Consider the following 57,671-nt stretch of genomic DNA (forward strand, 5'->3'; position numbering starts at 1 on the left):
GCGGGAACCGCACCCACCCCATCGCGGGTGAGGAGCGGACGCCCGAGAAGGGCGCTGTCTCACAACTCCACCGAGTTATGAAACAGGCCGTAGGGCTTCGGCTTCTTCGGCGGCTTCGGTTTGCCGCCGTGCGGCTCGGGTTCGGCGGCGGGGCGGTGCGCTTCCGGGGTCGCCTGGACCGCGGCCGGAGCCGATGCACCACTGATCACGTCCACATTGCTCTGGCAGGCCGTGCCGTCCAGCTCGAACCGGGCGGGCAGGCCGGCCGACGCTCTTGCCGTGCCCGCGAGCGCGACGGCGGACGGGCTGCCCGCGACGAGCGCGGTGCGGCCGGTGACGACCACCCGCGGGCCGTCCTGGCGGACCTCCCCCGCACGGACACCGCCGACCCGCCAGCCGTCGGGGACCGTGAAGGTGAGCTGCCACCGCTGCGGGCGGCGGCCTGACGTGCCGACGGCGAGCGATGCGGTGTACTCGGTTCCGGCCGTGTGTATCTGCAGGCTGACGTGGCATGACTGCGCCGGCGGGGTTGTCTGGGTGGCGTCGGCCACGTCCGGACCCGCGTTCAGCACCAGCACGCCTACCAGGCCGGTGACGGCGAGTGCCCCGGCCGACAGTCCCGCTCGGCGGCGGCGCGGCATGGTCCGCACGGCTGCGGCCACCCGGCCGGCCACGTCGGTGACCGGGTTCGGGTCGCGCCGGGTCAGTTCGGCGGGCAACGCCAGCAGGCGGGTGTGCGTCTGCTCGTCAGCCGCCTGCGCAAGGCGAGGCTCGGGAACGCTCCACTCTGCCAGGCCGGCGACCAGCTCGGCGGCGGTGGGCCGATCGTCGGGGTTCTTGGCGAGGCAGCTCAGGCACAGTTCTCTGATCGCCGGCGGCATGCCTGGCACGGGCGGCAGAACGTCCGGCGGGCTGAACACGTGCTGGCGCAGCCGCCGCGTCGGGGTGGTCGGCTCCCATGGCAGATGGCCCGACAGGCACCGGTACATGACCATGCCGAGCGAGTAGACGTCGCTGGCCGGGGTCACCGCGCTGCGCCCGGTGACCCGTTCCGGTGCGATGTAGTCGACGGTCCCGACCAGTTCGTCCTCCTGGCCGTCGTCGAAGCCGGCCAGGACGCAGATACCGAAGTCGAGCACCTTGACCCCGGCCGCGGTCAGCATGATGTTGGCGGGCGTGACGTCGCGGTGGACGATGCCGCGCGCGTGGGCTGCGGCCAGGGCCGCGGCGACCTGCGCGGTGATCGAGAGGGTGGCCTGCCAGCCGAGGCCGGTGGCGGCCTCTCGCAGCGTCTGCCGCAGGGTGACGCCGTCCACCAGCTCCATGACCAGGTACGGCTGCTCGTGGCCGTCGAGCCGCTGCTGGCCGTAGTCGTAGACGCTGGTGATGCGCGGATGGCTCAGGCCCGCGACGGCGAGCGCCTCGGCCCGCAGCAGGCGCAGGTTGTCCGGCTGCGCGACCAGCCGCGGGGAGAGCATCTTGACCGCGACGGTACGGTGCAGGACCTGGTCGTAGGCGCGCCACACGACCGCCATGCCACCGGCGCCGACAGGCTCGACGAGCCGGTAGCGCCGGCCGAGCACCACGGGTTGATCTGTCACCGCACTGATCTACCCGGCCTCTGGCGGCGTTAACGTCGATCCGGCCGCCAGAGCCGGTCAGCCGAACCGGCCGTCGGCCGACTCGGCCCCGAGGCTGGCCGCCGCCTGGATCTGCCGGGCGTTCACCGAGGCCTCACACGGTGCCGGCTCACCGCAGTTGGCGCAGGACTGGTCCTCCACCGAGACGGGGTGATGGGTGCGCAGGAGCTCAGCGGCCGTGCTGACCACGACACTGTCGGCGTCGAACAGATACACAGGGGCCCCTCGGTCTCAAGCCTGTCGCGTGGCGACTGTTGCCGACCGATAGCCGCCGATCCTGCCGGTTAAACATGTCCACGTCGGAGATGGTGTGGCCGATGCCGGGTCGAGCGCCCGCCGGGCGCGGGCACTCGACCCGGCGTGGATCAGGCGGTGGCCCGGCTCCACTGCTGGTTGTTGCCGGTGCCGCAGGTGTACTGCTGAATGTCGGCCCCGTCGCCGGTGCCGGAGCCGACCACATCGAGGCACTTGCCGCTGTGCCGGGCGACGATCCGGAAATAGCTGCCGATGGCCTGCCACTGCCACTGCTGGTTGGCGCCGCTGCCGCAGGTGTACTGGATGACGTTGGCCCCGTCGGCGGTCGACGCGCTCGCCACGTCCAGGCACTTGCCGCTGTTCTGGTTGACGATGCGGAAGTACCCACTGCCGGCGTCCTGGAACTCCCACTTCTGGTTGCCGCCGCCGTTCCAGGTCCACTGCTTGACCTCGGCGTTGTTGGCCGTCGACTGGTTCACCACGTCGATCACCTTGCCGCTGTTGCGGTTGCTCACCCGGTGGTACGGCGGCGCGACGCCGGTGACGGTGCCCGCGGCCGCGTCGATGGTGACCGACGGATACCAGCTCAGGCTCATCGTCGTGGCGCTCGGGAAGGCGATCGGCAGCCAGACGTACTGGGAGTCGCCGACCGGCCCGCCCCACGCGCCCGCCCAACGGTCCCCCATGTACAGGTAACTGGTCGCGGCGGTGCCCTGGATCGTCAGCACGAACGTCGACTGGGACCGGAACGTCGTCGCGTCGCCGACGTTGGTCCAGCCGCTCCACGGGCCGGTGATGCTCGACGCGGTGGCGTACTTGGCCTGGTTCGGCGACCAGCCGGTCAGCCCCGAGGTGATCAGGAAGTAGGTGCTCCCCCGCTTGAACAGCGCGGGCGCCTCCCGGGCCGCGTCGTTCCAGAAGTTGCCGACCAGAGACCCGATGCCGAGGTAGTCGGCGGTCAGCCGGTAGATGTGCAGGTCACGGTTCTCGTCGGCGGCCGAGAGCATGTACGCCGTGCCGTTGTCGTTGTAGATGGTGATGTCCCGTGACATGTGACCGAGCGGCCGGAAGCTGCCCTGGTAGGTGTAGCTGCCGTCGACGGTGTCCCCGACGGCGACCGCCGCCCTCGCCTCGCCGTAGTCCGAGCCGTTCTCCTTGTGCATCCACATCACGTACTTGCCGGTGGCGGCGTTGTAGATCACCTTCGGGCGCTCGATGTTCGCGACGCCGAGTTCGGCCGCCGACGACTGGGTCAGCACGTTGTTGCGGAACTCCCAGGTGCGCAGGTCGGTGGAGCGGTAGGCGGCCACCGCCTTGAACGTGTTGTCGGCGTTGCGGCTCTCCCCGAACCAGTAGTAGTAAGCGCCGACCTTGAGGACCCCGCCGCCGTGCGCGTGCACGACGTTGCCGCCGGTGTCGGTGAACTGGGTGCCGTTGGTGACGGTGACGGGTGCCGCCTGCGCCGGCGGGACCGCCACGCCCAGCGACGCCACGATCGCGGCCACCGTCAGCGCCGTGAGCCGTCCACTCCTTTTCATCTCGCGTCCTTTCCGTCGGATAGCGGTGACACGTCGGTGACATCTTCGTAATCGGACGGGTCCGGTTTCCCCACAGTTCGGTGGCAGTCGTTCACGGTCGTACACAAACGAACGTCGGCCGCCGCGCGAACTTCGTCGATGTTTTCGGTGAAAGATCTGTTACGGTCAGGACCGCTCGACAAGCTGACAGATGCCGACGAAAGGCACCGGTCAGCGCCGCCTTGTCGCGCACTCCGCCGGGGCGACCCGGGCCGACCCATCCGGCGCGGGAGGCGCCCATGACCACGCAGCGACTCTTCGGCGTCCAGCGGCAGGAACTGCTCCTCGACGAGTTGCGCAGGCACGGCGCCGTGCGGGTGCGCGACCTCGCCCGCGAGCTGGCCGTCAGCGAACTCACCATCCGCCGCGACATCGACGCGCTGGCCAGGCGCAACCTGGTGACGAAGGTGCACGGCGGCGCGACCCTGCCCACCCCGATAAGCCGCGCGAACCGGCCCCGGCAGGCCCGCGACCGGTTCACCATCGGCATGGTCGTGCCGTCGCTCGACTTCTACTGGCCGCTCATCGTCAGCGGGGCGCGCGCGGCCGCGGCCGCCCTCGGAGTGAACCTGCAGCTGCGCGGGTCGAGCTACGAGCCCGACGAGGACCGCCGCCAGATCAGCCGGCTCGTCGAAGCAGGCCAGGTCCAGGGCCTGCTGCTCGCGCCGAGCCTGGACGGCGAGCGGGCGCACGAGATGGTCGACTGGATCGGCCGCCTGCCGGTGCCGACGATCCTGGTGGAGCGCCAGCCCGACCGGTGGACCTCGACGCCGCGGCAGATCGAGTGCGTACGCAGCGATCACTCGCTGGGCATGGAGATGGCCGTGCACCACCTGCACCAGCACGGGCACCGGCGGATCGCGCTGCTGCTGTCCAAGGGCAGCCCCACCTCGGCGTACCTGCTGCAGGGCTGGCGGGTCGCCTGCGCCGACCTGGGCATCTCGGATGCCATCGTGGTGCGCGAGTCGGTCGCGCTGACCACCCCCGGCCACCGGCAGATCATCCACAACGTGCTCGGCGAGTGCCGGCGCGCCCAGGTCACCGCGCTGATCGTGCACAGCGACCCCGACGCGATCTCGGTCGCCCAGTACTGCGCGGAGAAGGGCGTCAGCATCCCCGACGACCTCGCCATGGTCTCCTACGACGACGAGGTGGCCCACCTCGCCGAACCCTCGCTGTCTGCGGTCCGCCCCGCGAAGACGCACGTCGGCCGCGTCGCGGTCGAGCTGATGGTGTCCCGCCTGCTCGACGGCGAACGCCGCCCCTCCCAGCGCGTCCTCATCGCCCCGGAGCTGTTCGTGCGCCGCTCCTCCCTCACCCGCAGCCGCCCCCGCTGAAAAGCGAAGGAAGGGCACCTTCTACAACGCATAGCGATAAGAAGGTGCCCTTCCTTCGCTTTCGGTCAGAGGGTGGGGACGACGGGGGCGATGGTGCCGTCGGTGTTGAAGCGCATCGGGTCGACGGTCACCTCGCGGTTCATGCCGTCGCCGGCGGGGATGGCGAAGCGGTGGTAGGCGATGTACCAGGTGTCGGTGGTCGGGGCCTTGACGACGGAGTGGTGGCCGGGGCCCTTGACGCCGAGGCTGAGGTTCTTGGACAGGATGGTGCCGCGGTGGGTCCACGGCCCGAAGGGGGAGGTCGCGGTCGCGTACTCGACGTGGTAGTTCTCCGAGCGGGTGTCGTCGACCGAGTACGACAGGTAGTAAACGCCGTTGCGTTTGAACGCGAACGGGGCCTCCCGGAAGTTCGGCAGGCTGAACGTCCGCACCTGCGCCGCGTCGAAGGAGATCATGTCCGCGTTGAGGCGCACCCCGTACGCGTAGCCGTTGCCCCAGTACAGGTAGGACTGGCCGTCGTCGTCGGTGAAGACGTGCGGGTCGATCATCTGGCCGCTGCGGAACCCGGCGGCCACCAGCGGCCGCCCGAGCGGGTCGGTGAACGGGCCGGTGGGGCTGGTCGAGGTCGCCACGCCGATGTTGGTGTCGGCGCAGAAGTAGAAGTAGTACCGGCCGTTGCGGTAGGCGATCGTCGGCGCCCAGGCTCGGCTGTCCGACCAGCTGATCTGGGGTCCGAGGTCCAAAACCGTGCCGTGGTCGGTCCAGGTGACCAGGTCGGCGGAGGAGAAAGCCTTGAATCTGGTCGAACTCCAGCCGCTGTAGCCGTCGGTGGTCGGATAGACGTAGTAGCGGCCGTTGAGGTAGGCGATGTTCGGGTCGCCGTACAGGCCCTTGATGACCGGGCTGCGCCGCCCGGCCACCCACGGCGCGGTGACCTGGAACGAGCTGTCCGCCGCGAACGTGCCGGGGTTGGTGGTCGACGGGTCGATCCACAGCTCGTTGTTGCGGTGGCGCAGGTAGCGGCCCGGGAAGTTGGCCGACTCCAGGCGCACCGAACCGGTGGCCGAGCCGTCCCGCACGCAGAAGCTCGCGTCCGCCAGGAACGTGGTGCTGCCGCTGTTGGCCTCCAGCCGGACGCGGTAGTCCCGGTGCCGCAGCCACATGCCGTTGGCCGCCTGGAACGACACGCAGCCCGCGCCGCCGGCCAGCGCGGGCGTGACGGTGAAGGTGGCGTCGCTCTTGGCCAACGCTGAACTGCCCGACGTCACCGCGGCGACGCTGCCGAGGTAGTCGCTGTGCCGAACGTAGGAACCGGGAAGGTTGACCGACTGCAGCGACCGCGCGCCGGTCGGGATCTCGGCGGCCGACGCCGGTTCACCGGCCACCACGGTCAGCGCGGACGCGGCCAGGCATACGGTCAGCGCTCGGGATATCGCCCAGCGCCTGCCATGGGGGGAGGTTGTCACGGGGCCTCGCTCTCGGGAACGGGTGCGCCCCGGACACGGCTGCCCGGGGCACATCACGGATCAGCTGGTGATGAGGCGGAAGGTCGCGTCGGAGCGTTCGGTGGCGGTGCTGATCGGGTCGAGGCGGAGCAGGTAGTTGTAGTGGCGGAGGTAGCGGCTGGTGTTGTTGTAGGACTGGAACGACACCGCCGAGGCGTCGGCCAGCCCGGCGACCTGCCGGAAGGTGGCGTCTGCGGCGAACTGGGCCGAGCCGTCGCCGCGGACCAGGGCGAAGTCGTAGTTGCTGTGCCGCAGGTAGTAGCCCGGGAAGTTCACCGACTCGAACGACACGTAGCCGGAGGCCGCGTTCGCCAGGCCCGGCACGAGCCGCCACTGCGAGTCGGCGAGCGGGCTGACGTTCGGGTCGATGCGCGCGTCGAAGTTGGCGTGGCGCACGTACCGGTCGGTGAAGTTGAACGACTGCACCCGCCGCGCGGTGCCGCTGCCCCACTTGGCGCGCAGGCGGTCGTACTGCGCCTGGGTGATGCCGACGATGGAGCCGTGCCGCTTGTGGCTCGCGCCGAGCGAGTACTCGGAGGCCGCGCGGACCCGGTAGGTGCTGGTGGCGGCAAGGTTGGTCGAGGTCAGCGGAAGGTAGCCGCGACCGCTGGCGTACTGGTCGACCCACAGGCCCCACTCGTTGCGGCCGTTGTACTGGTGCAGGATCGGTCCCTCGACCTGCGCGCCGGTCATACCGAGGTGGGAGATGTCGCCGAGCCTGGTCCAGCCGCTGAGCAGCTGGTTGCTGCCCTCGATCGAGATCTGCCCGTCGCCGGACGCGCGGATGTAGCGGTACCCGCCGACGCTGCCGGGGATCTCCAGGATCTGGGTGTCGATGATGCCCTGGCTGCCGGGCCGGTCGATGTACGGCTGCGCGGCGGTGAAGGTGCGGAAGTCGGTGGTCCGGGAGTACCAGATGCGGGCCTTGTCCACGCCGTTGCGCGGCGAGATGGTCGCCCAGTAGACGAGGTAGTTCCCGGCGGCCGGGTCCCAGATCGCCTCCGGCGCCCATGCGCAGCCCGCACCGCTGATGCCCCCGGCCACGTCGACCAGCCGCGGCGCGGACCAGGTCACCAGGTCGGTGGACTCCCACACGACCAGCGACGTGCTGCCGGCGTGCTGGGCGGCGTCCCAGCCCTTGCCGCTGGCGATGCGCAGGTCGGTGGCGAGCAGGAAGAACCTGTCACCGGCCGGGGAGCGCACGATGCTGGGGTCGCGCACGCCGAGTTCGCCGACGTTGGAGCGCAGCACCGGCTGGGAGTAGTTGAGGTCGGTCCAGCGCAGACCGTCGGTGCTGGTGGAGAAGTAGATCTGCTCACCGCTGGCGCTCTCGCCGGTGAAGTGGGCCATGAGGTACGCCGCGTAGGTCTCGGCGGCGGCCGCGGGCGACGGCAGCACGGTGAGACCGAGGGAAAGCAGCAGGGTGGCGGTGAGTCCGCCGAGCCCGAGCCGCCGCAACCGGTGTGTCATTCGTTCCTCCTCGGAACGTCAGTGCGGGCCTGCTGAACGGGTCCGGACTTCAGCGCACGACGGCATGGCGGCACGCGCCACCGGCATCGCTGCAGTCGGGTGAATCGTCACCGGGCACGGCAGGGCACAACGCGGCAGGCGGCTGTTAACGTTCACACCCGCGCCTCGGTTAGCCTGGTGTCCGCTGAGGATCCAGAGTCGAGCCTGGTCAACTGCAGGTGCGGGCGCGGTGTTTCCCGTACCACACGGGAAGGTTAAGTCCGTGTTAGGAGAATGTTAGCGATAACATTCATGGTGTCAAGACGGTCGATCGATACCCGCGAAAGAATTTCGGTGCCGCGACCGCCGTCAGCGCCGCGCCTGGTCCCGGTCCACCCGCAGGTCGCGCTCCAGCTCGTCGAGCAGAGTGCGCAGATCGTCCAGACGCCTGCCGACCGCGAGTTGGTCGACCTCGCCCGGTTGCGCGTCGCCGCCCGCGGGTGGCGTGAGCGGCTCGGCCTGCTCCAGGCGGCGCGCCTCCTCCATCGAGTTGATGATCACGCCGACCAGGATGTTGACCAGCAGGTTCGCGGTGATGAGCACGTAACTGATGTAGAAGACGAGCGTCCACGGCGACAGCGCCATGCCCTGCTCGATGAGGTCCGGCAGGTTCTCCAGCGACAGCAGCACGAACAGGGTGAGCACCGCGCTGCCGATGGTGCCGTACTGCTCGGGCTGGTGCTCGGCGAAGACCAGCCAGCCGGCCATGCCGTAGACGTAGAGCACGACCACCGCCAGCGCCAGGAAGCCGCCCACGCCCGGCAGGCTGCGCAGCAGCGCGGTGACGATGGTGCGCAGGCCCGGCATGAAGCGCATCAGCCGCACCACCCGCGCGATCCGGATGACCCGCAGGATGGCCGAGTCGCCGTGCAGGCCCGGGACGAACGCCGCGGCGACCACCGCGAGGTCGAAGACGTTCCAGCCGTGCCGGAAGAAGTCCAGCGGACGCCTGCCGTAGCTGAGCAGGCGGATCGCGATCTCGACCACGAACACCGCCCGGAACAGCCACTCCAGCACGGTCAGCCAGCCGGCCGACCGCAGCTCGGGATAGGTCTCCAGGCCGAGGATGACGGCGTTGGCCGCGATCGCCGACACGATCGTGATCTCGAAGCCGCGGGAGGCGGCGACCCTGGCGCACCAGGCCGTGATCCCGGAGGCCGGTGCCGGTGCGGGTGCGACGTCGGCGTCGGCCGACGCGGTGCGTACGAGAAGCTGGCTCATGCCCCGATCCGGGTCGTCGACCGGCGGGTGCACGTCCGGATCGGACGGACCGCACCGGTGAGCGGAAATGACATGGGCGCCACCTTACGGGCAGGCGCCGCGACCGCCTCCGGGGCCCACACCGGCGACCGGCTCGGCCGGTGTGCTAGCCGGTCGCCGCCGCGCGATCCTCCACCGTGGACGCGCTGACCGCGATCTCGACCCGGGAGCGCAGCCCGAGTTTGGCCAGGATGCTGGACACGTGCGACTGTACGGTGCGGGGCGACAGGAACATCTGCGCCGCGATGTCGGGATTGGACCGGCCCTCCGCGACGGCGAGCGCGACCTTGTGCTCGGTGTCGCTCAGGGCGGCCCAGCCGTGCTTCGGGCGGCCGCGCGGACCGCGTACACCCTGCCTGAGCCCTGCCTGCCGCGCGCGGGCGCGGGCCCGGTCGATGTCGCGCTGGGCTTCCAGGTCGGTGTAGAGCGCCACCGCCGCCGCCAGCTCGTCCCGGGCCGGCTGGAGGCGGCCGGCCGCGGCGAGCAGCACGGCCGCGTGCTCGCGGGCGTAGCCCTCGTGCATCGGCCAGCCGGTCTGCGCGAACCACGCCGCCGCGGCCAGCAGCTGCGCAGGGTCTTCGTGCAGCAGCCCGGCGCAGAACGCGGCGGTGCCCTCGACGCTGTCGATGGCCTGCCGGCTCAGCAGATCGGCCGTGGTGTCGGCGAGCACCCGCAGGCGGCCGGTGTCACCCGCTGCGTACGCCAGCCGGGCCAGGTCCGCGCACAGGCGGTAGCCGATGCAGCGAGGGCTGAAGGTCGGCGGCTGCTCCCAGATCGGAAACAGGATGTCGAGGGCCGCGCCAGGACCCGCCTCGTTCTCCTCCGCCAGGGCCTGGGCCCAGCGCAGCGGGGCCGTGAACGGTGCCTCCAGCACCCTGGCGGTCGCCAGTTCGTCCAGTTCCGGATCGAGGGTGCGCGCCTGGCCGCGGTGCATGGCGACCAGTGCGGCAAGGCCCCGCAGCGCCGGGGCCTGATGCATCGGGTCCGGGCAGTCCAGGGCGGCGCGGATCTCGGCCAGCGCGTCGTCCCAGCGTCCGCGCAGGAACAGCACGTTGGCGCGCAGCAGTTGCGCGCTGGTCAGATAGACCCCACCCGTGTCGCGGTTGCGCCGCATGGCGGCGTCGAGAACCAGGTCCAGTTCGGCCGGGCGGTCCAGCGCGAACAGGCACATCGCCCGGACCACGAGCGGGTCCACGATCATCGTGGCGTCGCCGTGGTCGAGCGCGGTCATCGCGTCGGTGTTGAGGTCGAGCGCCTCCAGCACCCGGCTCTGCGAGAACCGGAGCACCGCGAGGGTGTTGTGGCCGTACGCCTGCGCGACGGCGTCGCCGGTCGCCAGGCCGGTGCGCAGCGCATCGCCCGCCAGCCGGTCGGCGGTGTCGAACTCGCCGATCAGCAGCCGGCACACGGCGGCGAAGCCGTACAGGCGGCCGGGGTGCGCCGGCGCCAGCCGGGCCGCGTCCTCACCCGCGGCCGCGGCCTGCTGCAGCCGCCCCTGGCGGAAGTAGCCGTCCATGCGCAGTTCGAGCAGCTGCGTCCGGGTGGCCGGCGACTGGAAGGCGGCGAGCTGGTCGTGCAGGACCTGCTCGGCGTCGTCGGTCTGGCCGGCCCACAGCAGCGCCCGGATCAGCGCGAGGTTCAGGCTGGTCGCGGCCCTGTCGTCGGGGGCCGCGGCCGCGGCGGCACGCAACAGGGTCACCGCCAGGTCCGGGGCGCGTACGGTCAGCTGTGGCGCCGCCGTCATCAGCCACTGCCCGTGTTCGGCATGGTCGAGCTGGGCGAGGTGCTCGGCGATCCGCTCGACGTCGGCGCCCCGGTCCATCAGCGCCTGGGCGGCTCGCTGGTGCAGCACGCCATGCACCGAGGACGGGGCCTGCCGGGCGAGCCCCTGCCGGATCAGATCGTGGCGGAACTGCAGCCCGGTGTCGGTTTCGACGAGCAGTCCCGCGCCGGCCGCCGCGGTGAACGCCTCGGCCAGCTCCAGCACCGGGGTCTCCAACACCGCGGCCAGCAGCGGCAGGTCCACGTTCCCGCCGAGCACGGCGGCGCGCTGCAGCACGGCCTGGGTCTGCGGTGGCAGCGGGCCCAGCCGCGACATGATCATCGCTTGTAGCGATTCCGCGGGGGGCGTCTCGTGGTCGGTCTCCGCCCGCCCCTGGCTGATCCGCAGCGCGCCGTCCCGGGACAGGCCCGCCACCAGCTCGGACAGGTAGAGGGGATGGCCTTGCGCGGCAGCGACCAGGTTTGCCAGCTGCGGCCCGGTCGGCGCGCCGACGGTCGCCTCGACCAGCTCGGCGACCGCCTGCGGGTCCAGCGGCGGCAGGGTCATGCGGTGCGCGCCCTTGGCGGCCATGCTGCGCACCAGCAAGCGCATCGCCTCGCCACGCGGCTCCGGGGCCGCGGCCAGCACCAACAGCAGCGGGTACTGCGCTATGCCGCGGCACAGCCGGTGCAGGACCACGATGCTCTGCGCGTCGGCCCATTGGACGTCGTCGACGAGCACGGCCACCGGACCGGCGGCACACCAGTCGTCGACCAGGTCGAGCATCGCCTCGGTGACGACGAAGTCGTGACCGGCCGCGCCGGGCTGCCGGTCCGCGCCCTCGCCCCGCAGCAGCGCCGCGACCCGGGCCTGGTTCGCCTGGCCCCCGGTCGTCAGCACGTCCAGGCACGCCCCGGCGACCGCGAACGGCAGGTCCGTTTCCAGCTGCTCGCCCGTCGCGCGCAGCACCCGCATCCCCAACCGGTCGCAGTATGCCGCGACCACGTCCAGCAGCGCCGACTTGCCGATGCCGGCCTCGCCCTCGACCAAGGTCGCTGAGCCCCGGCCGGCGACGGCCTCCTCGGCCGCTGCCTGCAGCGACAGCACCTGCGGCTCACGGCCGAACAACGTCATCGGCACACCCCGATTCACCGTGCGGCCCCGTTGACCATCACGGATCCGCGTTTCGTGACGACAGCACACGAACGGCGCGGAAACCGGCGTCCAGGCCCGGGCAGGCTGCGGGCGACGCAGGTGACCCGCCGGTAACCAGCGTACGGCGATCGGCCGGGCTGCGCCGGTGTGCCGGGTCAAGCGGTGGGCGGGCTGTGCACGCGGTCGCGGCCGGCCCGTTTGGCGGCGTAGAGCGCGACGTCGGCGCGGCGTACCAGCTCCTCGCCGGTCAGGCCGTCCTCGGGATACGTGACCACGCCCAGGCTCGCCGTGACCCGGACCGTGTGGCCCTGGAACTCGATCGGGGTGTGCGACAGTGCCGCCCGCACCCGCTCGGCGGTGCGCAGGGCCGCGTCGCGGCCGGTGTCGGGCAGCAGCACCGCGAACTCCTCCCCGCCGTGCCGGCCGGCCAGATCGGTGGAGCGCACCTGCCCCTGGAGGATCTTGCCGACTTCACGCAGCACCAGATCACCGGCGAGGTGCCCGTACTCGTCGTTGACCGCCTTGAAATGGTCGAGGTCCAGCAGGATCAGCGAGAACGGCGCCCCGCGAAGGCGGGCGTGGTCCAGCTCGCGAGCCATGCCGGCGCGCAGCGCGCGGCGGTTGGGCAGCCCGGTCAGCGGGTCGGTCGTGGCCAGGTCGACCAGCTCCGCTCTGCGCTGCGCGATGCGTCCGGCCATCGTGTTCAGCGCCTCGGCCAGTTCCCGCAGCTCACCGCGGGAGTTCACCTCCGCCCGGATGGCGTAGTCGCCCTCGGCGTACCTGGCAGCCGCCTGCGTGAGGCGGCGGACATCATGGACCAGGCCGCGCGAGAACACCCAGCCCACCCCGAGCGCCACCACCATGCCGGTCAGACCCGCCCCGATCGTCAGCCGGCGGCTGTGCGCACCGGCGGACAGCACCTGCTCGTGAAGATCGGTGTAGTCGAGCAGCAGGGCCCCGACGATGCCGTCGTCGGGACCACGGATCGGGACGACCATCACCTTGACCGCCGATCCCCCGTCCCCGCGGCTGACGTTGCGGATCAGCCCGTCGCGCAGCGTGGCGGCGATCTGGCCGTCGGGGTCGGCGCGCAGCCCCGGCGTCCCGGCGGGCATCGTGTCGGCGAGGCTGCCGCGCCGCAGGTCGACGATCTCCACCTCGCCGCCGGTCTGGCGTTTGAGGTTGTCGAGGTAGGGCTGCACGGCGGCGGGGTCGAGCTGGCTACGGCCCTGCGCACCGTCGCCTATGTTCGCGGCGATCACCCCGGCCAGCTGCTGGGCCTCGGCCTGGGCGTCCCGCGCGGCCGCGATGCGCTGCTCGCGTTCGGCGATCAGGCCGATCAGCGGCAGCAGCGAGCCGACCAGCAGGAACGCCACCGCCAGCCGCGGGCCGACCCGGGTCGGCCAGGCGAGCTCGTGCCATCGCCGCCGGAGTTGCGGAAACCCGCGTCGTTCCCACCAGGTGTGCCGCCCGGTCACCGCCCCGGTGCCCGCTCCTTGACCTCCTGCATCAGCCATCCGTTGCCGTCCGGGTCGGTGAACGTGGCGAACGAGGCGTAACTGCGGCCATCGGGGGCCCGGCCGTCCACCCGCTCCGGGAAGCCGTTGTCATAGGTGTTGTGGAACACCGGGCTCACCTCGACTCCCCTGCCGAGCAGATCCGCGCGGGCCCGGTCGAGGTCGTCGACGACGAGGTAGGTGCCCTGGACCGTGCCCGGCGCTGCCGGGGTGAGCCCCCGGCCCAGATGGACCGAACACGCCGACCCGGGCGGCGTCAGCTGCACGATCCGGAACCTCGGCCCGGCCTCGTAATCCGCGTCGAGACGCCAGCCCAGGCCGCGGTAGAAGTTCAGGGCGCGGTCGACGTCGGCCACCGGGAGGACGACGACCTCGACCTTCATGTCCACGGCCGGCGGGACGACGGCGTCGGTCGGCCGGTCTGGCTGCGCGCTGTTCATGCTGACCTCCTGTGATCACCCGAACGTGAACGCGTACGCCTCGGCGCCGGGCTCGGCGAACGTGATCTCCACGGTGCGCTCGCGGACGTCGCCGCGTTCGCGTACGAGCTGGTAGAGCCGTCCTTCATCGAGCACGCCCGCGCCGTTCTCGTCCACGTCCACGCCGTGCGAACGCCCCGGCGGGCGGCCGTCCACGAGCACCCGGAACGCCATCGGGCCGCGCTCGCCCGGGGACAGGACCAGGTGCGCGTCGCGCGCATGGAACCGGCAGGCCAGGGTGCCCCCGGCGCGGGCGTGCACGACGCTCTCGCGTTCGGCCGTCCACTCGCCGGCGAGCGCCCAGTGGTTGAGGCGCAGCTCTGCGGGCAGTTCATAGGATCGCGGCTCGTCGAACGCGATCCCGCCCCGCGAGGCGAAGTTCTCGCCGCGCGCGTAGCCCAGATACGTCTCGGGCGAGCGCAGGTGCGTCCAGTCCGCCTCGGCCTCCACGCCGTCGCCTTCGACGTGGGTGGAGACCAGCGCCCGCTCCACCCCGAGCAGCCGCTGGAGGACCTGCTCGGAGCGCTCGTAGCGGCCCTCGCCGAAGTGCTGGTCGCGGACCACGCCGGCGGCGTCGAGGAAGTAGAGCGCGGGCCAGTAGTGGTTGTCGAACGCCCGCCAGACGGCGTAGTCGTTGTCGACCGCGACCGGATAGTCGATCTCCCGCGCCGCCACGGCCTGCCGGACCCGGCCGCTGTCGCGCTCGAACGTGAACTCCGGCGTGTGCACGCCGACGACGAGCAGGCCGTCGTCGCGGTAGGCCTGCGACCAGGCACGCACGTACGGCTGGGCGCGCAGCCAGTTGATGCACGTCAGCGTCCAGAAGTCGACCAGCACGGCCCGGCCGCGCAGCTCCGGGCGGTCGAGCGGCGCGATGTTCAGCCACTCGCTCGCCCCGTCGAACGCCTGCAGGTGCACCGGCTCGGTCATGGTCGCCCTATCGCGATGGCGTGGTCGTCATGTCTTTCACCTCTCCGCTGATGTTAAGTGGCGGATCGGCTGCGGGAATGGCTATCCGACGCGGCCCCGGCCCGGAATGCGACATACCGCGCGGTGCGGCCGAGGCCGCCCATCCGGTCATCGCCGTCGCCTGCCGGACGTCGCCGCGCGGACCGGCCGGTAACCCGCGAACGCCGACTCCAGCACGCCTTCGCCGCCGGTCGCCTCCGGCAGCACCCGGTGCAGCTCCTGCGCGTCGGCGGCGGTCAGCGTCGCGACGAGCGTCATCTCGTCGCCCCGCGCGACCTGGTCGCCCACGGCCGCCCGCAACCTGCTGAGCAGGCTCAGGACCGGCCCGAGCGCCCAGGCCGGGAGGTCGAGGGTCACCCGGGCCAGCGGCTCGCACACGATGGTGCCGGACGCGGCCAGCGCCTGCGCCAGCACCAGCGGGGTCAGCTTGCGGAAGTCCGCGGACGTGCTGTCCGGCCCGCGCAGCGACGGCGGCCCGTCCGCGACGCTGTACCGCGACTCGGTCATGGTCACCACGCAGTCGGTCACCGGCCAGCCGCGCGGGCCCGCGCGCAGCGCGTCGCGCACGTACTCGTCCATGGCCTGCTTGAACAGGTCGAGGGTGCGGTACACGTACAGCGGCGCGTACCGGTAGTCCACCGGCACCAGCACCTGGACCCCCGAACCCGGCGTCGCGGGTTCGACCCTCAGCCCGATGGTGGCCTGGTACGGATTGGACGGTGTGTTGAGCCGCTCCACCGCCTCCCCGATCCCGGCGGGCCGCTCGACGCACAGCGTCGTCGTCTCCCGGAAGTGCGCGTCGATGCCGAACTCGGCGGCCAGGGTGGCCTGGATGACCTCCTTCTGCACCTCGCCGTAGAGCGACACGGCGGTGCCGAGGTGCTCGTCGGCCCGTACGTCGATCAGCGGGTCCTGCTCGGCGAGCTGTGCCAGCGCCGAGCGCAGGCGAGCGCCGTCGGCGGGGTCGGCGGGCACCACCAGCGCCTCCAGCATGGGCGGGGCGAAGTGGTGTGCGGCCAGGCCGTGCGCCGCGCCGACGGCGTCGCCGACCCGCACGGTGGCCAGGCCGCGCAGCGCCGCGATCCCGCCCGCGGTGACGCTGTCGTGCGGGGTCCAGTCGCCCTGCGCCAGCATGTGCAGCCCGGTGATCCGGTCCCGGCCGCCAGTCGGATGGTCCCGCAGGTGCAAGGTCCCGTCGAACAGGCGCACGTAGGCGACCTTCTCCCCCGCCGGGCCGCGTTCAATCTTGAAGATCCGCCCGCTCGGGGGCGCGGCGGGGTCGCCGGCCGACGCGGGCAGCAGCTCCGTCAGGCCCGCCATCAGGGCGTCCACGCCCGCGCCCGTCATCGCCGAGCCGGCGAAGACCGGGTGCACCGCGCACCGGGCCGTCTGCGCGGCCAGTTCGGCGCGCAGCCGCCGCGGCGTCAGGCAGGACTCGTCGGCGACGTACGCGGCGAGCAGCGCCTCGCTCTCGCCGGTGAGCACGTCGGCCAGGGCCCGGCTGTCCGGTTCGGCCTGTGCGCGCCGTTCGCCGGGCCACCGGACGCGGGTCATCGGCGCGGCCTTCACCTCGAGGCGGCGCACCAGGTCCGCGAGCGTGCGGCCGGCGTCGGCGCCACCCCGGTCGATCTTGTTAATGAAGATCAGCGTGGGTACGGCGAGCCGCCGCAGCGCGCGCATGAGCAGCCGGGTCTGCGGCTGCACTCCCTCCACGGCGGACACGACGAGCACCGCGCCGTCGAGCACGCCCAGGACACGGTCCACCTCGGCGATGAAGTCCGGGTGACCCGGCGTGTCAATGATGTTGACCACCGTGTCCGCGATACGCAGCGACGCCACGGCCGAGCGGATGGTGATGCCGCGCTGGCGTTCCAACGCCAGCGAATCGGTCTGCGTCGTGCCGGTGTCGACACTGCCGACCGTGTCGATGACCCCGGCCGCGTAGAGCAGCCGCTCGGTCAGTGACGTCTTACCGGCGTCGACATGGGCCAAGATCCCGAGATTGAGCGTGCGGAGCGACAAACGTCAAGTCCTTCGAACGAACGGGCAGGAGAGCTTCGAAAGAACCGACCGTCGCTCGCATGTCCCGCTCCTCGTCCGTGGAAAGTCTGCCGCCGACCACGTAACCACCATCCGCCCCACCACGCGACCGATTTCCGCCCCGCCGCGCCGCCCACAAACGAAGGAAGGGCACCTTCTTAACGGACGTCCGTTAAGAAGGTGCCCTTCCTTTGGGCTGGGCGCGGGGGAAGGCTCAGCGACCGGATGAGGCCGTGCGCCAGGGGGCGGGGCGGCCGTGCAGCCACCACTCCAGCAGCCGGGTGATCCACGGCAGCATCACGTAGGTCATCAGCGGGGTCAGGCACAGCGTGCTGATCAGCGTGCGCACCACCAGCGGGGCCCCGGCCAGGTAGCGCACCACCACGGCGTTGGCCAGCAGGCTGAGCGGGAAGAACACCAGCCAGATGGTGACCGCCTGCTTCCAGCGCGGCGGGGCGGGCGTACGCGCCTCCTCGATGCTGTGCTCCTGCGGCGGGTCGAACCAGCCCTCGATGCCCGTACGCCGCTCGGTGCGGGCGTGCTCGACGATGCCCTGGGCCGACGACAGCCACCACTGCCGCTGCGCCGACTCCTCCCAGGCGCGCAGCGCGTCGGCGTCGGCGAACCGGTACAGCATGTGCCAGTCGACGGAGCCCGGCCCCGGCCGCACCCACCCCGCCCCGAGGAACCCGGGGAACTCCTCGGCGAGGGTCGTGCCCGCCCGCATCCACGCGATCATCTCGCGGGCGTGGCTGGGGTCGGCCCGGCGCGTGATGGCGATGGTCACCGGTACGGCGCCGTTGCTGCTGGTCATGCCTCAATCTTGCGCGGTCGCGCGGCACGGCGGTGTTACCGGGATCGCGTTCGGGGCGCGTTCTTGGTCACGTCGGGGCGACGAGTCCGGCCGCGACGGTCCGGGTCAGCGGCCGCTCAGCCGCGACCAGAGCGAGCGCCGGTACGGATTCGGGGTCGGGCCGCCGCTCAGCGGCCGGACCGCGTGCCGGCCGCGGGCGCGGATCAGCTCCTCGGGCCACCGCTCGGTCAGCACCCGCGCCAGCAGCGGGTCATGGCTGTGCACCAGGCGGGGCACCTGGTCCGGGCCGGGCACGACCGCGCGGGTCCACGCGCCGAAGACGTCCGGCCAGGGCTGGAGCGCGGTGGCCAGCCGCCCTTCGAAGGTGATGCCCGCCCAGGCCGAGCCGCCCTTCCTGGCCGCCTCGTTGATCCGGGTCCACTCCTTGGCGTCGGGGACGCACAGCCATACCCCGAAGGTCGCGGTGCGGTCGTGCTCGACCGGCACCGGCAGGATCACCCGGATGAAGGCGCCCAGGCCCGCGATGTTGAAGACCTGCTCCGACTCGAACAGGGTGCGCTGCGCCCGGTCGTCGTCGTCCAGGTAGGCGACCGGATCCGGCATCTCCAGGTCCCACGCGAGGTTGCCCGGCGGCAGCGGCTCACCGCAGCAGCTGCACAGGATCGCGGTCTCCTCGGCCATGGCACGTCCCCCGTCACGATCATCGCCGCGGGCGCGGCGGGTAGACGTTACACCGTCACGCCCCCGGGGAAAGTCCCGTCGACAATGGTCGATCGCAACGCGCAGGGCGCTTGGACCGGACGTGGCGGAAGGGCAGGCGCCCACCCCTCCGCCGCGTCTGTCCGTCAGGACCCGGTGCAGGTGGCCGCCGAGGGCACCGTGGTGTCACCGGCGGGCCGGGAGGCCTGGAAGCCCCAGGTGGTGCTGCCACCCGCGATCAGGGAGGCGTTCTGGCCGGTGATCCCGCGAGCCGTGACGCTCTGGCCGCTCACGGTCACGGTCGCGTTCCAGGAGCCGGTGAGGACGTGTCCGGCCGGCAGGGTGAAGGTGACCGTCCACCCGCTGATGGCCGCCGTGCCCGTGTTGGTGACGGTGTTGGGCTGCATGACGTAACCGCCACCCCACCCCGTCTGCAGGGTCAGCGTCGCCGAGCAGCCCGCAGTGCCGCCCGCGGTGCGGACCGTGGCCGCGGCCGAGAAAGCGGACGTGTTGCCCGCGGCGTCTCGCGCACGGACCTGGTACCGGTACGTGGTCGCCGCGGTCAGGCCGGTGTCGGTGAAACCGGTCGTGGTCGACGTGCCGACCGAGGCGAAGCTGCCGCCGGTCCCCGGTGCCCGGTAGACGTCGTACCCGGTGACGCCGACGTTGTCGGTGGACGCCGGCCACGTCAGGGTGGCGGTCGTCGCGGTCGTCGCCGACGCGGTCGGCGTGCCAGGCGTGGTCGGCGATTGCGTGTCCTGGGGCGGGCACGGCGGGGGCACCACGCTGACCGGGGTGGTGAAGGCGGAGGTGTTGCCGGCTGCGTCCCGGGCTCGGACCTGGTACTGGTACAGGCCGTTCAACATGTCCGGGAACGACGCCGCGGTGGTCGTGCCGATCGAGGTGAACGCCGCGCCGTTGGCCGAGCGGAACACGTCGTAGCCGGTGACCGCGACGTTGTCGGTGGACGCGGTCCAGGTCAGGGTGACTCGCAGACCGCAGTCGACGGTCGCGGCGAACCCGGTCGGGGTGCTCGGCGGGATGGTATCGCCCGGCGTGCTCCCGCCGAGCAGCGGGGTCAGCGCGGGATACCAACGGTCGGACATCTTCTGAAAGCCCGAGTCGTCCGGGTGCACGCCGTCGCTGGTGTCGGCGGCGGTGTCGAAGCCGGTGAACTGGTCCACGACGGTGATCGGCGACTGGGCGGTCGTCCGGCTCGCGGCCCACCCGGGGATGGCGCTGTTCAGCGCGGCGACGCCGGACGGGCACCAGGAGCAGCCGCTGGGCGTCATCGGGATGATCTGGGCCACCAGGATCTTCGTGGCCGGGTTGCTCGCCCGCATCTGGTCGACGAGCTTGCCGTACGCGGCCAGGATCGTCGCCGTGGGGGTGTTGTTCCAGATGTCGTTGGTGCCCAGGTGCATGAGCACGATGTCGGGGTGGGTGGCGGCCAGCCATCCGGGCAGCTGGTTCTGGTCAGCGATGCCGGTGGCGCGGTATCCGCCGTGGCCTTCGTTGTCGCCGTCCCAGCTCGCTAGGTTGCAGCCGCCGCCGGCCTGGGTGCCGACGAAGTCGATGTCGGTGAAACCGCTGCGTTGCAGGCGATCCCAGAGCACGGCGCGCCAGCAGCCGGGCCCGCCCGTGATGGAGTCGCCGAGGGGCATGATCCGGATCGGGGTCGCGGCCTGCGCGGGAGCCGCGCCGGCCACGGCGACGGCGAGCAGGACCACGAGCGCGGACAGCATGGCGAGGACGGAGCGGGTGATACGCGGTGGTGCGTCGTGCGTCGCGAGTGGAGTGTCATGGACAGGGCGGGGTCGAGACATGGGCGTGCCTCCCGGAGTAGTTCGGCTTCGTCGATGGAAGCGCTCCCACATTGCGATGGCGACTGAACAAAGTCAAGCCGGGCAGACCTCAGGCCTTGTCGCCGTGCCAGGAGCGCCACAGCGCCGCGTACGCCCCGTCCGCGCGGACCAGCTCGTCGTGGCTGCCCAGCTCGGTGATCCGGCCGTCGGCCAGGACGGCGACCCGGTCGGCGTCGTGTGCCGTGTAGAGCCGGTGCGCGATGGCGATCACGGTCCGTCCCTGCAGGACCGCGCCGAGGGAGCGCTCGGTGCGGCGGGCGGTCGTCGGGTCCAGCGCCGCCGTCGCCTCGTCGAGGATCAGCGTGTGCGGGTCGGCGAGCACCAGCCGGGCCAGGGCCACCTGCTGCGCGTCGGCCGGGTTCAGCGCCCGCGCGCCGTCGCCGAGTTCGGTGTCCAGACCGTCGGGCAGGTCGGCGTACCAGTCCGCGCCCACGGCGACGAGCGCGGCGAGCATGTCGTCGTCGGTCGCGCCGGGCGCGGCGAAGGCGAGGTTGTCGCGCAGCGTGCCGATGAAGACGTGGTGCTCCTGGGTGACCAGCGCGATGCGGCGGCGGCGTTCGGCGGGGTCGAGGTCGGTCACCGCGACCCCGCCGAGGTTGACCGTGCCTTCGCGGGGCGCGTCGATCCCGGCGAGCAGGCGGGCCAGCGTCGACTTGCCCGCGCCGGAGGGGCCGACGACGGCGAGCCGCTCGCCGGGGCGCACCTCCAGGTCGATGCCGTGCAGCACGTCGTGGCCGCCGGCGTAGCGGAACCGCACGCCGCGGACCACGAGCCGCTGACCGGGCGGGGCCGTGGCGACGCCGCGGGGTTCGGGCGCGACCAGGCCGATGCCGAGGACGCGGGCGAGCGAGGCGAACCCCCGCTGCGCCTGCTCCAGGAAGATCATGATCCGGTCGACCGGCTCGATCGACTGCTGGGCGTAGAGCGTGGCCGCCACCACCGCGCCGAGGCTGACCCAGCCGTTGGCCAGGAAGAACCCGCCCGCGAGCAGCATCGCCGCGGCGGGCAGCGCATATCCGAACTCGACGACGGGGAAGAACACGCTGCGCAGCGCCAGCGTGGTCCGGCGGGTCGTCCACTGCCGGGCGATGCGCGCGGTGCCCTCGCGGGTCCGCTGCTCGGTCAGCCGCAGCGCCTGCACGGTCCGCGCGCCCTCGGCGGTGGCCGTCATCGACTCCGTCAGCTCCGAGGCCGCCTCCCCCTCCGCCAGGTATGCCTGCGGGGCCCGGCGCAGGTACCAGCGGGCGACGGCCAGGGTCGTCGGCGCTCCGGCCAGGATGAGCACGCCGAGCAGCGGGTGCAGCAGGAACGCGGCCGCGACGACCAGCAGCAGCTGGATGACCGAGATCAGCACCGTCGGCACGACCTGGCGGACGGCGTTGCCGACCGTGGCGACGTCGACGGAGCTGCGGGTGGCCAGGTCGCCGGTGCCCGCCCGCTCGACCACGGCGATCGGCAGGCGCAGCGTACGCGCGACGAAGTCCTCGCGCAGCCGGGCGTTGGCCCGCTCGCCGAACCGGTTGCCGACGTTCTGCGCGGTGCGCGACAGCAGGATCTGCGCCAGCACGCACCCGGCGATGGCCACGGCGAACATGTCCACGGCGGAGGCCGGTGCGCCGGCGGTGACCCGGTCGACGATCCGCCCCACCAGCCACGGCGAGGCGAGCCCGGCGATCGCGGCGGCCACGTGCAGCACGAGCGCGAGGATCAGCGACCGCCTCTCGGCGCGCGCCAGCTCGGCGACCGAGCGGCGCACGGTCGCCCGGTCCGCGACGGGCAGTGCCTTCATCGCCGAGGCGACGGCGGTGGTCTCGGTCATCGCGCTGCTCCCACTTCCCTGGCGGCGTCGGTCTCCGGCTCGTCGGCGTCACGGGCCACCAGCGCCCGGTAGCCGGGTTCGGTCTCCAGCAGCTCGTCGTGCCGGCCGACGGCGGCGACCCGCCCGTCGCGGACGAACGCCACGAGGTCGGTGCGGTCCAGCAGCAGCGGCGACGTCGCGATGACGACGGTGGTCCGGCCGGCGCGGTGCTCGTGCAGCCGGTCGGCGATGCGGGCCTCGGTGTGCGAGTCGACGGCCGAGGTCGGGTCGACGAGGATCAGCACATCGGGTTCGGCGAGCAGGTGCTGGGCCAGGCGTACCCGCTGGCGCTGGCCGCCGGAGAGGTTGCGGCCGCGGGCCTCGATCGGCGCGGCGAGCCCGCCGGGCAGCGACTCCACGACGTCGTCGGCGGAGGCGGTCCGGATCGCGGCGGCGAGCTGCGCGTCGGTGGCGTCGCCGCGGCCGCGCAGCACGTCGCGCAGCGGGCCCGGGAACAGGTACGAGTCGTGGTCGGCGACGAGGATGCGGGCCCGGACCTGCTCCGTGTCGACTCCGGTGATCGGCAGCCCGCCCCAGGTCACGTCGCTGGGCACGTAGCGGCCGAGCCGGTCGGCGAGCGCGATGGCGTCCGCGGGGTCCTCGGCCGCGACACCGAGCATGCGGCCGACCGGGACGGTCAGCCCTGACTGCGGATCGTGCAACTCGGCGGGGCCCGCGGGGGCGGTGCCGGACGCGGCGGCTGCGGGCTCGATGCGCAGCACCGCGATGATCCGGCGGGCCGCGACGATGCCGCGCACGGTCATGAAGCCGCCTTCGAGCAGGAACCAGACCGGCACCGACAGGACCGCGGTGTATCCGTAGACGGCGACCATCTCCCCGACGGTGATCTGCCCCTCGGTCGCCAGGCGCGCCGCCAGCCAGACGGTCGCGGCCAGGAACAGGGCGGGGATGCCCGCGGTCAGCGCCTGCACCCAGCTCATGATCGAGCCGACCCGGTAGCCGCGCTGGAGCAGGCTCTGCGACCGGGCCGCGTACCGGCGGGCGAACAGGTCGCGGCCGCCGACCCCGGCCAGCACCCGCAGCCCGGACACGATGTCACCGGCCCGGGTGGTCAGGATCCCGAGCTCGTGCCGGTACGCGGTGTCGACGCCCTGCAGGCGGTTGAGCAGCGGCCCCACCGCGAGCGCGACGGTGGGCACGCCGAGCAGCACGAACAGGGCCAGCATCGGGTCGACCGACCACAGCACGACGGCCGCGATGGCGTAGGACAGGATCGCGCCCACACCCGGCCCGGTCATCGTCAGCGCCCACGAGGCCTGCGAAACGTCCGTGCCGCACACGGTCGCGATCTCGCCGGACGCGACCGTGCGGGGCAGCACCGCGCCGAGCCGGGCGATGTGGTGCAACACCACCTGCGAGGAGCGGGCCGTCGCGTCCTCGCGCAGGAAGGTCATCGTCCGGTGCCGCATGATGCCCAGCCAGGCGACGACCGTCCCGGCGACCACGATCGCGGCGACCCAGGTCAGCAGTGCCCCGGTGTCACCCGTGCGCAGCCCGTCGTCGATCGCCCGCGCGATCAGCCACGGCCGCACGGCCAGCCCGATCATCCACGCCGTGCCGACGAGGCTGCCGCGCAGGGCGCGCGGCCACTGGCTGCGGACCAGCCACCACAGGTACCGCACGGGGCCTCTGGTATCCGGAATGCCGGGATCGGGATGTGGGAGGCGTGGGGGCATGGGGCCAGGCTACCGACGACCCCGGCCTGCCGCCTTCCGGTTTTGTCCCATCTCACCGGTGTGTGCGCTCTGGACGGTTCACCCGTTCGGTGTGCCGGGCTCCGCACGGTCGCGCCGCTGCGCCACCCGGCGCCAGATGAACCGCTGCACGCGCAGCGTGAGGAAGCCGACCACGATCAGCACCACGATGTTGAGCAGCAGTTGCAGCAGGGAGCCCCGGGCTTCGCGCCACAAGGCGTACGCGCCGGCCACGCCGATGTCGGACGCCGCCGGGATGGTCGTGACCGAGATGAACACGCCGAGCATGGTGCTGAACCTCGCCTCGGTGAGCGCCACCACCCCGACGACGCCCGCCAGCACGGCGACGACCATCGAGAAGAAGTTCGGCGAGTCGATCAGGTGGGACACCGGACGCAGCCCCAGCTCGAAGGCGGGTGGCGTCCGGCCCGTGCCGCGGACGAGCAGGCCGAACGCGTACGCGGCCATGCAGGCCAGCGCGAAGCCTCCGACCAGGGCGGACAGCCCTTTGCGAACCGGGGCCCAGGCGCGGCGGTCCAGTCCGGAGGCGACACTGACGACGGCCGCGTACTCGGGTCCGACGACCATCGCGCCGACGATCAGGATCTGCGAGTTGGTGAGGATGCCGACCGCGCCGATGACGCCCGCGACGGCGAGGAAGAGGTAGAAGCTCGGCGTGTAGAAGGCCCCGGCCCGGATGCGGGACTGGACCTCGTCCCAGACCGGCGCCCGCGCGAGCGCGCCGAGCCGCCGGGTCTCGGCCTGCGCGGCCCGCTGGGACAGGGCCAGCTCGACGTGTTCGATGACGACCGAGCCGCGCCGGTCGACGCCCAGGTCGCGAAAGCTGCGCAGGACCCGGTTGGCCGCGCCGGTGAGCAGGTCGCACTCGACGGCGTCGCCGTCGGGGTTGCGGGCCGCCCCGGGCAGCACGACCAGGTTGACGACGGCCGGATCGGCGGCCAGCACGCCGACGAGCCGGTCGCTGAGATCCGGCGGGCTCACCGCCCGGATGTGGATCATCTCCATGGGCCCGCCCGCCCGTCAGCTGCCCGCGTCGGTGGCCGCGTACTCCTCAAGCAGCCGCTGCTCCTGCTCTTTGCGGGGGAAGAACGCGTACACGATGGCCGCGCCGATCAGCACCGCGACGATGCCGGCCAGGTAGGCCCACTGGTCGCCCTGCAGGAACGCCTCCTTCGCCCCGGCGATGATCTGCGTTGCGTACTGCGGGTACTGCTCGGCGGTGGTGGCGGCGCTGGAGAACGACTTGGTGAGCTGGGCCTGCACGCCGGCGGTGATCTCCGGGCTGGGCGGCGCGGCGGTGACGGCGGCCGCGGCGGCGGTGGCGTACCCGGCGGTCAGCAGCGCCCCGAAGATCGACTGCATGACCGCGCCGCCGAGGTCGCGTTGCAGGTCGGCGGTGCCGGAGGCCATGCCGGCCCGGGTCACCGGGACCGCGCCGGTCAGCGAGTGGGAGGCGGGCGTGCCCGCGAACCCGACTCCCGCGCCGATGAAGGCGTACCCGAGCCCGACCTGCCAGTAGCCGATGCCCTCCCGCCACAGCAGCAACATGGTCAGGAACCCGAGGAGCACGAAGACGTATCCGGTGAGCAGCGTGAACCTGGCCCCGTGCGACTCGACCAGCTTCGCCGACCGCGGCGCGATGAGCACCATCAGGATCGCCGAGGGCAGGATCGCCGCGCCGGCCTGCACGGTCGAGTAGCCCAGCACGTTCTGCAGGAACTGCTGGCCGATGAACATCGCGCCCATCAGCGACCCGAACACGATGATGCCCGCGCAGGCCGCCACCCAGAACACCCGCCGGGAGGCGATGCCCAGGTGGTAGAGCGGGTTCGCGGCGCGGCGCTCGCGGAGCACGAACGCGACGACCGCGGCCAGCGCGAGCACGGTGAGGCCCGCGACGAGCGCGCCGGAGTTCGGCACGGGCGCGAAGTTGATCGCCAGGATCGCCGCGCCGACCAGGACGACCGACAGGAGACCGCCGAGGTTGTCGACCGGTTCGGTGGTCTCGTGCACGTGCGCGGGCACCAGCACCAGGGCCATGACCAGCGCGATCGCCGCCAGCGGCAGGGTGATCAGGAAGACCGAGCCCCACCAGAAGCGCTCCAGGGCGAAACCTGCGGCCAGCGGTCCCAGCGAGGCGATCGCGCCGCCGACCGCCGACCAGAGCGCGATGGCGTGGGTGCGGGCCGGTCCCGACCACAGCGCGGCGATGAGCGCCAGGGTGGTCGGGTAGGCCATGCCCGCGGACAGCCCGCCGACGAACCGGGCGACGATCAGGACGGTGTCCGTGGGGGCGTACGCGGCGAGCAGGCACGCGGGCACCGACAGCAGGATGCCCAGCACCAGCATGAGCTTGCGCCCGTACCGGTCGCCCAGCGCGCCCAGGTAGAGCACGGAGCAGGCCAGGCCCAGCGAGTACGCGACCGCGATGAGGTTGAGCGCCGTCTGCGAGGAGTCGAAGGCCCGGCCGATGTCGGGCAGCGCCACGTTGGCGACGGCCAGGTTGAGGTTGGCCACCGCTGCCACCATGATCAGCGCGGCGAGCACGAGCCCCTGCCGCGCCGGCGCAGACGGCCGCCCGTCCGGCGATGAGGTCATCGGCCCACTCCCCTCCCCGTCCGGTCGGCGAGGTGTTTCGCTCAGGCTAACGGGTGTTCTGTCCATTATGAGTTGTTTGCGGCATTAGATCCGCTCTATCGGCCGGAAGGTGAAAAACTGGCCGGTACGGCTGTCGATCCACACCGGAACGATCGGCCTCGGCCGGGGGCGGATATGGTCGGAGGCGGAGACGACCGGCAGGGAGCAGATGATCACCCGCGCAGGTGGCGATCGATGAGTCGACCGGGCCACACCGGCCCATCGCAGGAATCCGCAGGCGACGGTGCGCCGGGCGGCTTCGCCTTCCTGCTGCCCGGTGACACCCGCGGGCCCGACAGCTTCCGCACGGTGTTCGTGGCGTTCGGGGCCAACCTGCTGATCGCGGTCGCCAAGACGGCCGCCGCGCTGATCACGAGGTCGGCGTCGCTGACCGCGGAGGCGGCTCACTCCTGGGCGGACACCGGCAACGAGGTGTTCCTGCTCGTGGCCAACCGCCGCGCCGCCCGCCCGGCCGACCGGCAGCACCCGCTCGGACACGGCCGCGAGGCCTACGTCTGGTCGCTGTTCGCGGCGGTGGGGCTGTTCGTGGCCGGTGGCGCGTTCTCGATCACGCACGGCGTCGGCCAGCTCCGCAACCCGACCCCGGCCGACGACTTCCTCCTCGGGTACATCGTGCTGGCCCTGTCGTTCCTGCTGGAGGGCGTGTCGTTCGTGCAGTCGGCGCGCCAGGCCGGCGCGGACGCCAGGGTGATGCAGCGCGATCTCATCGAGCACGTGCTGGCCACCTCCGATCCGGCGCTGCGGGCCGTGTTCGCCGAGGACGCCGCTGCCCTGACCGGACTGGTCCTGGCCACCGCGGGACTGGCCGCGCACCAGCTGACGGGCTCGGCCGTGCCGGACGCCGTCGGGTCGATCCTGGTCGGAGTCCTGCTCGTGGTGGTCGCGGCGGTGCTCATCAACCGCAACCGCCGGTTCCTCGTCGGGGAGGAGGCCGACCCGCGGGTGCGCACCGCCGTGCTGCGGTCGATGCTGGCCATGCCCGAGGTCTCCCGGGTGACCTACCTGCGGCTGGAGGTGGTGGGACCGCGCATGATCTCGGTGGTCGGCGACGTCGACCTCACCGGCGACGACACCGAGTCGCATGTGGCGGTGCGGCTGCGGGCACTGGAAGCCAAGATCGCCGCCAGCGCGGCGGTGGCCGGCGCGGTGTTCAGCCTGTCCGCACCTGACGAGCCGTCGCTGACGCCGGACGACACCTGATCTTGTCCGGAAATGAGCCAGGATGTCCAATAGAGCGCCATCTGGTTTTGGTGGTTCTCCACAAAATTAGCTGTCGTCCCCTGACCAGTACAACGGTTTGCTACCGCTCAGTAGCTGCAAAGGTTGTTGACGGGGACCCACCCCATGGGGTTCTTCGTTCGGTTCTTTGGAAGGCTTATTCGGTGTTCAATCGCATCGCCATCGTCAACCGGGGTGAAGCCGCCATGCGGCTGATCCACGCCGTCCGCGAGATCAACGCAGAGTCCGGCGCCCCGCCGATCGAGACCATCGCGCTCTACACCGAAGCGGAACGCACCGCGACCTTCGTCCGCGAGGCCGACGACAGTTACTGCCTCGGCCCCGCGTCCGCGCGCCCCTACCTCGACCACGCCGTGCTGGAGCGCGCCCTGGTCGAGATGCAGGCCGACGCCGCATGGGTGGGCTGGGGCTTCGTCGCCGAGGACCCCTCGTTCGCCGAGCTGTGCGAGAAGATCGGCGTCACCTTCATCGGCCCGAGCGCCGAGGCGATGCGCAAGCTCGGTGACAAGATCGGCTCAAAGCTGATCGCCGAAGAGGTCGGCGTGCCGGTCGCGCCGTGGAGCCGCGGCGCGGTGGAGAGCCTGGAGGCGGCCACCCGCTCGGCGGCCGAGATCGGCTACCCGCTGATGCTCAAGGCCACCGCCGGCGGCGGCGGGCGCGGCATCCGCGTCGTGCGCAGCGACGAGGAGCTGGCCGACGCGTACGAGCGCACCAGCCTGGAGGCCAAGCGCGCCTTCGGCAGCGGCATCGTGTTCCTGGAGCGCCTGGTCACCGGTGCCCGTCACGTCGAGGTCCAGGTCATCGCCGACGGCCAGGGCACCGCGTGGGCGCTGGGCGTGCGCGACTGCTCCGTGCAGCGGCGCAACCAGAAGGTCATCGAGGAGTCCGCCTCGCCGGTGCTCGCCCCCGAGCAGGTGGCCGAGGTGAAGTCGGCGGCCGAGCGGCTGGCGCTGGCGGTGAACTACCGCGGCGCGGGCACGGTGGAGTTCCTGTACCACCCGGGCGAGAAGCTGTTCGCCTTCCTGGAGGTCAACACCCGACTGCAGGTCGAGCACCCGATCACCGAGGCGACCACTGACTTCGACCTGGTCAAGGCGCAGATCCACGTCGCCTCGGGCGGCCGGCTGGGCGACCTGGTCCCGACCGAGGTGGGCCACGCGGTGGAGGCCCGGCTCAACGCCGAGGACCCCGACCGCGACTTCGCCCCCTCGCCGGGCCGCATCGAGCGGCTGACCCTGCCCGCGGGCCCCGGCGTGCGTGTGGACACCGGTGTCAGCGAAGGCGACGTGATCCCCGCCGACTTCGACTCGATGATCGCCAAGATTATCGCATTCGGGCGTACCCGCGAGGAGGCGCTGGGCCGGCTGCGCCGCGCGGTCGCCGACACCACCGTCATCATCGAGGGCGGCGCGACCAACAAGAGCTTCCTGCTCGACCTGCTCGACCAGCCCGAGGTGATCGACGGCAGCGCCGACACCGGCTGGATCGACCGCGTCCGCGCGCAGGGCCGCCTGGTCTCGGCCAAGCACTCCGGCATCGCGCTGGCCGCCGCCGCGATCGAGGCGTACGAGGACGAGGCGCTCGTCGAGCAGCAGCGCCTGCTGTCCACCGCGCACGGCGGACGCCCGCAGGTGCAGCACAAGAGCGGCCGCCCCATCGACCTCAAGCTGCGCGGCGCCGCCTACCGGGTGTCCGTCGCGCAGATCGGGCCGCACCGCTTCCGGGTCGGCATCGGCGAGGCCCCGACCGTCGACGTCGAGGTGGAGCGCTTCGACGAGCACACCGGCCGGGTCCTGGTCAACGGCCGCCGCTTCCGGCTGGTCACCGACACCCACGGCCCGATCCACCTGGTCGAGGTCGACGGCGTCACGCACCGGGTCAGCCGCGACGAGGGCGGCGTGCTGCGCTCGCCCGCCCCGGCGCTGGTGGTCGCGACCCCGCTGCAGGTCGGCGACGAGGTCGAGGCCGGCGCGCCGGTGCTCGTGCTGGAGAGCATGAAGATGGAGACGGTGCTGCGCGCGCCGGTCCGCTCCAAGGTGCGCGAGATCGCGGTGTCGGTCGGCAGCCAGGTCGAGTCCGGCGCGCCGCTGATGCGGCTGGAGCCGGTCGGCGACGACAGCGCGGCCGAGGCCGCCACAACCGAGACCGTGGACCTGGAACTGCCGCCCGAGCCGGCCGGCCTGACCGCCGAGGCGCGGGTCGCGCGCGGCCTGGCCGACCTGCGCAGCCTGCTGCTCGGCTACGACCTCGACCCGCGCGACGAGCGCCGGGCGCTGTCGGCGTACCTGGCCGGGCGGGCCGAGCTGGGCCGCGTGCCGATCGAGGGCGAGACCGAGCTGCTGCAGGTGTTCGCCGACCTGTCCGAGCTGAGCCGCAACCGTCCGGCCGGCGAGGAGACCCACGCCGACACCCGCGTGCACAGCCCGCGCGAGTTCTTCCACGCGTACCTGCAGAGCCTGGACGTAGACCGGGCCGGGCTGCCGGACGCGTTCCGCCAGCGGCTGGCCCGGGTGCTCGCGCACTACGGCGTCGACGGCTTCGACCGCACACCCCAGCTGGAAGAGGCCGTCTTCCGGATCTTCCTGGCGCAGCAGCGCTCCTCGGCCGATGTCGCGGTCATCGTGTCGCTGCTGCAGCAGTGGCTGACCGAGCCGATCCCGGCCGAGGCCCAGCGCGACGCGGTCGGCCAGGCGTTGGAGCACCTGATCTGGGCGACCCAGGTCCGCTTCCCGGTCGTCGGCGACCTCGCCCGCAGCATCGTGTTCCGCTGGGCCGCCCAGCCGATGCTGCGCCGCAAGCGCGCCGAGGTCTACAACGACGTCCGTGACCACCTGCGCCACCTCGACCAGAACCCGGACGCGGCAGACCGCGACGAGCGCATCGCGAAGATGGTCGCCTCGCCGGAGCCGCTGGTGCGGCTGCTCGCGCAGCGCATCGGCCGGCCGAACGCCGACAACGGGCCGATGCTGGAGGTGCTCAGCCGCCGCTACTACGGCAACCGCGGCATCAGCGACACGCAGTGCGTCGAGGTCGCCGGGCACCCGTTCTTCACCGCCGCGTACGACCGCGACGGCGAGCGCTTCCGGCTGATCTCGACGGCGACGGACTACGCCGACCTGCCCGCGGCCCTGGCGAAGACCGCCGGGCTGGCCGACGGCGCGTCCTTTGCCGACGTCTACCTGACCTGGGCCGACCAGCCCGACACGGACACCATGGCGACCACCCTGCGTGAGGTCCTCGACCGCGCCGGGCTGCTCGACGTGCTGCGGCGGGTGACGGTGTCGGTGGCCGGGCCGACCGGCGCGGCGATGCACCACCACTTCACGTTCAAGCCGGGCCAGGGCGAGGACCGGGTGCTCCGCGGGCTGCACCCGCAGATCGCCGAGCGCCTGCAGCTGCCGCGGCTGCGCAACTTCGACCTGACCCGCCTGCCGTCGATCGACGAGGAGGTCTACCTCTTCCGCTGCGTCGCACCGGACAACCCGGCCGACGAGCGCCTCGCCGCGATGGCGCAGGTCCGCGACCTGACCCCGCTGCGCGACGCGGACGGCCGGGTGCTGGCCCTGCCGGCCCTGGAGGGCATGCTCGACGGCTGCCTCGACGCGATCCGCAAGGTGCAGGCGCGGCGACCGGCCAAGAAGCGCCTCGACACCAACCGCATCACGCTGTACGTCTGGCCGAACAGCGAGCTGACCATGGAGGACCTGAACACGGTCATCCAGCGCGTGCTGCCGCGCACCGCCGGAGCGGGCCTGGAGCAGGTGCTCGTCCTGGGCCGCCAGCGCGACCAGGTCACCGGCGAGATGAGCGACGTCGCGGTCGAGGTGTCCTTCGACCAGGGCATGCGCATGTCGGTGACCGCGCCGACGACCGAGCCGATCGAGCCGCTGGACGACTACCGGCAGAAGGTGCTGTCGGCCCGCCGCCGCGGCACGACCTACCCGTACGAGCTGACCGGGCTGCTGGCCGGCCGCGAGGGCAGCTTCACCGAGCACGACCTGGACGACACGGGTGAGCTGGTCGCCGTGGAGCGGCCGAAGGGGCGCAACAAGGCGGGCATCGTGGCCGGTGTGGTCAGCACGCCGACCGCGCGCTACCCCGAGGGCGTCACCCGGGTGGTGCTGCTCGGCGACCCGACCAAGGCGCTGGGCGCGCTGTCGGAACCGGAGTGCGCGCGGATCATCGCGGCGCTGAACCTGGCCGAGCGGATGCAGGTGCCGCTGGACTGGTTCGCGCTGTCGGCCGGTGCCCGGATCTCGATGGACTCGGGCACCGAGAACATGGACTGGGTGGCCGCGGCGCTCAAGCGCATCGTGGAGTTCACCCAGGACGGCGGCGAGATCAACATCGTGGTCGCGGGTATCACGGTCGGCGCGCAGCCGTACTGGAACGCCGAGGCCACCATGCTCATGCACACCAAGGGCATTCTGGTGATGACCCCGGACTCGGCGATGGTGCTGACCGGCAAGCAGTCGCTGGACTTCTCCGGCGGAGTGTCGGCCGAGGACAACTTCGGCATCGGCGGCTACGACCGGGTCATGGGCCCCAACGGCCAGGCCCAGTACTGGGCCCCGGACCTGCGGGCCGCTCAGGGCGTGCTGATGGCGCACCACGAGCACACCTACATCGCGCCGGGTGAGGCCGGTCCGCGCCGGGCGGCCACCACCGACCCGGTCGACCGCGACATCTCCCCGTTCCCGCACTCGGTGCCGGACAGCGACTTCACCACCGTCGGGCAGATCTTCTCCAAGGAGCACAACCCCGACCGCAAGAAGCCGTTCGACATCCGCACGCTGATGCGGGCGCTGGCGGACCAGGACCACGCGATCCTGGAGCGCTGGGCGGGCATGGCCGACGCCGAGACGACGGTCGTGCAGGACGTGCACCTGGGCGGCATCCCGGTGTGCCTGCTGGGCATCGAGTCCCGGTCGGTGCCGCGGCGCGGCTTCCCGCCCACCGACGGCCCCGACACGTACACCGCGGGCACGCTGTTCCCGCAGTCGTCGAAGAAGGCGGCGCGGGCCATCAACGCCGCGAGCGGCAACCGGCCGCTGGTCGTGCTGGCGAACCTGTCCGGGTTCGACGGCTCGCCGGAGTCGATGCGCAAGCTGCAGCTGGAGTACGGCGCGGAGATCGGCCGGGCGATCGTGAACTTCCGCGGCCCGATCGTGTTCTGCGTGATCTCCCGCTACCACGGCGGCGCGTTCGTGGTGTTCTCCAAGGCGCTCAACCCGAACATGACGGTGCTGGCGCTGGAGGGCTCGTTCGCCTCGGTGCTCGGCGGAGCACCGGCCGCGGCCGTGGTGTTCGCGGGTGACGTCAACGCCCGTACCGCCAAGGACCCGCGGGTGGTCGACCTGGAGACGCGCATCGTCGCCGCGACCGGCGGCGAGAAGGCGGCCCTGGTCGGGCAGCTGCTCGACGTGCGGGCCTCGGTCCGGGCGGAGAAGCTGAGCGAGGTCGCCGCCGAGTTCGACGGCGTACACAGCATCCAGCGCGCCGTGCAGGTCGGCTCGGTGGACGCCATCATCAGCGCTGCGGAGATGCGCCCGCAGATCATCGCCGCCATCGAACGCGGCCTCGCCGCCTGACCCCAACCCTGGCCGCCGGGCCGATCCCCGACCCGGCGGCCCACCCACCCACCTGCGACAACTCTTGAAGACTCGCGCCCTCGGCATTCAGTCGAGGGCGCGACTCTTCAAGAGTTGCGCCAAGTGGATCAGGTGAGTTTGCGGAGGATGCGGGCGAGTTGGGTGTGGTCGTCCGGGTCGAGGGCGCTGAAGAAGCGGTCGGCTTCGGTGCGGCGGGCGGACTCGATGGCCTGGGCGGTGTCGCGGCCGGGGTCGGTGAGGGCGACCAGGGTGGCGCGGCGGTCGGCGGGGTCGGGGCGACGTTCGACCAGGCCGCGGGCCTGCAGGTCGTCGACGACCTCGGTGGCCGAGCGAGGGGCGATACGCAGCTGCTCCGCGAGTTCGTTGAGGCGCAGCGCCTCTTGGCGGCCCAGCACGTTCAGCGCCCGCGACTGCGACGGCGTGATCTGCCACGGGGCCAGCGCGTCCTTGGTGAGGTGCCGCAGGCGGCGGGCGACCGCCCAGAAGGCCTCCGACAGGCCCGCTTCCTCGTGCTCGTCCACGGGAATACCGTATCAGTGGTTGCTGTTGGAACCTCATGTTGAGGTAACCTCAGCATTCACCTACGGAAGGACCCACCCCTTGGACAGCCCACAGATGGAACGAGGAGGCCGCCGCGGCGGCCCGCACACCGTCACCGCCGAGGAGAAGGCGCAGGCCCGCGAGGTCTCGCTGCGCCGCATCGGCGGCCTGTTCACCGCCCACCGCCGGCAGCTCGCCACCGTCACCGCGATCATCGTGGCCTCGTCCGTGATCGCCATGGCCACGCCGTTCCTGCTGCGCGAGGTCATCGACGTCGCGCTCCCCCACGCCGACCTCACACTGCTGATCTGGCTGGTGCTGGGCATGGTCGCCGTCGCCGCGCTGACCTCCGCGCTCGGCGTCGTGCAGACCTGGATCTCCACCACGGTCGGCCAGCAGGTCATGCACCGGCTGCGCACCGACGTCTTCACGCACCTGCACCGGCAGTCGATCGCGTTCTTCACCCGCACCCGCACCGGCGAGGTGCAGTCCCGCATCACCAACGACATCGGCGGCATGCAGGCCGTGGTCACCTCGACGGCCACCTCGGTCGCCTCGAACCTCACCACCACCGTCGCCACCGCCGTGGCCATGGCCGCGCTGTCCTGGCAGCTGTCGCTGGTCTCCCTCGTCGTGGTGCCCCCGGCCGTGTACCTGACCCGCCGGGTCGCTCGCATGCGCCGTACGATCACCGCGCAGCGCCAGCGCGAGCTGGCCGACCTCAACGTCACCATCGACGAGGGCCTGTCGATCAGCGGCGTGCAGCTGAGCAAGACCACCGGCACCGGCCCCGCGCTCGTCGAACGCTTCGCGGCCTCGTCGGCCCGCCTCATCGACCTGGAGCTGCGCTCGGAGCTGGCCGGCCGGTGGCGCATGGCCTCGATGAGCATCGTCTTCGCGGCCATCCCCGCCGTCATCTACCTCAGCGCGGGCCTGCCCGCGACCGCCGGCACGCTGAGCATCGGCACCCTGGTCGCCTTCACCGCGCTGCAGGCCAACCTGTTCCGGCCGCTGATGGGCCTGCTCAACGTCGGCGTGTCGCTGACCAGCTCGCTGGCCCTGTTCGCCCGCATCTTCGAATACCTGGACCTGCCCGTCGACGTCGACGACCCCGCGCACCCGGTCGAGCTCGACCCCGCCCGCGTCACCGGTCACCTGCGCCTGGAGGACGTCACCTTCGCCTACCCGGGCAGCGGGACCGCCGCCGTGGCGGGCGTCAGCCTCGACGTGCCCGCCGGCACCTCGCTGGCCCTGGTCGGCGAGACCGGATCGGGCAAGAGCACCATCGCGTCGCTCATCGCCCGGCTCCACGACCCGTCGGCCGGGCGCATCACCGTCGACGGCGTCGACCTGCGCGACCTGCGGCTGGCCGACGTCGCCCGGATCGTCGGCACGGTCAGCCAGGAGACCTACCTGCTGCACACGACGATCAGGGAGAACCTGCGCTACGTCAAACCGGACGCCACCGACGCCGAGATCGAGCAGGCCGCCCGCGACGCGCAGATCCACGACCTGATCGCCGGGCTGCCCGCCGGCTACGACACCGTCGTCGGCTCGCGCGGGCACCGGTTCTCCGGCGGCGAGAAGCAGCGCCTGGCCATCGCCCGTACGCTGCTGCGCGACCCGCGCATCCTGGTGCTCGACGAGGCCACCAGCGCCCTGGACACCCAGACCGAGCGAGCCGTGCAGCGCGCCCTCGACGAACTGACCCGCGGGCGTACCACGATCACCATCGCGCACCGGATGTCGACCGTGCGCGACGCCGACCAGATCGCCGTGCTCGACCACGGCCGCATCATCGAGTCCGGCTCGCACCGCCGGCTCGTCGAGGTGGGCGGCCGCTACGCGGCGCTCGCCGGGTGACCGGAAGACTGGACCCATGACCCGGCACCGCTTCCACGGCGACGAGACCCGCTTCGACGTGCTCGCCGAGTACGTCACCACCCGGTTCCCGCAGGCCCGCTACGTCGCCGACGTGGCGGGCGGCCAGGGCATGCTGACCCGGCTGCTGCGCAAGCGGTTCGGCCTGGAGGCCGAGGTCGTCGACCCGCGCGGCTGGACGCTCAAGGGCGTACCCGCCCGCGCCGAGCCCTACCTGGCCACGCTCGCCGACTACTACGACCTGATCGTGGGCCTGCACCCGGACGAGGCGCTGCGCGAGGTCGTGGACTCGGCCCGGGTCCGCCCGGTGCTCGTCGTGCCCTGCTGCAACTTCTGGGACCGTGACCGCAAACTCGGCCGCGACGAGCTGATGAACGCCATCACGGCCCACCACCGCGCGCTGGGCGGCCAGGTCGAGCACGTGGAACTCGCCTTCCGCGGCCCGAAGAACCACGCCCTGGTCCTGCTGCCGCCACCGAAATCGAAACGGGGCGGCTGAGCCGCCTACCGGGCTCGGCCGCGCCGTCGTGCGAGGTACAGGTGGAGCAGGGTCGCTCCGGTGATCAGCACCGCGACGGCCACCGCGATGACGATGATGACGATGCCGGACAGCGCCACCATGCCCTCCAGCTCGCCCGCGATGAAGGCGACCAGCATGAGCACCGTGACCGCCACTGCCGCCAGCCAGGCGACACCGGACAGTCCGATCAGGATCTTTCCGAACAGCGTATGCGTACGCCGCGGTGCTGAGTCTGGCATGCGCGGCAGCGTAACGTTTCGCGCCGAAGGGCCGCAGCGGCTACGGCCCTTCGACGCGCGGGCGGCTCAGTCCGTGGCGATCACGATGACGCTGTCGCCCGCGTCCAACTGCACCATCCGGGACCGGCGCGGATTGAGCACGACGCCGTAGAACGGGGGCTGGTCGGCGTCGTCGCGGCGTCGGAAGCCGATCGCCGACTCGCCGCGCCGCCGGGCCGACTCCACCACCGTCGCGAAGGTGATCTCCGCGCCGGGCTGGACGTAGTCACCGGCGGGTTTGAGGTGGATCTCGGCCCCGGAGGCGTCGAACAGGTCGGCGAACACCTCGTACAGGTGCCGGTTCTCGGCCAGCTGCGTCATCAGCAGGCTGATCAGCCGCGCCGAGACCACGAAGTCGTCGGCCTTGGTGACCTGGGCGACCTCGCGGTTGCCGTCGTCGTTCATCTCGGTCACGATCGAGTACGGCTCGCCCAGGTTGACCTCGATGTCACGCAGGTGCAGCAGGGTCACCAGGGTGCGGTCGTCGGCGTGGTCGGGTTCGGCGGTGTCGTCGGACAGCACGATGATGTTCTGGTATCCACCCAGCTCCATGGCCTCCAGGTCACGGCGGCTGGTGGGCTGGCAGCGTTTGTGGCCGACGGTCACGTTGGCCCGCTGCGCCGACAGGGCCTCCTCCGGCGCGAGCGGGGCGGCGACGTCGAGCACGGAACCCGGCTCGGCGAAGCGGTCCAGCAGGTCCAGCACCCGGTCGGCGCGCGAGTTCCAGCCGACCATCAGCGTCCGGTCCGGTGCGCGCTTGCTGTCGGGCACCAGCACGATCGCGTCGCCGTGCACCCGGGCCGGGTCCGCGGCCAGCTCGATCAGCAGGTCGTCCTCGGCGATGAGGATGACCTCGTCGCCGTCGGCCAGCACGGTGTCCATCGGCGGGTTGACCGTGATGGCCCCGTCGGCGCGGCGCAGGCCGATCGGCGCGCCCGCCTCGAACGCGCCGAGGATCTCCCCGTACGCCCGGCCGGCCAGCGACGGCTCGGACCGGATGTAGATCTCGTTGCCCGCGAAGTCGAGCAGGTCGGTGCAGACGGTCGACAGACCCGACTGCCGGTGCGACTGCACGACCATGCGTACGGCGATGTCGTCGGCGTCGACGATCAGCGCGTGCCGCCCGCCGGCCAGCTTCGCCGCGGCGACGTTCGCCGACTCCTGCACCGCGGCGACCACGTGCGGGCGCGCCTGCGGCCAGGGACGGTTGTTGAGCAGCAGCAGCACCTTGATGACGTCGATGTCGGGGTCGTCGCCGGCCGGCGACAGCACCATGACCGCGCGGGCGGTGTCGAGGCTGACCAGGTCGAGATCGGTGCGCTTGAGCGGGCTGCCGGACCGGCACACCACCCGGGTACGGCCGGTGTCGCCGACGCGGGCGCGGATCTGGTCCTCCATCTCGACCTTGTCCCGGTCGGCGAGCACGATCACACTGCTGCGGCGCGAGCTGCGGTTGGCTGCGGCGAGTTCGCTGACGACCGTGAACACCTGGTCGGACCAGCCCAGCACCACGATGTGGCCCTGGGCGATCACCTGCGAGCGGCCCTTGCGCAGGTTGGTGATGGCGTCGTTGAGGCCGGTGGTGAGCACGCCGATCAGCGAGCTGACGAGGAAGATGCCGCCGATGGTGACGACGAGCATGAGTCCGAGGTAGAACGGCCCTCCGCCGTCGGCGCCCATGGTGCCCGGGTCCAGGGTGCGCAGCACGCTGCGCCACAGCACCGCCGCCCAGCCGCCGTCGATCCGGGTCTCCGTCGGCGCGAACAGCGCCGCGAGTCCGGTCACGACACTGATCAGAATCAGCGATGCCAGGCCCAGCCAGCCGATGAGGGCGGGGGTGCCGCGGTCCATCGTGCCGTCGAACCAGACGCGTACGCGTCGTCGCATTCCCAGCCGCACCACTGAGGTTCCTCCCACCGCCGCCGCGCCGAACGGCTGCTCCAATGTCCAATAGGCAGGGACATCCTAGAAGCGGTCGTTGACGGGCCCGCCAGCCGCCACCCGAGGGGCAGGAAGCCGCCTGCGCGCGGACGTCCACCGGCAGACCGAGCTGCACCGGGCGGGCCGATGCGAGATCGGTCTGCTTGCGCTGGCAGAAGACGGTGCGATCTAGCAGGGCGAGCTGGTCGAGTACAACGCCCCGGTCGAGGTCTCGTCGAGGGAACCGTTAACGAACGGTAGATGGGAAACAAATCTGTGGCGGTCGTACGGCGGGGGAGAGAGACCCGCTGGTTCCGCCTCGTGGGCTCCGGAACGGTCGCCGTTTGTGCCGCGGCCAGGGCCAAGACGGCCGCGTAACGCTGGGCGCAGACCGTCGTTGTGCAGTGTGACGTGCTTCTACCCCAGGGCGCTGCGGATACTCGCAGCGCCCTGTCTGTTTAAGGGGCACGGGTGACGTTCGCCATCGGAGGAAAGGGGAACCTGCACGTCAGGCCGCGAAGGAGGCGTTGGCACCGACCATATCTACCTCACTACGGCAGGGATGTGGATTGTCCCCACACTGCTTTACCGTTTCACAGGCAGGTCCTTGCGGCAGGGCCGTCCGGGAGGTGAACGACACGTGCGGCATCACTAAGGCGTCATAGGCGGCGTCAACCTGACGCCACGGAGGTGTCAGGTTGGGAAGAGTGCATACAGATATCGCCTTACGGACAAGAGTGGCTATATCCCGCCAGCAGGCCGTGGGCCGCGAAGCCCTAAACTGAGGCGTGCCAACGGATGCGCAACGACTGACCGCCTGGACGAACTTCCAGGCCTCGGCCAACGTGCCGTGGGACACCGACGCCGCAGGCGGCCTGCCGCTGGCGGAGTTCGTAGGTTCGTGCTGAACCCCGGCACAACCACCTTCACGCGCACTTCCCGACCCGTCGAGAGGTGAACGGAACGCCGGCACGGACACGTGCCGGAGATTGGCTCTGCAAAGCAGAACGGCACCCGTTGCACCGGGTGCCGTTCTCTGGAGCACCGACCCGGGGTAGACACCCAGAAAGGAGCTTCGCTGTGCCCAGAGTACCGGGCGAACGAAGTTCAGACGACTCGACCGTGCGTCGAGTTGAACACACTAGTCCTGATCAGGGCGCCCAAGGGCGCCGCATTCTGCCCGACAAGCCGGGCGGGTGGGCCAAGCTCATCGCCGCGGTGGCCGGGCTAATCGCGGCCACCGGCGTCGCCCTTCCGGCGATCGTCGAGGCGCTGATCAAGGCGTTCAGCTAGTTCGCCCCGGGCAGGCCGGTGCAAGTCGACCGGCCTGCCCGGGGTACAACTACCCCGAGTTTCGGGACTTGGTCACCGGCGGACCACCTTGCCCCGCGTCTGCACCCGGGAGTCCTGAGGGCCAATTCCGCCAGGCTGGCGCACAACGAACCGCCGTGCAAGTTCGACCAAGTGGCCCAGCCAGCGCAGCCCAATTCCTACCCAGGTCGAGCAACCTGGCCAGTCTGGGGAGGTGTTTATTCGGCAACCGGGGCCAACTTGTAGACACGAACCAAGCCGAACGATGGTGCCAGACCTCCCCGCCGCCTTACAGACTTCTGTGGTGGTCAATCTTCCTCGCACGGTTCTTGCTGCCGTTGCCAGCACCGCGCTGGTTGCGGTCGGCACTGGATGTGGTGCCCCGGCACCGGCACGAGTTGCGGCATCGTCCACACCGCCGCCAGCGCCCACGAGCGCTGCCGCCGCCCCGTCACCGTCAGCGTCCCCATCACCGTCGACTCCGCCGGTGGTGACGGTCGCCTTCATCTGCGACGGTGCCTCCTACACGATTGCGATGGACACCAAGGGTGCTCCCGTGTTCACCGAGGTCTGGGCTGCGAAGATCGAATACTGTGGGTCGGGCAGCGGGATCAGCAGCGACGCCGAGATCGTGCGAAGCACCTCGGTCCTGACCGCCGTCGAGGCGGCTGCGGACAAGCTCTTGGACCACAGCTTCACCAACCCCCTCGCGGACATCTACGTCGCCTGCGCGACTGTCTACCCCGGTGCCGACTACGCGGGCACCGAAGAGCTGGCGCTCGCGACGGCCAACGAGATCAAGGCCGCGCTCATCCTCTGTCCTCAACACCCACGGGCCAGCCAGTGGAAGCTCGTCGCCGCAGGCAGGATCTTCGAGGACGGGACCTACCTCGTCGCCAGCACGGCCAAGCCGGGCACCCACATCAAGCCCGGCACGTACGTGATCCAACTCGGCCCCGACGACGGGACCATCCACGACTGCTACTGGGAACGCACCAACAGGTCAGGAAACATCATCGACAACAACTTCGTCCTCAGCGCGAAGCGCGTCCAGGTCACGATCAGGTCCGGCGACTACAGCTTCACCTCAAGGGACTGCGGAACCTGGCGCCCACAGTGAACCGTTCCCGAGCGCGCCGACACACGGTGGCCAGCATGTTTACATGACTCGAACAGGTGTGTCAGGGTAAACGCAGCGGGCGAACTACGCCCACACGCACGCCAGGCCCCCACTCACTAAGGTGAGCAGGGGCCTGTGGCATTTCCGGACCGGGGTCAGGGACCGTCCGGGTTACTTCGCTGCAACGACCTGGAGGCCGGGCAGCTTGTTGGACTTCAAGATCATGTACGACTCGATGGCGCTCTCATACGCCATGGTGTCGCCGTTCTCGACGCCTTCCTGAGCCTGTTCCAGCAGCGCCTTCATGACGTGGAGCTCCTGATCCTGGATCTCGCTGCGGAGCGTGTAGCGTTCGTCTTCACTGAGCGGCATGACCGCCTCCAATCGATTCGGCTCCCTCGGCAAGGACAGCACTGGCGTCGTCAACATGGTCCTGATCGGACGCATTCCCGCATGCCACAGGCGGTGTGCCGCGTCACAGCCGGGGGGGGGGGGGAGGTGGCTGCGCCATCCGCCCGCCCCACCACCCCCGACGAAAAGCGACAGCTGCAAGAGATGCACGCCGCCGGCATGGGCCGCAACGCAATCATGCGCGCGATGGGCGAGTTCGGCCGTTCGTGACCGAGAACTGTATGGCCCTCGGCCTGACTTTCGTCCGCGGCGAGCAGGTCAAGTTGGCTTGAGCGGCAACGCCTGCACCTGCCGATCGCCACCGACATCGCCTCCACGAGCTCGGACCTGCTGTTCGCGGAGTCGCCGACCGTCACCGTGCCCGAGTACCCGGACGCCACCTCGCCTACGGAAGGCAAGCACACGCCCGCCGATCCGACGCAGGTTGCGCTGGACGAGCTGATGGACGACGGCACCGTCCGCGCGGACGGGTGGACCGGGCCGGTGCGGCCCCGGTGGCCGGAGTCCGGCCCGCCGGGCCCTGGGTCACCGGCCCGGCGAGGCCTCCTCATGCTGCCGCGTCACGTGCAGGTGGGGCAGGTGCAGCTCGGGCGGCTCGGGCGGGAGGTCCTCGACGCCGGTGGCCACCGCCTGCTCGTGGCGGCGGTGCGCCGAGGGCAGGGCGAGGGTGGCGACGACGGCCAGCACGGCCACGCCCGCGCAGACCCAGAACCCGGTGCTGAACGCCGTGTCGGTGGGCAGGCCGCGCGGGGTGCTGTTCGACGTGATGACGGCGGCGACGACGGCCGAGCCGATGCTGCTGCCGATGGTCCGGGCGATGGTGTTGACGCTGGTGGCCTCACCGGTCTGGGTGGCGGGCACGCTCTCGATGATGGCGTTGGACATCGCCGCGAACGCCAGGCCGATGCCCGCGCCGACGAGCAGCCCGGAGACGACGACCTGCCATTCCACGTCGTGCGCGAGGGCGGGCAGGGTGAAGCCGCCGACGACCGCGACCGCGCCGAGGAACATCGGCAGCTTCGGGCCGAACCGGCGCACCAGCAGGCCGGCGAGCGGTCCGAACAGGACCATCGACACGACGGTGGGCAGCAGGAACAGGCCCGCCTCGGACACCGACTTGCCGTAGCCGTAGCCGGTGGCGGCGGGCAGCTGCAGCAGGGTGGGCACGAGCAGGAACGAGCCGAACATCGCGAAGCCGAGGATCAGGGCGACGAGGTCGGTGGCCCATACGCCGCGGATCTTCATGAGGCGCATGTCGACGAGCGGCTCGGCGACCCGCAGTTCGATCACGACGAACAGGATCAGGGTGACCACGCCGACGGCGAGCAGGCCGATGGTCTCGGCGGAGCCCCAGCCCCAGGACTGGCCCTTGCTGATGGCCAGCAGCAGGGACACCAGGGAGACCGACAGGACGGCCGTGCCGAGCAGGTCGAGCTTGCCGGGCTTGCGCACCGGCGACTCCCGCATGCCGAAGATCGCGCCGAGCAGCGCGATGACGACGAGTGCCAGGGGCAGCCAGAACAGCCAGTGCCAGGACAGGTGCTCCACGATCGGGCCGGCGGCCACGATGCCGACGCCCGCGCCGACGCCGAAGATCGCCGACAGCAGGCCGACGGTGGCGCTGACCTTCTCGCGCGCCAGCTCGTCGCGGACCATGCCGATCGACAGCGGCATGATGGCGCCGGCCGCGCCCTGCAGGGCACGCGCGACGACGAGCACGGCCAGGTTCGGGGCGAGCGCGGCCAGCAGGGTGTCGACCGCGAGGACGGCCAGGACGGCGATGAGCACGCGGCGCTTGCCGACCATGTCGCCGAGGCGGCCGAGCACGGGCGTCAGCACCGACGCCGACAGCAGGTACGCCGTGAGGACCCAGCTCGCGCCGGCGGTGGTGACGTTCAGGTCGTGCGCGATGGTGGACATCGCCGGGGCGACCAGGGACTGCAGCACCGCGAAGGCCAGGCCGCCCAGTGACAGGTACAGCACCAGCGTGGTGCCGTTGGTGCGGCGGGCCGGGCTCGGCTCGCCGCCGGTGACGCCGGCGGCGCCCGGCCGCACGATCGTCTGGGTCATGAAACGCCCCCTGGAGCATGTTGTAAACATCTGCTGACTTGGCGAGTATTCACTCTCCCCGCCGTCGTCAACAGTTGTTTACATCGCTTGTAAGCAGTTGTTTACGTCACGTTCCGGGACCGCTATCCTGGTTCGGGAGCGAGAGGAATCCATGGCGACGAGCAGTCCGCACACCTCCACCACCGGCGAGGCCGGGCAGCGCCGCCGCGACGCGGCCGGCACCCGCCAACTGCTGCTGGATGCCGCCCGCCGCCGTTTCGCCACCGACGGGTACACCGGCACCACCGTGCGCGACATCGCCGACGAGGCCGGCGTGAACGTCGCGCTGATCAGCCGCTACTTCACCTCGAAGGAAGGCCTGTTCGAGGCGTGCCTGGTCGGCGCGGTCGACGAGCTCAGCCACGCGGTGGACCCGGACGTGACCCTCGACCGGCTCCCCGAGACCATCGCGACGCAGCTCGCCGGCACCGGCCGCGGTGGCAAGCCGAACCAGTTCCTGCTGCTGCTGCGCTCCTCCGGCGACGAGCAGGCCGACCGGATCCGGCGCAACACCGTGCACTCCTTCGCCGAGCGCCTGGCCAGAGCCGCCGGCTGGCACCCCGGCCACCCCGACGCCGACCGGCTCATGCTCAGAGCCCAGATCGCGCTCGCCACCGGCTTCGGCATCGTCCTGCTGCGCGTGTCGACCGGGCTGGAACCGCTGTCCTCGGCAGGCCGCGACGACCTGGTCGGCCCCATGCAAGACCTCGTCGACGGCCTGCTGCGCGAGCGCGACGCCCGGTGAGCGCCCCGACGATGCGCGCCGCGGTGCTCACCGCGCCAGGCGAGTGCTCGGTGCAGCAGGTGCCCGTCCCGCGCCCGGCCGCGGGCGAGGCCGTCGTCGACGTCGAGCGGGTCGGGGTCTGCGGCACCGACGTCGAGTTCTTCACGGGCGAGATGGCATACCTGCACGAAGGGCACGCGCGCTTCCCGATGCGGCTCGGCCACGAGTGGGCCGGTGTCGTGCGGGCCGTCGGCGACGGCGTCGACCCGGCTTGGATCGGGCGGCGCGTCATGGGCGACACGATGCTCGGCGACGGCACCTGCCGCCGCTGCCTGCGCGGGCACCAGCACGTCTGCGCCCGGCGGCAGGAGGTCGGCATCCGGGGCGGCCGCCCCGGCGCGCTGGCCGAGCAGCTCGCCGTGCCGGTCACCGCGCTGCACGAGCTGCCCGGCGGCGTCGACGCGATGCTTGGGGCGCTCGTCGAACCCGGCGGCAACGCCCTGCGCGCGGCGCAGGCCGCCGAACTCGGACCCGGCGACCGGGTGCTCATCCTCGGACCGGGCACCATCGGGCTGCTCACCGCGATGTTCGCCCGCGCCGCAGGAGCGGAGGTGCACCTCATGGGCCAGACCGGCGCGTCGCTGGACTTCGCCCGCTCCCTCGGCTTCACCAGCGCCTGGACCGAGCAGCAGCTGCCAGACCTGCCCTTCGACGCGGTCGTCGACGCCACCAACGCCGCCTACCTGCCGGCCAGGGCGCTCGACCTCGTCGAACCGGCCGGCCGGGTCGTCTACATCGGGCTGGCGGGCACCCCCAGCCACATCGACACCCGGCGACTGGCGCTCAAGGACGTCACCGCCGTCGGGGTCCTGTCGGCCTCCCCCGGGCTCGCCGCCACCATCGCCGCGTACGCCGCCGGCCAGGTCGACCCGCGGCCGCTCGTCGCCGCCACGGTCGGCCTCGACCAGGTCGGCGCGGTGCTCGCCGGCGAGCGCATACCCGGGGCGGGCCCCGGACCCAAGTTCCACGTCGATCCGCGCGCCCGCTGACGGCGGTCGGCCGCCGCGTTCACCGGGCCGGGCGGGACCGGACGATCCCGGTCCCGCCCGGTCGGCGGGCTACGACGCCGTGCAGGTATAGCCGCTCGGCAGCTGGGTGTTGCCGTTGGGCCGGCTGACCTGGTAGCCGAAGTTGGCCACCGAGCCGCCCGGCGGGATCGTGCCGTTGAAGCTCACGTTCCGGGCGGTCACGGTCTGGCCGCTGGTCGTGACGGTCGCGTTCCACGAGCCGGTGATCGCATGGCCGGCGGGCAGGGTGAACGTCAGCGTCCAGCCGTTGACGGTCGAGGTGCCGTTGTTCGTGACGGTCACCGGCTGGATGACGTAGCCGGTCGCCCACTGCGTCTGCACGGTTCCGGTCGCCGAGCAGCCCGACCCGGGCGGGGGCGGTGACACGCTGGGCGAGGGCGACGTGCTGGGCGAGGGCGACGTGCTCGGGGACGGCGGGGTGCTGGGCGACGGCGGGGTGCTCGGGCCGTCGGACAGCGTGGGGGTCTGCCAGTCCCGCCACTCGGCGAGGTTGCCGGCGGCGCGGCTGGAGATCCTGATCGCGCCCGGCGCGTTGCCCGTCTTCAGTAGGAACTTCTGGATGTTCTGCTGCAGCGGGGTGCTCCACTCCGGCCTGGTGGCGCAGTGGCTGCCGTTCTGGATGTCGGACCAGTAGGTGAGGTTCTCCCCCGCGCCCAGCGCCTTGTAGACCTCGGCGCCGCCCAGCGCCGCGACGCTGGCGGACTTGGGGCCGAGGTTGACGATGTGCGGGTTGTCCATGATGAACAGCCCTCGCGGGGCGACCATGGCCACCATCTGGTGCGTGTCGACCGGCAGGTTGTTCGGGTTGCCGGTGAACGAGCCGAACGCGTCGCCCAGCCACGGCTGCTCGCCGTACGCGCTGCTCAGGCTCTGTGCGCCCTCGCCGGGGATGCCGCGGAAGATGGGCACACCGGCGCTGCCCGACTCGATCGGCATGGTCAGCGCGATGCGCTGGTCGAACGCGCCGACGACGAACGCTCCCTTGCCGAATCGCGAGCACCCCGTCACGCCCATCGCGTCGGCCTTGAGGATGCTGCCGCCCGACTGCACTACGACGTCGATGATCCGGCTCACGCCCCAGGACCAGGCCATCAGCAGCCCAGTGCTGCTGGTGGCGCCGTAGATGGTGTAGAACGCGCCCTGCTTGTTGGTGCGCGGCGTGCCCTCCCGGCCGACCGCGTACGGGTCGTAGTTGATGACGGCGGCACCTGCGGCCCTGATCGCCGCCGTGTCCGCGCCGAACCCGCCGAGCACGACCACGGCCGGGAACGGCCCGGAGCCGCTCGGCAGCTGCACACTGGCGGAAAAGCCGGCGCTCCGGCCGTTGTGCGTGACGTTGACCGTGATGTTCGTGCCGGAGACCGTCCCGGTGACGCTCGCCGGCTTGGCGGGCTTCTCGCCGTAGACGTACCGCTCCGCCAGCTTCTTGGTCTCCTCCCGGCGGCACCGCCAGTCGGACTTGGCGGTGATACGGGTGCCGTCGATCCTGCGGAACGGGTCGGGAAGCCTGCTGCTGGCGGTCAGCGAGCCGGGCAGCGTCACGGGGCAGTCGACGCCCTCGTCCTCGACGGCCGCGACGAGCGCCGCCTCGGCGGGCGCGGTCGACGTCAGCACCGTCACCGCACCGGCGACCGCGAGTGCCGTCACGGTCAGCGCGACGACCGCGATCACCGATCTTCTCCCTGGAACAGTTCGCATGCGGGCTCCTCCTTGCCGCTGGGCGCGCTCACGTATATCGATGGACACGCTCCCACAACGTTTCGGCCATTTCAAGGGAAGGTTTCAACGAAATTCCGGAAACGTTTCGACTCGGATCCACGAATGGTCGGAGCTACCAGGAGACTTCCCCCGCCAGTACCGTCGAAAGTTTCGGTTCGGGTCTGAAAAATCTCGATGGCAGCGATCGACCGTCGTGTCCATCACGGAGGGTCACGCAGTAGGCTGCGGGCAGTCTGCCGATCGCACGTTCGTCCGCTTGCGGACGCCATGGTGCCGGTGCTTTGATCCCGCCGGAGCCGGACGCGTCACACCGCCGTGGAGCACCCCCCACGAGGTGGCGGAAGGGTGCGAGAATGCCGACCCAAGATCTTCACAGGAGTGGTGTCCGTGGCTCTGCCCGAGGGGTTGAAGGCGACCGTCGTCGTGCTTGCCGCCAGTGCCGTGGCGGTCGTGTGCACGCCGTGGCCCGTGCCGCTCCTGCCGGAGGCGCTCACCACCGGCGACCAGCCCAGCCCGACGACGTGGCAGACCGTCGCGCAGCCGATCGCGCTGGCGCTCATCGCGCTCGCCGCCGGCCGGTGGGACCTGAGCATCCTGACCAGCGGGCTGGCCGTCACCGTTCCGGCCGCCGTGGTCTACGGCGTCTACGACGAGTACTTCACCGACAGCGACGGGTCCGACGCCTGGCCGATGGGCATCGTCGTGCTGGCGCCGATCGTGTTCGGGGCCGCGGTCGGGCTGGCCGCCCTCGGCCGGACGTACCGGCGGCGGCGCGCCGCCCGCAAAAGGGCGATGCGCACCGTCCTCTGAGCGACGGCGCAGTGCCCCCGCGGCGCATCCGAGCCGTTGACCGGCCCGGATGCGTGCCGGTCGACGTCAGCCGGCGTGCGGAAGCCGCACCCGGGCCGACAGCGTCAGCTGGTGCAGACTCTCGGTGACCTCCGGCCGGGTGCGCAGCAGGTCCTCGATCCTGGCCCGCCACTTGCCCCCTTCGACGTCGCGCGTGTTCGCGCGCGGCGAGGTCGTGAGCTCCTTGCGGGTGGCGGACAGCTCGCGCCGGCAGGACGGCCCGAACATGACCACGAGCTGCTCCGCGTACCAGGCGAACAGGCCGGCTTCGCCGCCCGCCACGTCCACCAGCACCCGGGCCGCGTCGAAGGCGACCCTCGGTTGGTGCCGCACCATGCCATTCATACATGCCTCCCCGTCGCTGCCGTGTCCAATCCCCAGATGGTCCGGGACAACCACGCGCTGCGCAAGACCTCCGACAGCGAAGCCGCCGCGATCGTAAAATGGAGGCGAGAACGCCGTGCGCCGGCCGTTCGACCGCGGCAGGCGTCCGGCATCGGGAAGGAACCATTCCGATGACCACGACCTGGACCACCAAGGAACTCGACCGCATCGGCGCCGCCGACGAACTGGACATCGCCGCCCGGCGGCGCGACGGCTCGCTGCGCAACCCGACCACGATCTGGGTGGTCCGCAGCGGCGACGACCTGTACGTCCGGTCCTACCGGGGTCCCGAGGGCGCCTGGTACCGGGCGACGAAGGCCCGCCACGAAGGCCACATCCGGGCGGCGGGCGTCGACAAGGACGTCGCCTTCGTCGACGAGCCCGACCCCGCCGTCAACGCCCGGATCGACGACGCCTACCGGGCCAAGTACCGCAGCCACGGGGCCGAGTACGTCGACCCCATGACCGCCGCGCCCGCCCGGACCACGACGACCCGGATCGTCCCGGCCTGAGGTCAGGGCGTCGGCACGTCGCCGGACTCCAGGTAGGTTCCGGCCGACACCCGCGCCAGGCAGGTGCGGATGCGCTGCGCCAGCCTCGGGACCATCAGCGCGTCGAGGTCGGCCACCGCGACGAACCGCCAGCCGCTGAGCTCGTCCGGTGCCGCCCGGATCGCCTCGGTCTGCGCGTCGGTGAGTTCGCCGCCGTCGAAGACGAACGTCAGGGCACCGTCCCAGTGCGGACGCGGCGGCGTCCAGTCGACGCCCAGCAGCCCACCGACCGGCAGGTCGATCCCGAGTTCCTCGCGGACCTCGCGGCGGCAGGCCTGCAACGGCGACTCGCCCGCCTCCAGCGCCCCGCCCGGGATCTCGGCGGTGTCCTTGTAGGTCGGCTGGACGACCAGCACCCGACCCTGCCCGTCCCGGTACAGCACACCTGCGGCGACCCGCACCCGGGTGAGTCCGGCGACATACTGCGGGTCGGGCACCTGATCGGCGTCGTCGACGGCCGTCGGCGCGACGGTCGGCTCCGGCTCGGCAACCGGAGTGGTGTCCAACGGCTTGGCCATCTGCTGCGCCATCACGGTGAAGCCGAGGCTCTCGTACAGGGCGATGGCCCGCTTGTTGCCGCCGAACACGTTGAGACCGAGCCGGGAGACGCCCAGGTCGCGCAGCTCGGCCTCAAGAGCCAGGATCATCGCCCTGCCGTGGCCCCGGCCCTGGTGTTCCGGATCCACGTCGATGTTGTGCAGCCAGGCCATCTCAGGACGGGTGGGCGCGCCCGGCAGCATGGCCCAGAGCCAACCGACCTGGACGCCGTCCACCTGCGCGGACCGCAGGACCGACAGGTCGCTGTCCAGGCCTCGCGGCAGGACCACCTCCATCTGCCGGCGCGCCTCGGCCTCGGCGTCGGCGGGAGCCAGACCCTTCTCCCGCTCCAGGTTGCCGGCGTAGCGACGGCGCAGCATCGCCGCGCGCCGCTCGAAGTCCGGGCCCGACATGGGCACCAGAACCAGGTTCATACGTTTTCCTTGTCGAAGTAAGTACGGAGGCGCTCGGCATACACCTGACGCTCCTCGAAGGTCGCCCAGCCCGGCAACGCCTGCGACCGGTAGAGGTCGTCGCCGTCGTAGCGAGGGAACACGTGCACGTGCAGGTGCCAGACGTCCTGGTAGCCGGCGGGTTCGTTGTGCTGGCGGGTGGAGACCCCTGCACAGCGGTACGTGTCCCGGATCGCGATGGCCACCTCGCGCACCAGATCGCCCACCGCGCGATAGGCGTCGGCCGAGACGGAGTAGAGGTTCTCGTGGTGCTCGGTCGGGACGACCAGCACATGCCCGCGATTGTTCGGCCACCAGCGCGGCGCGATCAGGGCCGCCGCTCCCCCAGTGCGCCGCACCACGTCCTCCACGTCGTTGATCCCGTCGGATCGGCCCGCCAGGAGATCGCAGAAAGGACACTCGTATCCGACCGGCTCGTGCGTGATAGGCATCGCGCCACCTTACGGCCGACGCCGGGCGCTCGGTCGGCTCCCCACCGCCCGATGCCGCCCGCTGCCGCCTCAGGACAGGTCGAGATGGTCGGCCACCCCGGCGACCTGGAAGACACGCCGTACCCACGGCTGGACGTTGACGCACCGCAGCCGCACACCCTGTGCGCGAGCGTACTCGTGCGCCCGGACCAGCCCCGCGATGCCCATGGAGTCGAGGAAGCGGCTGCCGGAGAGGTCGACGTCCACGGTCGCACAGCCCGACGTGTCGATCGCCGCTCGCAGCCAAGCGGTGACCGCTTCGACCTCTGACATGTCGACGTCTCCGGCCAGCCGCACGGTGCAGACGCCGCCGTCGACGACCGTGGCGTGGGTGACTCGCATCGGGCCCAGCCTCCTTGCGCTGACCAGCGACAACTCCGGCGTGCAGTACCCGCCGGGTTCTTCTGCCAAACGCCGCCGGCGGCCACCGCAGCCTGGCGGGCGTCGATCGAGGGCGGCAACGGCGACGAACTCCGTATACGGTTACCGCAGCGACGCAGAAGGGCCGATGTCGGGGGAAGCGGTGGGATTCGTGACGTTGCCTGCGGACGGCCACCTGCACAGCGAGTGGTCCTGGGACGCCGAGAAGGGCTCCATGGAGGGCTCGTGCGCGCGGGCGGTGGAGCTTGGCCTGCCGGCGATCGCCTTCACCGAGCACCTGGACCACACCGTCTGGACGGTCCCGCTCGACACCATCAGGCCGGGTGGGCGCATGGCGAGCCTCACCGGACCGGACGGCCTGCTCACTCCCCCGTCGTTCGACGTGACCGGCTACCTGGAGGCCGTCGAGGAGTGCCGCGAGCGGTTTCCGAGCCTGCGCATCCTGAGCGGTCTGGAGATGGGCGAACCGCACTGGCACGCGGCTGCGGTCGCAAAGATCCTCGGCGCCGGGCGGTTCGACCGGGTGCTCGGCTCGGTGCACTGCCTCGCCGACGGGGACGGGTTCACCGAGCCGCCGGGCCTCCTCCGGCACCGGCCCGCGGACCAGGTCGTCCGGGACTACCTGGCCGAGGTCGCCCGGATGGCCGCCGGAAGCGACCTGTTCTCGGTGCTCGCCCACATCGACTACCCGGTCCGGTACTGGCCGGCCCAGGCCGGTCCGTTCGACCCGAACGCCTTCGAGGACGAGTTCCGGCACGCGCTGCGGGTGCTGGCCGGCAGCGGCCGGGCACTGGAGGTCAACACGAAGGTGCCGCTGCATCCGGAGGTCGTGCGCTGGTGGCGGCAGGAGGGCGGGCGGGCGGTCACGTTCGGCAGCGACTCCCACGATCCGACCGGGCTGGCGTTCGGGTTCGGCGCGGCGGTGGACATGGTGGAGGCACACGGTTTCCGGCCCGGACGGCACCCCCACGACTTCTGGACCTGCGCCCGCTGAGGCCCGAAACTGCTCGACAGGACTGCCCGGGATCGCTTCAATCATGACCGTGAACAGCTTCGATGCGTGGATGGCGTACCTGTTCGACGAGCCGCGTGACGACGACGGCTCGCCGGACGAGCAGCCCTTTGTCTGGCTGGACCGGTACGCCCGCCAGGACACCCCCGCGGCGACCGCGGAACGGATCCGACACCTGTTCGGCGACGCAGGCGCGCTGCTGAGGCCCTACGCCGACGATCAGGTGGCCCGCGGGCTGCAGGAGATCATCGACGACGGGTCGCTGTGGGCGCTGCGCGATCCGCGGGTGCCGGTGGTGTCGCGCACCCGCGGGTTGCGCTCCATCGTCACGCTGTACGCCCAGGCCTTCGCCCCGCGGATCACGGTCGAGCACCCGAAACACACGCCGAAGCTGGAGCACGTCTGCTTCATGTTCTTCGACGTCGCCCCGCTGGACCTGGGCGAGGAAACCGTCCTGGACGTGCTGGAGGAGACGCTGTCGCTGCCGTCGGTGCCGTGCCAGCGGGCAGCCTTGCACGGCCTGGGCCACGCGCACCATCACTCGCCGAAGGACGTGCCGCCGATCGTGGACCGCTGGCTGAGAAAGCACCGGGACGCGCCGCAGGAGCTGCGCGACTACGCCCTCGCCGCCCGCACCGGCGCTGTCATGTGAACTCCGGCTGATCTCGCGATTTGTCGCGGCCCGATCCAACGTGGACGATGCGATCGTGAGAATTCTCGTGGTGGGTGGAACCGGCCTGATCGGCGCACACGTGGTGGAGGTGCTGGGCGAGCACGGCCATGCCGCGACCACGGTGGCACGCTCAGCCCGGCCGGGCGTCGACCACGTCCTCGACATCGGGTCGGCCGAGGTCGAGCAGCTGCGGCCGCTGCTCGCCGGGCACGACGGCGTGGTGTACGCGGCGCGCACGGACGAGCAGCGGCCGCTGCGCAAGCCGATCCATCCGGCGTTCCGCCGGGACATGGTCGATCCGGTGGTACGCCTGTTCACCGCCGCCCGCGCCGAAGGGCTCACCCGTGGCGTCGTCATGGGCTCGTACTACACGTATTTCGACCGGCTGCACCCGCAGTGGCGGCTGACCGACCGCCACACCTACATCCGGTGCCGGGTGGAGCAGGCCCGGGAGGGGCGGGCGGCCGCCGGGCCGTCGCTGCCGGTCGCGGTGCTCGAACTGCCGTTCGTCTTCGGCCGGGCCGGGGACCGCCTGCCGAACTGGGCCGGTCCGCTGGACGGCTGGGCCCGGTCGCGCGCGCCGCTGGCCGCGCCGCCCGGCGGGACCGCCGCGACGTCCGCGCGCCACGTGGCGGAGGTCGCGGTCGACGCGCTGGAGCGGGCCAGTGGCAAGGACATCCCGGTCGCCGACGAGAACCTCACCTGGCACGACATGATCTCCCGGATCGCCGAGGCGGCCGGCCGGGGCCGCCCCGTCCACCGCCTGCCCGCCGGTGCGGTCCGGGCCGCCATGCGCGTCACAGGTGTGCTGCAGTCGCTCGGCGGCAAGGAGTCGGGCCTCCACCCGGCCCATTTCGCCGGACTGCTGCTCGCCCGCCTGTTCGTCGAGCCCGTGTCCGGCCGGTCGCTGGACGCGGCACTGCGCGAGACGTTCGGCGCGAGGAAATCGGTGCGCTAGAGGGCACGAGCGGCGGGAATCTGGGGCCGTCGATCAACAACCGGATGGAGATGCCGCGGCGATCGTGGCCCGGAGGCGCTGACCCGGCCGGTCACCGTCCACCTGCACACCGACAGCACCTATGTGGGTACGCCTATAGCAAGCAAGGGTGCATGTTGATCGCCGCCAGCCGCTGACACCTGATATCAACTTGGTTCCCGGCTGGCCCTGTGTTGACATGTACTGGTGTTCCTACAGCGGCTGACACTGCATAGCTACCGCGCCTTCCACAAGGCGGTTCTTGAGCTACCTCCGAATGGTGTCGTGCTTCTTGCTGGGCCCAATAGCGCCGGTAAAAGTTCGATGCTGTCGGCGCTCGATGTCATCTGCGGCCGGGACATGCCCGTCATGGTCCAGCACGTCGGCGGGGGTATCCCTAGGATTGTCGCTAGGTTTGAGTTAACGGCTCACGAACGTGACGCGCTTCTACGTGATACCACAGAGGAGGTCCGCAATTCTCCACTGTTCCGTTGGGTCGAGTGGGAGTACGTCGTTAGTTCCCAGAACCGTATTGCGGTCCAAATGCGCAGCATTTGGCTTGATGGTGAGGTCGTCCCTCTTGCGAGCATGAGGACAGAGGGCAACTCTTGGTACCTAGAGATGTCGACCATTCCATCGGTCGATTCCTTGGCGTCGACACGCGCAAGTGCAAGGGAACTCCCATATTCACGGATCGTTTCAGGTAGCGGCGAGATGCCAGGCTACTTGGAGGCCGGTGTGGGCTTCCCGGGTGAGTTCATTTTTTCGCGGTTCCCGGCGCTGCTTGAGGAATGGAAGAATGGTGTATTCCATTTCCCGGCGGTTCGCCCCGGGACTAACAGGACATGGTCCCTGCATTCCAATGCGCAGCTGAGCCCGACTGGAGAGAACCTGCCCGCTCTGCTTATGCACCTTCAGTCGAATATGCCTGACACGTGGTCGCAAATGCAGCGCATCGTCGCGTCCATAGTTCCTGATGTGGGCACGCTAAGCCTTCGAACAACCGGCGATCAAATGGAAGTTGGTTTCATCGATCCATATGTCCATGGACACCGACACAATCTTAAGGATCTCGGTACAGGAGTAGAACAGCTTCTTCTGACGCTTGCAGTCGGGCTTGCGCATTCAAATGCTAGAACAATCGCGCTGGAAGAACCCGAGATGGCGTTGCATCCAGCCGCCCAGCGGGCAGTGCTTGGCCTGATCCATGAATGGTCAAAGGATCGCCTGTTCGTCGTAACTACGCACAGTCCTGTATTTCTGGACCAGCAGTTTGGCAGTTCGATGGTCTATGCAGTGCGACGCGAGTCGGGTGCATCCACCGTTTCGGTGGCCAACACTGGATTCGCCGAAGTTATGAGAAGCCTTGGCGTTCGACTGAGCGACGTGCTGTCTGCTGATCGCATTTTACTAGTCGAAGGGCCAAGCGACCGAGACGTCCTGGGTTGCTGGTGGCCCAGCTTGCTCACAGATCCTCGCGTTTCTGTTGTCACCGGCCAGGGAGGACGTAACGCCAGATTTGCGCGGTTGGTAGAGAGCTGGCTCAGCCACGCCGATCAAGCCGACAGGCGTAAGGTTCTATATTTGCGCGATCGAGATGAACTAAATCCTACTCAGCTCCAGAGGCTTGAGAGTGATCAAACCGTTTATGTGCTCCGGCGACGAGAGATAGAGAACTATCTGCTCGACCCCAAGTCATTGGCTGCTTTTTTTACACTGACGGGGATCGAAGTTTCGGCCGCAGCGGTGGAGCGCGTTTTGCAGGAGTCTGCCGCTTCCCTCAGGGATGTCGTCGTGCAAAAGGCAGTGATAGCGCAGCTCGATCCATTCTATTACTTTGATGACATAACACGTAAAAATTTAAATAAAGCAAACTCAACCATTGACGCGCTGATTCTCTCTGTCCTTCAGCGTTTGCCCGATGCCGATTCGGTAGAGAAGCGGATGCGGGCAATCTGGAACGAAACGTCGAAGGCGGTAGACGATCGGTGGGCTGAAGAGTGGTCGGTAGTCGTGCCTGGCGAAGAACTGTTAGACGCCTTGTTCATGAGGATCATGGGACGTCACTTCAAAAAAACCACTGACGCTGTCGCCGTAGCAAAACTAGTTGACCCTCCGGCCGAGCTTCGGGAAGTCATCGACAGGTTTCTTGTGCGTGACTCGATGACCTAATTCAGGGAGCCGGACTACAAAATTGCATACCACCGCGAGCATTGTGTGTGTTTCTTCAGGGAGCAGTTCTATTCGGGGTCGCCGGGGGTACCCGTACCAGCCGTACCAGCCGTACCACAGCAGCTCAGGGGCGGTACGGGATCTTGGTTGGTACGGCTTGAGCCGTACCAGGGACCGTTGTTCCGGTCCGAGTTGTCTGCTGCTTCAGGGCGTTCGGCGGTGTCGGGCCGTTGATGTGTCTGTAGGTTGCGCTGGTGGGTGGGCGAGCGAAGCGTGCGGTGGTTCCGGTCCTGGTGGGTGCCGTCGTGGTGGTGGCGTGGTCGTTGGTGGCTGATGGCAAGTCGTTCTGGGCTGTACTGAGTGGTGTGGCTGCGTCGCTGGCTACGGCTTTTTTGCCGCAGCTTGTGAATTCGGCTAGGGGCAGACGGGATGTGCTCCAGGCGCGGCCTGAGGTGGACGAGTCGACGGCGAGGGGTGAGCCGTCTACGGAGCTCCCGAGTGTGATCGGGTTTCCGCCCCGGCGGGCGGCGCATTTCCAGCCGCGCCACACGGAGATGGCGGCGTTGCGGGCCGCGTTGAGGAGTCCGGGTCGTGCGGCGTTGGTTGCCCTTCCGGGTGCGCGTGGTGCGGGAAAGTCTCAGTTGGCTGCGGAGTATGCGCGCGAGTGCATCGGGGTTCGGTTCGGCCTGGTGGCGTGGTTGAACGCGGAGTCGGGTCCGGTGGCGGGTCTGGCGGAGGTGGCCAGGGCGTGCGGGCTGGGGTCGGCTGATGATGCGCCGGAGGTGCTGGCTCGGCAGGCGCTGCGGTGGTTGGAGGCTGACGATCGCGTGCGCCGGCTGGTTGTGTTCGACAACGTCGAGGACCCGGACGAGCTGCGTGACTGGTTGCCGTCACTGGTGGGGTGAAAGTGCTGGTGACGACGAACAGGGCCGAGTTCGCGCAGATGGACGGGGTGACTGCGATCCGGGTTGGCATGTTCACCGAGCCGGAGGGGCGGGCGTTCCTGCACGAGACGACTGGCCTGCCTGATGGTGAGGATGCGCGAGCGGTGGGTGCGGAACTTGGCTGGCTGCCGCTGGGGTTGGCGCAGGCGGGCACCTATATCGCTCGGGGTAAACACAGCCACCGGCGGTATCTGGAGTTGCTGGAGCGGCAGCCGTTGGATGAGGCGTTGCGGCGGCAGGCGGGGGCGCAGCATGCGGGGGTGCTGGCGGCTACCGCGTTGAGCATGGCCGCAGTTGCCGATGCTGATCCGTCTGGGGACGCGGCCCGGTTGCTGTCGGTGTTGTCGGTGCTGTCGCCGGACGGGGTGAGCCGGCGGCTGCTCGTGAAGGGCGCCTCCGGCCTGGGGCTGGCTGGCGGGGTGCTGGCGGCATTAGAGGTGTTGTCGGGGTGGTCGCTGGTGACGTTAAGCGGTCGGGTCGCTGAGCAGGACCGGGTGGTGGTGTCGGTGCACCGGTTGACGGCCCGGATCGTGCGCTTGTACGGGCAACAGCCAGGCTCGACGGTGCCAGCCGGTGCGGCAGCGGATGCCGCCGTGCAGTGGTTGGAAGAACTGTCTGCGGACTTGCCGTTGTCACAGGTGGGGATGCGTCGGTCCGACGTCGAGGAGTTGGCCTTACACGTGCAGGCGGTGCGAGATTGCATCACCGGCGAGCCATCCGAGGAGCTGATGTGGCAGGCTGCCTGGGCAGGCCGAGCGCTCACAGCGGCAGGCGATCTCGAACACGCGGTTTCGCTGCTGGTGACAAACGTGGCTGACCAGGTGCGGGTGCTGGGCGAGGATCACCCAGGCACGCTCCTCTCCCGCAGCAGTCTCGCCTCCGCCTACTGGGCGGCGGGACGGGTGGCCGAAGCGATCACCCTTTACGAGCAGACCCTGGCCGACCGGGTGCGGGTGCTGGGCAGCGACCACCCCCATACACTGGGCTGCCGCAACAACCTCGCCCACGCCTATGAGGCGGAGGGGCGGGTGGAGGACTCCGCAAGCCTGCTGCGCGACACCCGCGAGCCGGAATGACTTAGCGCACCGGCCAGCGAAGAGTTGCATACGTGAGCGCGTATGTGCGCGCTCCTTAAGGCCACA

At 70.9% G+C, this 57,671-nt stretch carries 45 protein-coding genes and 1 pseudogene; 18 read left to right on the plus strand and 28 right to left on the minus strand.

What is annotated here, in order from left to right; genetic code table 11:
- Nucleotides 1–59 precede the first annotated feature (59 nt).
- The 3 genes from AB0B35_RS38275 to AB0B35_RS38285 all read right to left on the minus strand — a co-directional run bounded on the left by AB0B35_RS38275 (nucleotide 60) and on the right by AB0B35_RS38285 (nucleotide 3,433).
- Complete coding sequence (locus tag AB0B35_RS38275) at nucleotides 60–1,601, minus strand: protein kinase (protein ID WP_361055672.1); 1,542 nt, start codon at nucleotides 1,599–1,601, stop codon at nucleotides 60–62.
- 57 nt (nucleotides 1,602–1,658) lie between these two features.
- Entirely contained in the window at nucleotides 1,659–1,856 is a 198-nt protein-coding gene (locus tag AB0B35_RS38280; RefSeq protein ID WP_361055674.1) for a hypothetical protein, read from the minus strand.
- A 149-nt stretch (nucleotides 1,857–2,005) separates the two neighbouring features.
- On the minus strand, nucleotides 2,006–3,433 hold the full coding sequence (locus AB0B35_RS38285; RefSeq protein ID WP_361055677.1) for an RICIN domain-containing protein: 1,428 nt from the start codon (nucleotides 3,431–3,433) through the stop codon (nucleotides 2,006–2,008).
- Nucleotides 3,434–3,711: 278 nt separating this feature from the next.
- Between AB0B35_RS38285 and AB0B35_RS38290 the strand changes: the two genes are divergently transcribed.
- The gene (locus tag AB0B35_RS38290; protein ID WP_361055680.1) at nucleotides 3,712–4,809 is read left to right on the plus strand and encodes a substrate-binding domain-containing protein; all 1,098 of its coding nucleotides are present in this window, start codon (nucleotides 3,712–3,714) and stop codon (nucleotides 4,807–4,809) included.
- Nucleotides 4,810–4,874: 65 nt separating this feature from the next.
- Here the strand turns inward: AB0B35_RS38290 and AB0B35_RS38295 are convergent, their stop codons facing one another.
- The 15 genes from AB0B35_RS38295 to AB0B35_RS38365 all read right to left on the minus strand — a co-directional run bounded on the left by AB0B35_RS38295 (nucleotide 4,875) and on the right by AB0B35_RS38365 (nucleotide 26,575).
- Nucleotides 4,875–6,275, minus strand: a complete 1,401-nt coding sequence (locus AB0B35_RS38295; RefSeq protein WP_361055683.1) for a family 43 glycosylhydrolase — start codon at nucleotides 6,273–6,275, stop codon at nucleotides 4,875–4,877.
- A 60-nt stretch (nucleotides 6,276–6,335) separates the two neighbouring features.
- Complete coding sequence (locus AB0B35_RS38300; protein ID WP_361055686.1) at nucleotides 6,336–7,784, minus strand: glycoside hydrolase family 43 protein; 1,449 nt, start codon at nucleotides 7,782–7,784, stop codon at nucleotides 6,336–6,338.
- 348 nt (nucleotides 7,785–8,132) lie between these two features.
- Nucleotides 8,133–9,044 (minus strand): ion transporter, encoded by a 912-nt coding sequence (locus AB0B35_RS38305; protein WP_361055689.1) that lies wholly within the window; start codon nucleotides 9,042–9,044, stop codon nucleotides 8,133–8,135.
- A 145-nt stretch (nucleotides 9,045–9,189) separates the two neighbouring features.
- The gene (locus AB0B35_RS38310; RefSeq protein WP_361055692.1) at nucleotides 9,190–11,979 is read right to left on the minus strand and encodes an AAA family ATPase; all 2,790 of its coding nucleotides are present in this window, start codon (nucleotides 11,977–11,979) and stop codon (nucleotides 9,190–9,192) included.
- A 176-nt stretch (nucleotides 11,980–12,155) separates the two neighbouring features.
- Nucleotides 12,156–13,478, minus strand: coding sequence for a diguanylate cyclase (locus tag AB0B35_RS38315; protein ID WP_361055695.1), 1,323 nt, complete (start codon nucleotides 13,476–13,478; stop codon nucleotides 12,156–12,158).
- A complete protein-coding gene (locus AB0B35_RS38320; protein WP_360536497.1) occupies nucleotides 13,475–13,957 on the minus strand; it encodes a VOC family protein in 483 nt (160 codons plus the stop codon). The genes AB0B35_RS38315 and AB0B35_RS38320 overlap by 4 nt, the downstream gene beginning before the upstream one ends.
- 15 nt (nucleotides 13,958–13,972) lie before the next feature.
- Nucleotides 13,973–14,926 (minus strand): thioredoxin, encoded by a 954-nt coding sequence (locus AB0B35_RS38325; protein WP_360536495.1) that lies wholly within the window; start codon nucleotides 14,924–14,926, stop codon nucleotides 13,973–13,975.
- A gap of 147 nt (nucleotides 14,927–15,073) precedes the next feature.
- Nucleotides 15,074–16,987 (minus strand): translation factor GTPase family protein, encoded by a 1,914-nt coding sequence (locus tag AB0B35_RS38330; RefSeq protein ID WP_360536493.1) that lies wholly within the window; start codon nucleotides 16,985–16,987, stop codon nucleotides 15,074–15,076.
- Between the two features lie 232 nt (nucleotides 16,988–17,219).
- Nucleotides 17,220–17,819 (minus strand): antibiotic biosynthesis monooxygenase, encoded by a 600-nt coding sequence (locus AB0B35_RS38335; protein ID WP_361055698.1) that lies wholly within the window; start codon nucleotides 17,817–17,819, stop codon nucleotides 17,220–17,222.
- 105 nt (nucleotides 17,820–17,924) lie between these two features.
- Nucleotides 17,925–18,500, minus strand: a complete 576-nt coding sequence (locus AB0B35_RS38340; RefSeq protein WP_361055701.1) for a DUF2199 domain-containing protein — start codon at nucleotides 18,498–18,500, stop codon at nucleotides 17,925–17,927.
- A 164-nt stretch (nucleotides 18,501–18,664) separates the two neighbouring features.
- Entirely contained in the window at nucleotides 18,665–20,263 is a 1,599-nt protein-coding gene (locus AB0B35_RS38345) for a GDSL-type esterase/lipase family protein (RefSeq protein WP_361055704.1), read from the minus strand.
- A gap of 169 nt (nucleotides 20,264–20,432) precedes the next feature.
- Nucleotides 20,433–22,202 carry an ABC transporter ATP-binding protein gene (locus tag AB0B35_RS38350; protein ID WP_361055707.1) on the minus strand — a complete coding sequence of 590 codons (1,770 nt, stop codon included), beginning with the start codon at nucleotides 22,200–22,202 and terminating at the stop codon, nucleotides 20,433–20,435.
- Nucleotides 22,199–23,884, minus strand: coding sequence for an ABC transporter ATP-binding protein (locus AB0B35_RS38355; RefSeq protein ID WP_361055710.1), 1,686 nt, complete (start codon nucleotides 23,882–23,884; stop codon nucleotides 22,199–22,201). Before AB0B35_RS38355 ends, AB0B35_RS38350 begins: the two co-directional genes overlap by 4 nt.
- A gap of 132 nt (nucleotides 23,885–24,016) precedes the next feature.
- Entirely contained in the window at nucleotides 24,017–24,982 is a 966-nt protein-coding gene (locus AB0B35_RS38360) for a DUF389 domain-containing protein (RefSeq protein ID WP_361055713.1), read from the minus strand.
- 15 nt (nucleotides 24,983–24,997) lie between these two features.
- Entirely contained in the window at nucleotides 24,998–26,575 is a 1,578-nt protein-coding gene (locus AB0B35_RS38365) for an MFS transporter (RefSeq protein WP_361055716.1), read from the minus strand.
- A gap of 234 nt (nucleotides 26,576–26,809) precedes the next feature.
- On the opposite strand from AB0B35_RS38365, the gene AB0B35_RS38370 reads away from it, so the two are divergent.
- Together AB0B35_RS38370 and AB0B35_RS38375 are read left to right on the plus strand one after the other, a co-directional pair.
- Entirely contained in the window at nucleotides 26,810–27,835 is a 1,026-nt protein-coding gene (locus AB0B35_RS38370; protein ID WP_361055719.1) for a cation diffusion facilitator family transporter, read from the plus strand.
- A 182-nt stretch (nucleotides 27,836–28,017) separates the two neighbouring features.
- Nucleotides 28,018–33,465, plus strand: coding sequence for a carboxyl transferase domain-containing protein (locus AB0B35_RS38375; RefSeq protein ID WP_361055722.1), 5,448 nt, complete (start codon nucleotides 28,018–28,020; stop codon nucleotides 33,463–33,465).
- A 128-nt stretch (nucleotides 33,466–33,593) separates the two neighbouring features.
- On the opposite strand, the gene AB0B35_RS38380 is transcribed toward AB0B35_RS38375, so the two are convergent.
- Entirely contained in the window at nucleotides 33,594–34,007 is a 414-nt protein-coding gene (locus AB0B35_RS38380) for a MarR family transcriptional regulator (protein WP_361055725.1), read from the minus strand.
- 94 nt (nucleotides 34,008–34,101) lie between these two features.
- Between AB0B35_RS38380 and AB0B35_RS38385 the strand changes: the two genes are divergently transcribed.
- Nucleotides 34,102–35,889, plus strand: a complete 1,788-nt coding sequence (locus AB0B35_RS38385; RefSeq protein ID WP_361055780.1) for an ABC transporter ATP-binding protein — start codon at nucleotides 34,102–34,104, stop codon at nucleotides 35,887–35,889.
- A 16-nt stretch (nucleotides 35,890–35,905) separates the two neighbouring features.
- Complete coding sequence (locus tag AB0B35_RS38390; protein ID WP_361055727.1) at nucleotides 35,906–36,406, plus strand: hypothetical protein; 501 nt, start codon at nucleotides 35,906–35,908, stop codon at nucleotides 36,404–36,406.
- 5 nt (nucleotides 36,407–36,411) lie between these two features.
- Here the strand turns inward: AB0B35_RS38390 and AB0B35_RS38395 are convergent, their stop codons facing one another.
- Together AB0B35_RS38395 and AB0B35_RS38400 are read right to left on the minus strand one after the other, a co-directional pair.
- Nucleotides 36,412–36,666: a hypothetical protein gene (locus AB0B35_RS38395; RefSeq protein WP_361055730.1), complete on the minus strand. Its 255-nt coding sequence runs from the start codon at nucleotides 36,664–36,666 to the stop codon at nucleotides 36,412–36,414.
- 66 nt (nucleotides 36,667–36,732) lie between these two features.
- The gene (locus AB0B35_RS38400; protein ID WP_361055733.1) at nucleotides 36,733–38,607 is read right to left on the minus strand and encodes a hypothetical protein; all 1,875 of its coding nucleotides are present in this window, start codon (nucleotides 38,605–38,607) and stop codon (nucleotides 36,733–36,735) included.
- Nucleotides 38,608–39,705: 1,098 nt separating this feature from the next.
- Between AB0B35_RS38400 and AB0B35_RS38405 the strand changes: the two genes are divergently transcribed.
- Nucleotides 39,706–39,918 (plus strand): hypothetical protein, encoded by a 213-nt coding sequence (locus AB0B35_RS38405; RefSeq protein ID WP_361055736.1) that lies wholly within the window; start codon nucleotides 39,706–39,708, stop codon nucleotides 39,916–39,918.
- A 505-nt stretch (nucleotides 39,919–40,423) separates the two neighbouring features.
- Nucleotides 40,424–41,056, plus strand: coding sequence for a hypothetical protein (locus AB0B35_RS38410; RefSeq protein WP_361055739.1), 633 nt, complete (start codon nucleotides 40,424–40,426; stop codon nucleotides 41,054–41,056).
- Between the two features lie 171 nt (nucleotides 41,057–41,227).
- Here the strand turns inward: AB0B35_RS38410 and AB0B35_RS38415 are convergent, their stop codons facing one another.
- Nucleotides 41,228–41,428, minus strand: a complete 201-nt coding sequence (locus AB0B35_RS38415) for a hypothetical protein (protein WP_361055742.1) — start codon at nucleotides 41,426–41,428, stop codon at nucleotides 41,228–41,230.
- Between the two features lie 564 nt (nucleotides 41,429–41,992).
- On the minus strand, nucleotides 41,993–43,537 hold the full coding sequence (locus AB0B35_RS38420; RefSeq protein WP_361055746.1) for an MFS transporter: 1,545 nt from the start codon (nucleotides 43,535–43,537) through the stop codon (nucleotides 41,993–41,995).
- Between the two features lie 151 nt (nucleotides 43,538–43,688).
- Here AB0B35_RS38420 and AB0B35_RS38425 point away from each other — a divergent pair, with 151 nt between their 5' ends.
- Nucleotides 43,689–44,321, plus strand: a complete 633-nt coding sequence (locus AB0B35_RS38425) for a TetR family transcriptional regulator (protein WP_361055749.1) — start codon at nucleotides 43,689–43,691, stop codon at nucleotides 44,319–44,321.
- On the plus strand, nucleotides 44,318–45,349 hold the full coding sequence (locus AB0B35_RS38430) for an alcohol dehydrogenase catalytic domain-containing protein (RefSeq protein WP_361055752.1): 1,032 nt from the start codon (nucleotides 44,318–44,320) through the stop codon (nucleotides 45,347–45,349). The genes AB0B35_RS38425 and AB0B35_RS38430 overlap by 4 nt, the downstream gene beginning before the upstream one ends.
- A 69-nt stretch (nucleotides 45,350–45,418) precedes the next feature.
- Here the strand turns inward: AB0B35_RS38430 and AB0B35_RS38435 are convergent, their stop codons facing one another.
- Complete coding sequence (locus AB0B35_RS38435) at nucleotides 45,419–47,059, minus strand: cellulose binding domain-containing protein (protein ID WP_361055755.1); 1,641 nt, start codon at nucleotides 47,057–47,059, stop codon at nucleotides 45,419–45,421.
- A 435-nt stretch (nucleotides 47,060–47,494) separates the two neighbouring features.
- On the opposite strand from AB0B35_RS38435, the gene AB0B35_RS38440 reads away from it, so the two are divergent.
- Nucleotides 47,495–47,917, plus strand: coding sequence for a hypothetical protein (locus AB0B35_RS38440; protein WP_360536454.1), 423 nt, complete (start codon nucleotides 47,495–47,497; stop codon nucleotides 47,915–47,917).
- A 66-nt stretch (nucleotides 47,918–47,983) separates the two neighbouring features.
- On the opposite strand, the gene AB0B35_RS38445 is transcribed toward AB0B35_RS38440, so the two are convergent.
- Entirely contained in the window at nucleotides 47,984–48,301 is a 318-nt protein-coding gene (locus tag AB0B35_RS38445; RefSeq protein ID WP_361055758.1) for a hypothetical protein, read from the minus strand.
- 170 nt (nucleotides 48,302–48,471) lie between these two features.
- Between AB0B35_RS38445 and AB0B35_RS38450 the strand changes: the two genes are divergently transcribed.
- Entirely contained in the window at nucleotides 48,472–48,852 is a 381-nt protein-coding gene (locus AB0B35_RS38450) for a DUF2255 family protein (RefSeq protein WP_360536450.1), read from the plus strand.
- 2 nt (nucleotides 48,853–48,854) lie between these two features.
- Here AB0B35_RS38450 and AB0B35_RS38455 read toward each other — a convergent pair whose 3' ends face one another.
- The 3 genes from AB0B35_RS38455 to AB0B35_RS38465 all read right to left on the minus strand — a co-directional run bounded on the left by AB0B35_RS38455 (nucleotide 48,855) and on the right by AB0B35_RS38465 (nucleotide 50,713).
- Nucleotides 48,855–49,862: a GNAT family N-acetyltransferase gene (locus tag AB0B35_RS38455; RefSeq protein ID WP_361055761.1), complete on the minus strand. Its 1,008-nt coding sequence runs from the start codon at nucleotides 49,860–49,862 to the stop codon at nucleotides 48,855–48,857.
- Nucleotides 49,859–50,332, minus strand: coding sequence for an HIT family protein (locus tag AB0B35_RS38460; RefSeq protein ID WP_361055764.1), 474 nt, complete (start codon nucleotides 50,330–50,332; stop codon nucleotides 49,859–49,861). Before AB0B35_RS38460 ends, AB0B35_RS38455 begins: the two co-directional genes overlap by 4 nt.
- A gap of 69 nt (nucleotides 50,333–50,401) precedes the next feature.
- Nucleotides 50,402–50,713, minus strand: a complete 312-nt coding sequence (locus tag AB0B35_RS38465; RefSeq protein ID WP_360536445.1) for an STAS domain-containing protein — start codon at nucleotides 50,711–50,713, stop codon at nucleotides 50,402–50,404.
- 190 nt (nucleotides 50,714–50,903) lie between these two features.
- Between AB0B35_RS38465 and AB0B35_RS38470 the strand changes: the two genes are divergently transcribed.
- The 7 genes and pseudogenes from AB0B35_RS38470 (at nucleotide 50,904) to AB0B35_RS38500 (ending at nucleotide 57,605) form a co-directional block, all read left to right on the plus strand.
- Entirely contained in the window at nucleotides 50,904–51,746 is an 843-nt protein-coding gene (locus tag AB0B35_RS38470; protein WP_361055767.1) for a PHP domain-containing protein, read from the plus strand.
- Between the two features lie 49 nt (nucleotides 51,747–51,795).
- Nucleotides 51,796–52,416, plus strand: a complete 621-nt coding sequence (locus AB0B35_RS38475; RefSeq protein WP_361055770.1) for a hypothetical protein — start codon at nucleotides 51,796–51,798, stop codon at nucleotides 52,414–52,416.
- 55 nt (nucleotides 52,417–52,471) lie between these two features.
- Nucleotides 52,472–53,395, plus strand: a complete 924-nt coding sequence (locus tag AB0B35_RS38480; RefSeq protein WP_361055772.1) for an NAD(P)H-binding protein — start codon at nucleotides 52,472–52,474, stop codon at nucleotides 53,393–53,395.
- A gap of 225 nt (nucleotides 53,396–53,620) precedes the next feature.
- A pseudogene (locus AB0B35_RS38485) lies at nucleotides 53,621–53,743 on the plus strand (AAA family ATPase); the annotation flags it as partial.
- 291 nt (nucleotides 53,744–54,034) lie between these two features.
- On the plus strand, nucleotides 54,035–55,585 hold the full coding sequence (locus tag AB0B35_RS38490) for an AAA family ATPase (RefSeq protein WP_361055783.1): 1,551 nt from the start codon (nucleotides 54,035–54,037) through the stop codon (nucleotides 55,583–55,585).
- A 641-nt stretch (nucleotides 55,586–56,226) separates the two neighbouring features.
- Complete coding sequence (locus AB0B35_RS38495) at nucleotides 56,227–56,490, plus strand: hypothetical protein (protein ID WP_361055775.1); 264 nt, start codon at nucleotides 56,227–56,229, stop codon at nucleotides 56,488–56,490.
- A complete protein-coding gene (locus tag AB0B35_RS38500) occupies nucleotides 56,487–57,605 on the plus strand; it encodes a tetratricopeptide repeat protein (protein WP_361055778.1) in 1,119 nt (372 codons plus the stop codon). Before AB0B35_RS38495 ends, AB0B35_RS38500 begins: the two co-directional genes overlap by 4 nt.
- The last annotated feature ends 66 nt before the right edge of the window (nucleotides 57,606–57,671 follow it).

The sequence above is a fragment of the Catellatospora sp. NPDC049133 genome (assembly GCF_040648455.1).
Classification (GTDB): Bacteria; Actinomycetota; Actinomycetes; order Mycobacteriales; family Micromonosporaceae; genus Catellatospora; species Catellatospora aurea.

What these genes read in the sequence shown, in the direction of transcription:
- AB0B35_RS38350 (WP_361055707.1), bottom strand. Translation starts at nt 22,202, where the DNA reads ATGACCGAGACCACCGCCGTCGCCTCGGCGATGAAGGCACTGCCCGTC.
- AB0B35_RS38360 (WP_361055713.1), bottom strand. Translation starts at nt 24,982, where the DNA reads ATGGAGATGATCCACATCCGGGCGGTGAGCCCGCCGGATCTCAGCGAC.
- AB0B35_RS38335 (WP_361055698.1), bottom strand. Translation starts at nt 17,819, where the DNA reads ATGACCAGCAGCAACGGCGCCGTACCGGTGACCATCGCCATCACGCGC.
- AB0B35_RS38385 (WP_361055780.1), top strand. Translation starts at nt 34,102, where the DNA reads ATGGAACGAGGAGGCCGCCGCGGCGGCCCGCACACCGTCACCGCCGAG.
- AB0B35_RS38450 (WP_360536450.1), top strand. Translation starts at nt 48,472, where the DNA reads ATGACCACGACCTGGACCACCAAGGAACTCGACCGCATCGGCGCCGCC.
- AB0B35_RS38445 (WP_361055758.1), bottom strand. Translation starts at nt 48,301, where the DNA reads ATGAATGGCATGGTGCGGCACCAACCGAGGGTCGCCTTCGACGCGGCC.
- AB0B35_RS38365 (WP_361055716.1), bottom strand. Translation starts at nt 26,575, where the DNA reads ATGACCTCATCGCCGGACGGGCGGCCGTCTGCGCCGGCGCGGCAGGGG.
- AB0B35_RS38345 (WP_361055704.1), bottom strand. Translation starts at nt 20,263, where the DNA reads ATGCTGTCCGCGCTCGTGGTCCTGCTCGCCGTCGCCGTGGCCGGCGCG.
- AB0B35_RS38395 (WP_361055730.1), bottom strand. Translation starts at nt 36,666, where the DNA reads ATGCCAGACTCAGCACCGCGGCGTACGCATACGCTGTTCGGAAAGATC.
- AB0B35_RS38305 (WP_361055689.1), bottom strand. Translation starts at nt 9,044, where the DNA reads ATGAGCCAGCTTCTCGTACGCACCGCGTCGGCCGACGCCGACGTCGCA.
- AB0B35_RS38290 (WP_361055680.1), top strand. Translation starts at nt 3,712, where the DNA reads ATGACCACGCAGCGACTCTTCGGCGTCCAGCGGCAGGAACTGCTCCTC.
- AB0B35_RS38415 (WP_361055742.1), bottom strand. Translation starts at nt 41,428, where the DNA reads ATGCCGCTCAGTGAAGACGAACGCTACACGCTCCGCAGCGAGATCCAG.
- AB0B35_RS38465 (WP_360536445.1), bottom strand. Translation starts at nt 50,713, where the DNA reads ATGCGAGTCACCCACGCCACGGTCGTCGACGGCGGCGTCTGCACCGTG.
- AB0B35_RS38325 (WP_360536495.1), bottom strand. Translation starts at nt 14,926, where the DNA reads ATGACCGAGCCGGTGCACCTGCAGGCGTTCGACGGGGCGAGCGAGTGG.
- AB0B35_RS38460 (WP_361055764.1), bottom strand. Translation starts at nt 50,332, where the DNA reads ATGCCTATCACGCACGAGCCGGTCGGATACGAGTGTCCTTTCTGCGAT.
- AB0B35_RS38320 (WP_360536497.1), bottom strand. Translation starts at nt 13,957, where the DNA reads ATGAACAGCGCGCAGCCAGACCGGCCGACCGACGCCGTCGTCCCGCCG.
- AB0B35_RS38420 (WP_361055746.1), bottom strand. Translation starts at nt 43,537, where the DNA reads ATGACCCAGACGATCGTGCGGCCGGGCGCCGCCGGCGTCACCGGCGGC.
- AB0B35_RS38425 (WP_361055749.1), top strand. Translation starts at nt 43,689, where the DNA reads ATGGCGACGAGCAGTCCGCACACCTCCACCACCGGCGAGGCCGGGCAG.
- AB0B35_RS38310 (WP_361055692.1), bottom strand. Translation starts at nt 11,979, where the DNA reads ATGACGTTGTTCGGCCGTGAGCCGCAGGTGCTGTCGCTGCAGGCAGCG.
- AB0B35_RS38340 (WP_361055701.1), bottom strand. Translation starts at nt 18,500, where the DNA reads ATGGCCGAGGAGACCGCGATCCTGTGCAGCTGCTGCGGTGAGCCGCTG.
- AB0B35_RS38285 (WP_361055677.1), bottom strand. Translation starts at nt 3,433, where the DNA reads ATGAAAAGGAGTGGACGGCTCACGGCGCTGACGGTGGCCGCGATCGTG.
- AB0B35_RS38390 (WP_361055727.1), top strand. Translation starts at nt 35,906, where the DNA reads ATGACCCGGCACCGCTTCCACGGCGACGAGACCCGCTTCGACGTGCTC.
- AB0B35_RS38455 (WP_361055761.1), bottom strand. Translation starts at nt 49,862, where the DNA reads ATGAACCTGGTTCTGGTGCCCATGTCGGGCCCGGACTTCGAGCGGCGC.
- AB0B35_RS38300 (WP_361055686.1), bottom strand. Translation starts at nt 7,784, where the DNA reads ATGACACACCGGTTGCGGCGGCTCGGGCTCGGCGGACTCACCGCCACC.
- AB0B35_RS38490 (WP_361055783.1), top strand. Translation starts at nt 54,035, where the DNA reads ATGTCGACCATTCCATCGGTCGATTCCTTGGCGTCGACACGCGCAAGT.
- AB0B35_RS38370 (WP_361055719.1), top strand. Translation starts at nt 26,810, where the DNA reads ATGAGTCGACCGGGCCACACCGGCCCATCGCAGGAATCCGCAGGCGAC.